The organism is Bradyrhizobium cajani, assembly GCF_009759665.1.
In the GTDB taxonomy this organism is placed as follows: Bacteria; Pseudomonadota; Alphaproteobacteria; order Rhizobiales; family Xanthobacteraceae; genus Bradyrhizobium; species Bradyrhizobium cajani.
Window position 1 is genome coordinate 114,525 of the sequence record NZ_WQNE01000014.1, and the last position, 56,427, is coordinate 170,951.

A 56,427-nucleotide genomic window follows, 5' to 3' on the forward strand; every position below is an offset into this window, starting at 1 on the left:
GGCCGAAGGCAGCGTCGAGAGGATCGTGATCGGATGGATGTAGCTCTCATAGAGCACGCCCAGCACGATGTAGATCGTGATCACGGCGGCGAGCAGCAGCCAGGGCTGGCCGGCGAGCGCCTTGGCGAATTCGGCGGCATCACCGGCATAGACGCCGACGATGCTGTTGGGCATGCCGATCCGGGTCTCGATCGTCTTCACGGCCTCGACGGCATCGCCGAGCGCCGCGCCTGGCGCGAGATTGAAGCTGAGCGACACGGACGGGAATTGCGCCTGGTGCGAAATCGCGAGCGGCGCGGTGGTGCGCGTCAATGTCGCCACGGCCGATAGCGGCACCTGGGCGCCTGGCGCCCCCACCGTGGCGCTCGCGGCGCCCGGCAGATAGAGCTTTGACAGGATCGAGGGATCGCGCTGGTACATCGGCAAGGCTTCCAGCACCACGCGGTACTGGTTGGCCTGGCCATAGATGGTCGAGATCTGCCGCTGTGCGAATGCGTCATTCAGCGTGTCGGTGATTCCTTGCAGGCTCACGCCGAGCTGGCCTGCACGGGTGCGGTCGACCGTGAGCTGCGCCCGCAGGCCGCCCTCCTGCGCTTCCGAGGAGACATCGCGGAACAGCGGATCGCGGCGCATCTCCGCAACCAGCTTGCCCGCCCATTCCGACACCAGCGTCGCATCGGTTCCGGTCAGCGTGTACTGGTATTGCGAGCGGCTCGACTGCGTCGAGATCTGCACGTCCTGCACCGGCTGGAAATAGACGGTCATGCCGGGGATGCGGGCCACCCTCTCTTTCAGCCGGGTCACGACGACGCTGACGTCGTCGCGCCGCTCGCCGCGCGGCTTCAGCGTCATGACGAGACGGCCGACATTGGTGGTCGGGTTGACCGAACCGGCACCGATCACGGAGACGACGCCGACCACGTCGGGATCGGCCTTGATGGCGTCGGCGGCCTCGGCCTGCCTCTTCTGCATCTCCGCGAACGATACGTCCGGTCCTGCCTCCGTCACCGCCGTGATCGAGGCGGTATCCTGGAGCGGCAGGAAGCCTTTTGGCGCGACGACATAGAGGACGAGTGTCGCAACCAGGGTGGCGAAGGTCACGACCAGCGTGGCGCGCTGGCGCTCGAGCACCCAGAGCAGCGTGCGGTGATAGAATTCGACGGTACGGTCGATGAAGCGGCTGATCGCAGCCAATCCCGGCACCGCCAGTTCCTCATGCGCGTGCTTGAGCAGGCGCGAGCACATCATCGGCGTCAGCGTCAGCGAGACCACGGCGGAGGTCACAACCGCGATGGTCAGCGTCAGCGCGAATTCGCGGAACATGCGCCCGACGAGCCCCGACATGAACAGCAGCGGGATGAACACCGCGATCAGCGACACCGTCAGCGAGATCACGGTGAAGCCGATTTCACTGGCGCCCTTCAGCGAGGCCTCCATGGCACTCTCGCCGTTCTCCATGTGGCGGACGATGTTCTCGATCATGACGATGGCGTCGTCGACGACGAAGCCGGTGCCGATGGTCAGCGCCATCAGCGACAGATTGTCGAGGCTGAAGCCGGCAAAATACATGATGCCGAAGCTCGTGATCAGCGACAGCGGCAGCGCGACGCCGGCGATCAGCGTGGCCCGCAGCGAACGCAGGAACAACAGCACCACCAGCGTCACCAGCACGACGCTGAGGATCAGCGTGAATTGCACGTCGCGCACCGAAGCGCGGATGGTGACGGTGCGGTCGGAGACGATGGTGAGGTTCACGCCGGCCGGAATCGCGCGCTGGACCTTGGGGATTTCGGCGCGGATCTGGCTGACGACGTCGATGACATTGGCGCCGGGCTGGCGCTGGATGTCGATGATGACCGCGGGCGTGCCCTGGTACCAGCCGCCGGTGCGGTCGTTCTCGAGGCCATCGACGATCTGCGCGACGTCGGCGATCGTGACCGGCGAGCCATTCCGGTAGGCGATGATGACAGGCTTGTAGGCGTCGGCGGCGGCGATCTGATCGTTGGCGGCGATGATGTAGGATTGCTGCGCGCCGTCGAGCGAGCCCTTCGGGCCGGAGACGTTGGCATTGGCGATCGCGGTGCGCAGATCCTCCATGGCGATGCCATAGGCGGCCAGCCGCGCCAGATCGGCCTGGATGCGCACCGCCGGCTTGAGTCCGCCGAGGACGGAGACCCGCCCCACCCCGGAGATCTGGCTCAGCCGCTGCGCCAGGATGGTGTCGGCGATGTCGCTCATCGCCCGTAGCGAGATCGTGTCCGAGCGCAGCGCCAGCGTCATCACCGGCGCATCCGCCGGGTTCACCTTGGCGTAGGTCGGCGGGTAAGGCAGCGTCTTGGGCAGCACGCCGGCCGCGGCGTTGATCGCGGCCTGCACGTCCTGCGTCGCGCCGTCGATGTCACGGTTGAGATCGAACTGGAGCGAGATCTGGCTGACGCCGAACGAGCTCGTCGAGTTCATCGCCGACAGCGATGGGATCTGCCCGAGCTGCCGCTCCAGCGGCGCGGTGATCAGCGAGGCGATCACGTCGGGGCTCGCGCCGGGAAGCTGCGTCGTCACCTGCACGGTCGGGAAATCGACCTGCGGCAGCGCCGAGACCGGCAGCGCGAAATAGCCGAGCGCACCGCCGATCAGGAGCGCGATGCCGAGCAGCGATGTCGCGATCGGCCGTCGGATGAAGGGTTCGGAGACACCCATGTTCTGCGCCTGCCGCTTAAGCGGCTGTTGTCGGGATCATGGCTGCTTGGCTCCACTTCCCGCTGCCCCCGGCCCCGGTGCCGGCCCGGTCTGCCCCTTCTGGTCGCCTTCGCTGCTCTTGCGCTTGGCGCGGAACTCGCCGTCCTTGCCTTGTTCGTCCTTCTGGCCCTCTTTCGCGCCATCCTTCTTCTGGGCGTCAGGCCCGCGCGAGCGCTTGCGCGGCGCGAGATCGGCCGAGGGAGTCTGGTCGTCGCGGCCGACGATCACCTTCGAGCCGTCGGACAGATTGGCAAAGCCCGTGGTGACGACCCGGTCGTTCGGCGACAGGCCCGAGGCGATCACCGCGTCATGCTCGTTCTGCTGCGTCACCGTCACGGGCTTGGCCGAGACGACGTTGTCCTCGCCGATGACGTAGCTGAAGGTCCCGATCGGACCACGCTGCACCGCCGATGTCGGCACCACCAGGGCCTGGATCAAGGTCTCGACCTTGAGGCGGACGTTGACGAACTGGCCCGGCCAGAGCTGGTAATTGGCATTGGGAAACTCGGCCTTGAGCTTGAGCGTGCCGGTGGTCTGGTCGACCTGGTTGTCGATGCCGGTGAGCTTGCCGGTGTCGATCACGGTGATGCCGTCATTGCCGAACACGTCGACCGCCAGCGCACCCTTCGCTGCCGCGGCGTTGACGCGCATGATCTGCTGCTGCGGCAAGCTGAACCACACCGCGATCGGCTGCAATTGCGTGATCACCACGAGGCCCGTGGTGTCGGAGGCGTGGATGATGTTGCCCTGGTCGACCTGGCGCAGACCGACGCGGCCCGAGATCGGCGCCACGATCTTGGTGTAGCTCAGCGTCGCCGCGGCGTTATCGATCGCGGCCTGGTCCGCCTTCACCAGCGCCTCGGTCTGTGCGACCAGCGCGCGCTGGGTGTCGGCCTGCTGCTTGGAGCCGGCATTGGAGGCGGCAAGCTGCTCGTAGCGGGTGAGGTCAATGCGCTGGTTGGCGAGCTGGGCCTGGTCCTGCGCCTTTTTGGCCACGGCCTGGTCGTACTGCGCCTGGTAGATCGCCGGATCGATTTCGCCGAGCACGTCGCCCTTCTTGACGTCCTGGCCTTCGGTGAAGTTGACCGCGATCAGCTTGCCGTCGACCTGCGAGCGCACGGTCACGGTGTTGAGCGCGCGGATCGCGCCGACGCCGTCGAGATAGACCGGCACGTCCTGGATGCGCGGGGTCGCCGCGAGCACCGGGACCGGCAGGTCGGGCCGCTGGTTGCGGTTGTTGGCCTGCTGTTGATGCATCACGGTCCAGCCGAGATAACCGAGGCCGCCGAGGATCGCGAGCGTGATCAGCGTCATGACGAAGCCGCGGCCGCGCGACTTCTTCGCGCCGGCCTCCTTCGCATCAGCCTTGGTATCCGGCTTAAAGAGCATTGACCGGTTTCTCCATTCGCGGCTCCCAGCCGCCGCCGAGCGCCTGATACAGGCTGACGATCGCGAGCAAGCGGGCCAGTTGCGCCTGTGACAGCGCGTCTTCCGCCTGGAACAGCGTCAGTTGGGTGTTGAGCACGGTCACAATGTCGGCGGTGCCGGCGCGCAACTGCTGCTCGGAGAGATCGAAGGCGCGGCGCGAGGCGGCGACGACGTCGCGCTGCAATTGCAGCTTGATCGTGGTCTGCTTGATCGAGAACAGCGCATTGTCGACGTCGGCAAAGGCCTGGACGATGGTCTTGCGGTAGGTCTGGAGCAGCTCGTCCTGCCGCGCCTTGGCAAATTCGAAATTGCCGAGGATCTTGCCGCCGTCGAAGATCGGCTGCGTGGCGCTGCCGACGAGCTGGAAGAAAGCCGCATGGGGCTGGAACAGCGATACCAGCGCCGAGCTCTGATAGCCGCCATTGCCGGTGAGCTGGATGGTCGGAAAGAACTGCGCACGGGCATTGCCGATGTTTGCGGTCGCAGAGGCTAGCTGCGCCTCCTGCCGGCGGATATCGGGCCGCTGCGTCAGGATCTCCGACGGCAGGCCGGGCGTGACGCGCGGGATTGCGATCCGGTCCAGGGAGCCGCCGAGCACGCGCACGCTCTCCGGCGGCCGCGATACCAGCACGGCGAGCGCGTTGACGTTCTGGTCGAGCGTCTGGCGCAGCGGCGGCACCAGGGCCTTCTGGTTGGCGAGCACGCTTTCCTGCTGGGCGACGTCGAGATCGGTGCCGGTGCCGGCCTTGCGGCGCTCGCGGATGGCATCGAGGATGCGTTGCGCGCTCGCGATGTTGCGCTGGGCGGTGCGCAGGCGGTCCTGCGAGGCCAGCACCTGGAAATAGGCGTTGGCGACGCCCGCGAGCGTCGTCAACGCTACGGTGTCGCGATCGAAGCGGTTGGCGTTGGCGGTCTCTTCCGCCGATTGCAGCGCGTCGCGGTTCTGGCCCCAGAAGTCGAGCTGGTAGCTCGCGCTGAGCGAGGCCGAATAGTTGACGACTTCCCGCCCGCCGATGGACAGGCCCGAGGCGCTCGAGCCGGAGGTGCGTGAATAGGTTTCCGATCCGCCCGTCGACAGGCTCGGCAGCAGCGCCGCGCCGGCCTGCCGCGCCTGCGCGTCCGCCTGGACGATGCGCGAGACGGCGGCGGCGATGTCGAGGTTGACGGTCTGCGCCTCTTCCATCAACTGCGTCAGCTCAGTGGAGCGGAAGCCGCGCCACCAGTCCAGCGACGGCGGCGCATCGCCCTTTCCGGCGTATTTGTATTGCCTGGGAACGTCGAGCGCGGGATCCGGAAGATCCTGCGTCAGCACGCACGCTCCCGAACTCGCGGCAACGCACACCACCGCGAACCAGCGCGCCGCACGCCGTGTCCGGGAAGCGGAGCCAAGAGATCGCCACATGGCGACCGCCGGAACGTCCTGTGTCACATCCACCCCCTGCCCGGCAGATCGAACCGCCACCGCGCCGCCGGATTAACCGATTCGCGGCGGGACGGTCGGGGGGCTTTGGACAACTCGCTCACGGCGGTGATGGCTTTCTGCGGAACCTGAGAGGTATATTAGCCGGGCGCGGAACAGCGGGACAGTCCCGCACCTGCGAAACGAACCCCCGAATACGCCGGCACCGAGATCACGAAAACTCACAATGTGCCTGTGTCACAGGGGTTTTTCGTATTCCTGAACTGCCACCAAGCGCGCTCAAGCTTACCAAGATTTCATGTGATATCACCGCCACACCGGCAACAGAGCCACCGAGCCCGGCATGCCGGCGTCGGTTGCCGGCCGCGATGCACAGCCGCGCGTCGAGACGATCAGCCGTGGCCGTCGCCGGCGGCAGACGTTGGAATGGCGCAGTGCCGGCCGTCGCCCGGCAAAGCGATGCCGAAACCACCTTGGCGGCGGATGAAACGTGCACCTATATTATTCCTTTCTGCTGACCGTTGGCGGGCGCGCTCGGGGTCCAGCAAGAACGGCCAAGGTGGGCGCGCGCTGCTCGCGATCGGCACCATACCGGTTCAGGTAATGGATTTGCCGATGCCGAAACCCATCTCGGTGACGCCCGACAACATCGAAACCGTGCTTGCCGACCTGCCGCGCATCGTTCGCCTCGCGCTCGCCTTCGGCTCGCGGCTGCGGCGCGGGACGCTCGACGTCATCCTGCCCGACGGTCGCATGATCCGGCTCGGCGGTCAGGAGCCGGGTCCGAACGCGGTGATGCGACTGCACAATTTCGGCTTCGCCTCACGCCTCATCAACGGCGGCGACATCGGCATCGCCGAGGCCTATCTCGCCGGCGAATGGGATACGCCGGATCTCACGCAATTCCTCTATCTGTTCTGCGTCAACCACGACCTGATCCAGGCCATGCTGCGTGACAAGCCGCTGATGCGCCTCGTGCAGATGATGCAGCACTGGCTCAATCGCAACACCCGCCGCCAGGCCCGGCGCAACATCCACGCCCATTACGACATCGGCAATGCGTTCTATTCGGCCTGGCTGGATCCCAGCATGACCTATTCCTCGGCCCTGTTCGAGGAGGGTACCAGCGATCTCGCCGCTGCGCAGACCAACAAATATCGCAGGCTCGCCGAGGCGCTCGATTTGAAGCCGGATCAGAAGCTGCTCGAGATCGGTTGCGGCTGGGGTGGCTTCGCTGAGTTCGTCGCAAAAACCTTCGGTACGAGCGTGGTCGGCCTGACCATCTCGACCGAGCAACGCGATTTTGCACGCCGGCGCATTCACGAGGCGGGCCTTGCCGAGAAGGTCGAGATACGTCTGCAGGACTATCGCGACGAGCGCGACCGCTACCACCGCATCGCCTCGATCGAGATGATCGAGGCCGTGGGCGAGCAGTTCTGGCCGAAATACTTCGTGCAAATGCGCGACCGGCTGCTGCCGGGCGGGCTTGCCGGCATCCAGGCCATCACCATCCAGGACAAGCTGTTCCAGAGCTACCGGCGCGAGGTCGACTTCATCCAGCGCTACGTCTTTCCCGGCGGCATGCTGCCCTCGCCCGGCGTGCTCAAATCGCTCGGCGACCGGTTCGGTGTTCCCGTCATCCGCGAGCGCATCTTCGGGCAAGATTATGCCAAGACGCTCGCCACCTGGCGAAATAACTTCCGCGCGGCCTGGCCGGGCCTCGTGCCGCTCGGTTTCGACGACCGGTTCCGGCGGCTGTGGGAATACTACCTCTCCTATTGCGAGGCCGGATTCCTGTCCGGGAATATCGACGTCCGGCAGGTCATCTTCGCAAAGCAGCAATAAGAGTTTGCGGGATGAGGCTTGCAAGGGTCGCTTGTAAGGCCAGCGACCCTACTTTAGGGTCGCGCCCATCTTGTGAACCAGCCGGTAATTGCCTGACATGACCATCAAAAACGACGTTGTCGAAGCCATCGGCAACACCCCGCTCATCAAGCTCAAACACGCCTCCGAACTGACCGGCTGCACCATCCTGGGCAAGGCCGAGTTCATGAATCCGGGCCAGTCGGTGAAGGACCGCGCCGGCAAATGGATGATCCTGGAGGCGGAAAAGCGCGGCGAGCTCAAGCCGGGAGGCCTCGTGGTGGAAGCGACCGCCGGCAATACCGGAATCGGGCTGGCCGTCGTGGCGAGCGCCCGCGGCTACCGCACGCTGATCGTGATCCCGGAGACGCAGAGCCAGGAGAAGAAGGACTTTCTGACGTTGTGCGGCGCCGAGCTGATCGAGGTGCCGGCCCTCCCCTACGCCAATCCCAACAACTACCAGCATGTCGGCCGGCGGCTCGCCGACGAGCTGCGCAAGACCGAGCCCAACGGCGTGCTGTTCGCCGACCAGTGGAACAACCTCGACAATGCCAAGGCGCATTACGAGTCCACGGGGCCCGAGATCTGGGAGCAGACCGGCGGCAAGGTCGACGGCTTCGTCTGCTCGGTCGGCAGTGGCGGCACGCTCGCCGGCGTCAGCCGCTATCTGAAGGAGAAGAACCAGGCCGTCCGGATCGCATGCGCCGATCCGCATGGTGCGGGCATGTTCGAGTATTTCAGGACCGGCGAGGCCAAGGCGACGCCGGGCGGCTCGATCACCGAAGGCATCGGCCTCAACCGCGCGACTGCGATCGTCGAGACCGCGAAGGTCGACGAGTCCTATCTCATTCCCGACGCCGAAGCCGTGACCGTCATCTACGAGCTGCTCCAGCACGAGGGTCTCTGCCTCGGCGGCTCCACCGGCATCAACGTCGTCGGCGCGATACGCCTTGCCAAGCAGCTCGGGCCCGGCAAGACGATCGTGACCGTGCTCTGCGATTCCGGCAGCCGCTATCAGTCGAAGCTGTTCAATGCCGACTTCATGCGCGCCAAGAACCTGCCCGTGCCGGAATGGCTGGAGAAGCGCAGCAACATCAAGCCGCCGTTCGTCTAGAGGCGAATGGTGCGTGGCGAATAGCGAATGATAGCGCCGTATTCGCTACTCGCCATTCGCTACTCCCCCTACCGCAGGATCTGGCTCAGGAACAGTTTCGTGCGCGCGTGCTGGGGCGCGGCGAAGAACTCGTTGGGCGTGTTGGCCTCGATGATCTGGCCCGCATCCATGAACACCACGCGGTTGGCGACCTCGCGGGCGAAGCCCATCTCGTGGGTCACGACCAGCATGGTCATGCCCTCCTCGGCGAGGTCGACCATGGTGTCGAGCACCTCCTTGACCATTTCGGGATCGAGCGCCGAGGTCGGCTCGTCGAACAGCATGACCTTCGGATTCATCGTCAGTGCACGGGCGATCGCGACGCGCTGCTGCTGGCCGCCGGACATCTGCCCCGGAAACTTGTTGGCCTGATGCGGGATCTTGACCCGCTCCAGGAATTTCATTGCGGTCGCCTCGGCGTCCCTCTTGGGGATGTTGCGCACCCAGATCGGCGCCAGCGTGCAATTGTCCAGCACGGTCAGATGCGGAAACAGATTGAAGCTCTGGAACACCATGCCGACCTCGCGGCGCACCGCATCGATGTGCTTGAGGTTCGGCCCGAGCGCGATGCCGTCGACGACGATCTCGCCCTCCTGGAATTCCTCCAGCGCATTGATGCAGCGGATCAGCGTCGATTTGCCGGAGCCTGAGGGGCCGCAGATCACGATGCGCTCGCCCTTCTTGACCTCGAGGTCGATGTCGCGCAGCACGTGAAATTCGCCATACCATTTGTTCAGGCCGGAGATCTTGACGATGGGGTCGGACATGATGAGCTCGATCAGTTGCGGCGGTGGGCGTTGAGGCGGCGCTCGACGAACAGGGAGTAGCGCGACATTCCGAAGCAGAAGATGAAGTAAATGATGCCGGCAAAGGCAAATCCGGTGAACGCGGTCGACGGCGTCGACCATTTCGGGTCCGAGAACGATGCCCGGAGCGAGCCGAGCAGATCGAACAGCGCCACGATCGAGACCAGGGAGGTGTCCTTGAACAGCGAGATGAAGCTGTTGACGAGGTTCGGAATGACGTGGCGCAGCGCCTGCGGCAGCACGATCAGCGAGGTCGTCTTCCACCAGGACAACCCCAGGGCCGCGGCCGCCTCCCCCTGCCCGCGCGGAATCGCGGCCAGCCCGCCGCGGACGTTCTCGGCCTGGTAGGCGCCCGTGAACAGCGCAATGCCGATCAGTGCGCGGACGAGACCGTCGACGGTGAAATTGCCGGGCAGGAACAACGGCAGCATGTAGGTCGCGAAGAACAGCACGGTGATGAGCGGCACGCCGCGCCAGAATTCGATGAAGGCGATCGAGAAGATCCGGATCAGCGGAATGGTGGAGCGGCGGCCGAGCGCCAGCGCGATACCGATCGGCAGCGAGGTGACGATGCCGGTGACGGAGACCACCAGGGTCACCAGAAGCCCGCCCCACAGATTCGTCGTCACGATCGACAGACCGCCGTGATCGAGGTCCATCAGCTTAATCACGACGGCGATGGCCACGAAGGTGGCGATGCAGGAGGCCAGAGCCCGCCCACCGGTGCGAACGCCGCCGCCGAGAACGAAGCCGATCAGGGAGACGATCGCGGCCGTGATGGCGAAATCCAACCAGACCGACTGCCCTGTGCCCTGGATCTGGTCGCGCAGCCAGGTCAGCGGGAAGATCAGCCAGGAGATCGCGGTGCCGACCAGCACGATCAGCTGGCCGACGATCCACAGCAGCGGCCCGATGGCCGAGGTCTTGCTGAGACCGAGCAGGACCTGTCCGGCGTTGATGATGCTGTCGTCGAACAATTCCAGCAGGCCCGCCGTCCAGCTCAGGCCGAAGCCTTTGATACCGCCGCCGTGCAGCAGGAAGAATGCGACCACCGGAAAGGCGAGGAAGAACAAGCCGGCGTTGAGCCCCTTCGCTGGCAGACGCGGAATGAGCAGCGGCAACAGCAGGACGACCGCAAGCAACAGCGTGAGGTTGACCCGCCAGCGCTCGGCCTCGGGATAGAAGCCGTAGATCAACTGCGGGAGCTTGGCCTGGATGTAGGGCCAGCAGGCCCCCACCGCGAAGCCGGCGTTCTCGGCGAGGCACGCCGTGCGGTCCTTGCCGCTCCAGACCGCATCGACGACGAGGAACCTGACGCTGGGAACGATGGTGAACCACAGCAGCAATGCGCCGATGATCGTGAGCAGGATGTTGGTCGGCGAGTTGAACAGGCGGGTGCGAACGAGGCCAATGAAGCCCGTGGTCTTCACCGGCGCCGGACGCTCGGTGAGCAGGTCCCGGCGGACGAAGCTGGACGAGGTGATATCGCTCATGCGCCCAGACTCCGGCTGACGCGCCAACCGTAGACGCTCATGACGGCGCTGGTGAGGAGCGAGATCAAGAGATAGACGCCCATCGTCATGGCGATGATCTCGATCGCCTGCCCGGTCTGGCTCAGCGAGGTGCCGGCGAACACGGAGACGAGGTCGGGATAGCCGATCGCGACCGCCAGCGAGGAATTCTTGGTGAGGTTGAGGTACTGGTTGGTCAGCGGCGGTACGATCACGCGCATCGCCTGCGGTATGACGATCAGCCGCAGCGTGGCGCCGCGGCTGAGGCCGAGTGAGGCTCCCGCCTCCATCTGCCCCTGGTGGACCGACAGGATGCCGGCGCGCACGATCTCGGCAATGAAGGCCGCGGTATACGTCGACAGCGCCACCGTCAGCGCGACGAACTCCGGAATGATCCGCGAGCCGCCGGCGAAGTTGAAGCCCCTGAGCTGCGGCAGCTCGAAGGTGAAGGGCAGACCGAACACCAGCGTGCTGAGGAGCGGCAGCCCGAACAGCAGCCCCAGCACGGAGGGCCAGATGCGGATCATCCGGCCTTCCTGAAACAGCGCGCGCCGCGCGTGGAAACGGAGCGCCAGCGAGGCGACGATGCCAAACGCCAGCATCGCCAGAAACGGCGCGAAGCCGCTCTCGCCGATCGGGCTCGGAACGACGAGGCCACGATTGCTGATGAAGGCAATGCCGAGCAGCGAAATGCTCTGCCGCGGGTTGGGCAAGGCCGCGAGCACCGCCAGGTACCAGAACAGGATCTGGAACAGCAGTGGCAGGTTGCGGATGATCTCGACATAGATCTCGCCGACGCGCGACAGCAGCCAGTTGGGCGACAGCCGGCACAGCGCGACGATGAAGCCGATCACGGTGGCGAAGACGATGCCGACCACCGAGACCACGAGCGTGTTCAGGAGCCCGACCACGAAAACGCGCAGGAACGTGTCCGAGCCGGTGTAGGAGATCAGGGTCTGGTTGACGTCGAAACCGGCATTGTTGCGGAGGAAGCCGAAGCCGGCCGCGATATGCTGGTTTTCCAGGTTGGCGCGGGCGTTGGAGACGATCTCATAGCCGATCCAGCCCAGGATCGCCGCGAAGGCAAACTGGACGGCAACGCCGTTCCAGCCTGCCTTGCCGCCCAGGATCCGCCTGATCTTCAGCGCGATCTGGGCCGGCGGTTTGCGGGCTTCGGTGCTCATCGCCGCGAGCCGCGGATCGAGCGGGATCAGCGGATTGGCGGCGCGTACTGGAGACCGCCCTTGTTCCAGAGATTATTGAGACCGCGATTGATCGCAAGCGGCGAGCCGGCGCCGACGTTACGATCGAACACCTCGCCGTAATTGCCGACCGCCTTCGTAATCCGGACCACCCAGTCCTTGGTCAGGCCGAGCTGTTCGCCGAAATTGCCATCGGTGCCGAGCACGCGCTTCAGCTCCGGATTCTCCATCTTGGCCTTCTCGTCGACGTTCTTCGAGGTCACGCCGAGCTCCTCAGCGGTGATCATCGCGAACAGCGTCCATTTCACGATGTCGAACCACTGGTCATCGCCGTGGCGCACCATCGGTCCGAGCGGCTCCTTCGAGATGATTTCCGGGAGCACCATGTGTTCGTTGGGATTGGCGAGCTTGAGGCGGTTGGCGTACAGGCCGGACTGGTCGGTGGTGAAGACGTCGCAGCGGCCGGCTTCATAGGCCTTGACGGTTTCGTCGTTGGTGGCGAACGCGATCACCTCGTACTTCATGTTGTTGGCCTTGAAGTAGTCGGCGAGATTTTGCTCGGTGGTGGTGCCGGTCTGGACGCAGACCGATGCGCTGTTGAGCTCGAGCGCCGAATTCACCTTGAGTGACTTCTTCACCATGAAGCCCTGGCCGTCATAATAGGTGACGCCGGTGAAGTTGGCGCCGAGCGACGTATCGCGCGAGATGGTCCAGGTGGTGTTGCGCGAGAGCACGTCGACTTCGCCGGATTGCAGCGCCGTGAAGCGGTCCTTGGCGGACAGCGGCACGTACTTGACCTTGGTCGGATCGTTGAAGATGGCGGCCGCCACCGCACGGCAGAGATCGACGTCGAGGCCGGTCCAGTTGCCCTTGTCGTCGGGCGAGGAGAAGCCCGGCAGGCCCTGGCTCACGCCGCAGGACAGCATGCCTCGGTCCTTGACGGTCTTGAGCGTTTGCGCATCGGCGGCTTGGGCGGTCAGGCCGGCGGCGAGAGCAAGAGTGATAGCCAGGGTTACGCGTTTCATGGGCTTTGGGCCTTTCAAAATCGTCTCAAGGTCAGGAACGTTGTCTCAGGATCGTCTCCGCCGGGACCGGTCGTACCAAAGACCGGCCTTGCAAGAGTCATGCTGGAAAACCTTGCCGAACACTCGCCGATCCCGGGAGGCCTTACCTTAATCCCCGTCGCAGGCGCCGGCCGTTGTGGCTGTGGCACATGGTTCGGTCAGACGATGGATCGAAGGTCGCGGCAGGCCCCTCAACATGCGGCGACTGAATAGCACCTGCGCATCTCAGAACGACTGGGGAGCCGGGTCAAGGGGTTGACGGGACTCTTCTGTGTTCTGTTATTAACGACAGCGGCCACCAGCCGGCTCGCGGGCGCCGCACGCGTCCGGCGGAAACGCAGTTTTGAAAGCAGACGCATGGATTCCTCGCACCCCTCGCAGCAGCACGCCGAGACCCGGCTGGTCACCTCCGGCCGCGACACCAAGGCGCAGAAGGGGTTCGTCAATCCGCCGGTCTTCCATGGTTCGACCGTGCTCTATCCGACTGCCGAGGACCTGCACGCCCATCGCGGCGAGTTCACGTATGGCCGCCACGGTTCCCCCACCACCAAGGCGTTCCAGGAGACGCTGATGGCGCTGGAGGGGGCGCAATGCGCCGGCGTCGGCATCGTGCCGTCGGGGCTGTCGGCGATCTCGACCACCCTGCTCTCGGTGCTGAAGACCGGCGACCACATCCTGGTCTGCGACAACGTCTACCGGCCGTCGCGCAATTTCTGCAACGGCATGCTGACCCGCTACGGCGTCGAGACCAGCTATTTCGATCCACTGATCGGCGCCGGCATCGAAAAGCTCTTCAAGCCCAACACCCGTGCCGTTCTGGTGGAGGCGCCGGGCTCGCAGTCGTTCGAGATGCCTGATATCCGCGCCATTGCCGAGGTCGCCCATGCGCGCGGCGCGCTCGTCATCGACGACAACACCTGGGCGACACCGCTCTATCACCGCTCGCTCGAACAGGGCGTCGACATCAGCATGCAGGCCGCCACCAAGTATATCGGCGGGCATTCCGACATCATGTTCGGCACCGTCTCGGCCAACGCCAAGGCCTGGCCGCAGATTGCCGAAGGCATCCGCCTGCTCGGCGTCTGCGCCGGCCCCGACGATGTTTTCCTCGCGCTGCGCGGACTGCGCACGCTCTCGGTGCGGCTCGCGCAGCATCACCGTTCGGGCCTGGAGATGGCGCGCTGGCTGGCCACGCGGCCCGAGGTCGCGCGCGTGCTGCATCCCGCGCTCGAAACCGATCCCGGCCACGCCATCTGGAAGCGCGATTTCACCGGTGCGTCCGGCCTGTTCAGCATTGTGCTGAAGCCGGCCCCGCAGAAGGCGGTCGACGCCATGCTCGACACGCTCAAGCTGTTCGGCATGGGTTTTTCCTGGGGCGGCTTCGAGAGCCTCGCGATTCCCTTCGACTGCGACGCCTATCGCACCGCGACCAAGTGGGCGCCCGGCGGCCCGACGCTGCGTCTGCACATCGGCCTCGAAAACGTCGACGACCTCAAGGCGGATCTCGATCGCGGCTTCGCTGCCCTCACCGCGGCAATGTGAGCCCGCTCACGAGGCATCTCGCCTCGGAACGCGGCAATCGCCGGCGAGCCTTAATCGGCGCACGAGGCCGATCAAGCCGCCCTGCCCGCGCGGCGGCGTTGCCGCGATAACGGAATCAGCGATCCAGCGTCTTCGAGGCGCTGCCGCGGTTCTTCCAGATCAGCATGATGTTTCGGATGTAGATGATGGTCGCGAGCGCCTGTCCGAGGATGATGACGGGCTCGCGCTTCACGACGCCGTAGACCAGCGTCATCAGCCCGCCGCCCATCGAGCAGAACCAGAACGCCATCGGCACCACGCTGTTGCCCGCGCGTTCGCTTGCGATCCACTGCACGAGAAAGCGCGCGGTGAAGAACAGCTGCGCAACGAGGCCGAACGCCAGCCAAAAGTCGAATTTGGCGACGAAGACGTCGTAGAGATAGTTGCTCAGCGCCTGACCGATTTGTATGATCATGCCTTCACCTCAGTCACATCTGGCGTCGGCTTCTTGCGGCGGATCAGCCACCACACGCCGGCGAGATCCATGATGCCGATCCACAGCCGGTCGAAGAAACCGTAGTTTGACACGCCGGAGTGACGCGGCCGGTCGATCACGTCCACATAGGCGATCTCGTAGCCTTCGCGCCGAACCAGCGCCGGCAGGAAACGATGCAGCCCGTCGAAATAGGGCAGCATCAGGAAGACCTCGCGCCGGAAGGCCTTCAACCCGCAGCCGGTGTCGCGCGTGCCGTCCTTCAGGATCGCGTTGCGGACCCCGTTCGCCACCCGAGACTGGAATTTCTTGAAGCCGGTATCCTTGCGCCCGACGCGTTGTCCCGCGGCAAGTCCGACGTTGCTGCCTTTCTCGACCGCCGCGATCAGGTCCGGCAGGAACGCCGGATTGTTCTGGCCGTCGCCGTCGAGCGTCGCCACGATCGTCCCGCGCGCCGCGCGCACGCCGCTGCGCACCGCCGCCGACTGGCCGGTCGATCTGGCGTGGCGAAGCTGCCGCAAATTGCCCCGCTGCGCCATGACGGACGCGAGCCGCTCCCCGGTCGCGTCCGTCGAGCCATCGTTGACGTAGATGATCTCGTAGGGCCAGCGGCCGTCGAGTGCCGCCCCGATCTCCGCGATCAGCGGCGCGATGTTGTCGGCTTCGTTGCGCACGGGAACGACGATGGAAACCGAAGGCTGGGACGACGACAAATCGAGGCTCGTGGTTGGAATTGGCCTACCCCTGAGGAACCGGCGACCCCGGCAGGCAGCCGCTTTTATGGGGCGGATGCCCCGCGGGCAACCCTTTTGAGGCGGCCCGAGACCGTCCCCGGAAGCGCCACGATGGTGCCGTCGGCACGAATGACGAAAGCGAGCCGCCGCGCGGCAAACCAATAACGGACCGCCATGGCGCCGACCATGCCGACCAAGGCACCGGCCACGACGTCGCTCGGGTGATGTGCGAGCAGCACCAGGCGGGTCAACAGGATCACGATTGCGTAAGTGAACATGAACACGCGCAGCCGCGGCCATAGCGCCGAGACTGCAAAGGCCAGCGCGAACGCCGTCACCGCATGGCCCGACGGCAGGCTGGCATAGGCCCCCGTCCCCTCGAAAGGTATGAAGTTGAACGGATTGGCCGTGCCGCCGACGAACGGACGCCCGCGCCCGATAAGGTATTTCAGGATCTCGGTGACGAACACGGACAGGGCAACAGATAGAAACACGAACTGGAGCCGTGTGCCGAGACCGAGCAGCAGGGTGCGGCGGGGGCCGTGCAATCCCGCTGCAACGAGCGCCAGGACAACCAGTGCACCCCCGAGCACCGAGAGCACGTACTCATCCTTGCCGAAATCGGTGAGGATGCGGATCGGCCACAGGCTTGGCGTGCCGCGCGCCGGCATCAACTGGATCTCGGTCAGGTCGAACGCAACCATCAGCACGATGATCACGGCCGCGCCTGCTGCGCTGAGCCACAGCGAATGCCGCGCCAGCGTGCGGGCGGCCATGGCGCGCCGTGAATGCGAGGGCGCACGGACAAGCTGCGCCAGCGCACGCCCTGACACCGCGAGCAGTTGCGCGGGATAGCTCGCACGCGGCGTGATGTCGGTCGAGGCAGGCATCCCTACTCGGTACCTTCCGAGCGGAAGATCGAGATCGAGATCGCACGCCCTTGCGAGAAATTATAGCCGTCGATGCGCGTGCCGACCTTGTAGCGCAACCCGATCGCCTCGGCGCGCTGCACGAAGCTGCGCTCCGAGCGCTGCTCGATCAGCGCAAAACGGCAGCTTCCTTGCCTGAGGAAGTCCGCTGCGCCGGAACCGTCCGTGAGCAGCGTCTGGGTGCCCGTCAGAAAGACCAGGCTCGGTTCGTGATAGCCGGCAGCAGCCGCCTTCGGCCCGACACAGGTGACGTTGCGAAGCGCGCGTGCGATCTCGATGCTCGGAAACAGCGGGGTCAGCGACGGCAGCACGATGCCGTAGACCGTCACCGCCAGCATCAGGGCCGCGACCAGCGCGTTGAGCAGCGAGCGCTCGGCGCGGTTGTTGTCGTAGAGCCACCAGGCGAACAGGCCGAAGATCAGCGACGCCGCGATGAACGGCCAGGCCACGAAAGCCGGCTGCCGCGTCAATATCACCGCGCCGACCACTGCAATGACCGAAGCGGCCGCGGGAATCGCGAACCACCAGGCTGAGCCGCGCATCAGCCAGGACCGCGACAGCACCCGCCGCTCCAGCGCGCCGACGGTGAGGATCGCGATCGCGGGGTATAGCGGCAGCACGTAATGCGGCAGCTTGGTCAGGACCGCCTCGAACACGATCCAGGAGGGGATCAGCCAGGCCAGCAGGAATTGCGCGCCGGGCTCGCGCCGTGCGCGCCACACCGCGGGCGCCGCCATCGCCGCGAGCGGTGCGCCCGGCCAGAAGGTGATCCAGAACAGCGCCAGGTAAAGTCCGGGCGGCGCGCCATGGGATTCCTGGGCCCCTAACTTGCTCAGCATGTCGCCGCCGACGGAATCGGCGAAGAAGGCATCGCCCGCGCGCCAGAAGATCGCGACGAACCAGGGCAGCACCAGCACCAGCATCCACATCAGGCCCCAGAGCGGCCGCAGCTTCCACAGCCAGGAGGCGTCGCGGTCCAGGATCGCGAGCGCGACGATGGTCAGGCCGGCGAACATCAGGATCAGCGGGCCCTTGATCAGGATGCCGACGGCAAGTGCGGTCCAGAAGATCGCGGGCCAGCTCCAGGGCGGATGCGTCTCGTCCTCGGCCCGCTGCCACGACAGATAGGCCCGCGCCATCGCGCCCATCGCGGCGACCACGCAGAACAGCAGCATCGCGTCGGTCTTGGCGAGCCGCGCCTCGACCCCGAGCAGCACGGAAGCACACATCAGGAGCGCAGCCAGAACAGCGGCGCGCCGTGTGACGAAACCGAGCGCCGCCCAATAGGTCATCAACACCGCGCCGATTGCCCCGATCAGCGATGGCACCCGGTAGACCCAGATCCGCAATTCGGCCTTCGGCAGCTTGAGTGCCGAGGCGGCTTCAACCGCGGCCGATTGCAACCAGTAGATGCCGATGGGCTTCTTGTAACGGACGTCCTCCTGGAAGCGGATGTCGACATAGTCGCCGCTCTCGACCATCTGCTTGGTGGCCTGGGCGAAGCGCGCCTCATCGCGGTCAACAGGCGGGATGGTGAAGAACCCCGGCAGGAAGAGCAGCAGCGCGCAGAGCACCATGAAGCCGACCGCGCGGGCGTGACTGGCCGTGACGATATCGAGCATGCGCACCAGTCCGCTGCCCGGATTCACGGGTGATTTCGACTCGCGGGGCGCTCCAAAACGGGGAGTTGGATAGGTCTCGGCCATTGGTTCCGCTTACGCTGAAACCGCCATCGCCACAACCGCTTAAGGCAGGGTCATTGAATTCGAATGACAACTGTGTCCGCGGCGCCAGTGGCGTCGATGACGGTGAGCCGCGCAAAGCCCGGACCGGGCGGATCGATCAGGCGCTGGCGACGGCCGTCGATCTCGCCAAGCGCGGTGCCGTTAACCATGATGGTCATGGGCAGGACGCCGCCGGCGACTTTCACGGGCATGGCGGCCGCCTCTGCCCCGCCCGAGCGATCGACGTCGATCCGTGAGCCGTTCAGCGGAAACTGGATGTGCAGCGCCTGTTCACCGCCGGTCCGCACCAGTTCCCCGACCGGGCGGAACCGCTTCAGCGGCAGCGGCAGCTTGGCGTTGCTGGCCACCAGGGTTCCCTTTGGCGGCTTCGGCAGCGGGGCCAGCGTCTTGCCGGTCCGGGCAAAGGCGTCGAACAGGATGGGAGCTGCGGCGACGCGACCGATCAGGCCCGGAACCGGCGCCCCGTCGGGCCGGCCGACCCAGACGCCAATGGTCATGCGGCCGTCGAACCCGACCGACCAGGCGTCGCGATAGCCGTAGGAGGTGCCTGTCTTGAACGCGATGCGGTTGTGAGCGGCATTTTCCGGCGGCGGCGTACCCAGCAGCACGTTGCCGACCTGCCAGGCCGCAACCTGATCCAGCAACCGCAACGGTTCGCGGTCATCCTTGGCGGCCATGACCTCGCGCAGCGGCTTGGTGGTGCCGAGCCGTGCGAAACCCGTATAGAGCTGGGTGAGGTCCTGGAGCGTTACGCCGACGCCGCCAAGGCCCATGGCGAGGCCCGGCGCCTCGTCCTTGGGCAGCACGAGATTGCCGCCGGCCTGACGCAGCCGCGAGGCCAGCCGGCTGGAGCCGACGCGGTCGAGCAGCACGATCGCCGGCACGTTCAGCGACAATTGCAGCGCCTTCCGGACCGGCACCGTGCCCTGGAACGTCATGTCGAAATTTTCCGGCGCGTAGGAGCCGAAGCGCACCGGGCGGTCGTCGATCAGGCTCTCCGGATGCACGAAGCCGTCCTCGAATGCGAGTCCATAGATGAACGGCTTCAGTGTCGACCCCGGCGAGCGGATGGCGCGGGTCATGTCGACCTGCCCTGCCCGGTGCTCGTCGAAATAATCGGCAGAGCCGACGCGTGCGAGCACGTCGCCACTCTCGTTGTCGACGACGATGATGCCGACCGAAATGTTCGGCCCGAGCGCAATGGCGCGGTCATGCGCCAGCGGCTCCAGCACCTTCTGCAAGTTCGCATCCAGCGTCAGCTTGATGACCGGCGTGTCCTTCACGACCGAAAGCGCGGTGTCGGACGCATGCGGCGCCAGGATCGGCATCGGCTTGCGCAGCTTCGGAATGGGAACGGCCTTGGCCTGCTTCGCATCCTCGAGGCTGACCTGATGCTCTCCGACCATGCGATCGAGCACGCGATCGCGCGCGATGCGGGCAGCCTCGGGATGGCGGTCGAGCCGGCGCGTCTCCGGCGATTGCGGTAGCGCGACCAGCAGCGCGGCCTCGGCCAGCGACAGCCGCTTCGGCTCCTTGCCGAGATAGGCGATCGAGGCCGCGCGGATGCCTTCGAGATTGCCGCCGTAGGGTGCAAGCGCGAGGTAGAGATCGAGGATCTCATCCTTGCTCAAGCTGCGCTCCAGCTCGATTGCGCGCACCATCTGCCGCAGCTTTGCGTAAAGCGAGCGCTGTCGCCGCGGCTCCATCAGCCGCGCCAGCTGCATGGTGATGGTCGAGCCGCCCGAGACGATGTGGCCGCGCGTCGCAAGCTGCAAGGCGGCCCGGCCCAGCGCCAGCGGGTCGATGCCATCGTGGGCGTAGAAGCGCTGGTCCTCATAGGCCAGCAGCAGCTTGAGATAGGTCGGGTCGACGCTCGTCCTGGCATCGACCGGCAATCGCCAGCGCCCGTCGGCCATCGCATAGGCGCGCAGCAGCTTGCCGTTGCGATCGACGATTGTGGTGGAGACCTGCCGCGCCTCGTCGAGAGGGAGCGGACCGAGCGAATAGACCCAGGCGACGAAGCCGACGATGGTGAGGATGAAGGCAAACGCGCCGGCAGAGAGAGAACGCATGGTCGTGCGCCCTGCTCCGCTGCCGTCATTCCGGGGCGGCTCGAAGAGCCGAACCCGGAATCTCGAGATTCCGGGTCTGGTCCTTCGGACCATCCCGGAATGACGAGAAATGCGCTCAGCCTCGCTCATCCATCACTCACTTCGCCGCCCGCACCTCGACGCTGCCCGTGCCGGTCCGTCCGTAGCGCGAGGGATTGTACATGTCCTCGACATAGGCCTGCGGCAGCACGTATTTGCCGGGCGAGACCGCGCGCACGACATAGGCGACGGTAAAGACCGACTTGGAGTCCGACGCCCGATCCACCGCCGCGGTGAAGCGGTCGTCGCGGAACTCGGTGTCTTCAGGCTCCTCGCCATCCTCGATCCAGTCCAGCGTGCCGCTGTCGCCCGACGACACCAGCTTCGGATTGTCGATCTCGAGGCCGGCCGGGAGATAGTCGGACACCATGATGTGGCCGTACTCCGGCTTCGCCTCGGTGATCTTCAACACCACCGCGAAGCGCTGGTTCTGCTTGACCTTGCTGATGTCGGCCGGCTTGCCATCGAGCGTGAAGTAATTGCGCTCGATCTTGAAGCCGTTCGATGCGGCCGGTTCCGGCGTCACCGGCGAGCCCGACACCGAGACCACCGCCTGAACCGGCGCATCGCCGGTGTTGGTGATCTTCAGCGGCTTGCCGCTGAGCGTATCCGCCTTGTAGCTGCGATAGAGCGCGGTCTTGACCGGCTGGCCGTCGACCTCGATCGAAAGGTTTTCTTTCGCCAGCGCCCGTGCCGCCAGCACCAGCCACGCATTCTCCTGCGTGGAGGTGTAGGGCGTCAGCCCGCGCGCGGTCTCGACCCGCGCCACCGCCTGCGTCAGCGTCGCCTTCGGCGCATTGCCTTCGCTGGCGAGCGATACGAGTGCTGCGGCATCGCGGAGCTGCGAACCGTAATCGGTACGGCCGAACTCCAGCACGGGTTTTGGCGCGAGGCTGTCGAGCGCGGCGCCATAGACGCGCTCCGCACGGTTGCGGTCACCGACCAGCGCCAGCGCCGCCGCGAGCTGCGACTTCGCGATGGGTGTCGCGAGATTGCTCAGCTTGGTGTCGGCGAGGTAGCGGAGATCGCCGATCGGCGCTGCGCCATTGCGTGCGAGCACATACAGCCCATAGGCGAGATCGCGGCCGCCGTCCTTCTCCGGCTCGTTGCCGTTGACCACGGAGTTGCGGATGCGGTCGAGCGCGTTCTTGAACAGGACGTCCGGCACCGCAAAGCCCTTTTCACGGGCGCGGGTCAGGAAGTCCGTCACATAGGCGTCGAGCCAGGCATCGTCGCCGCCCGCCGACCACAGGCCGAACGAGCCGTTCGAGCCCTGGCGCGCCAAGAGACGCTCGATCGCGTCGCGGATGCGCTGGTCAACCTCGGTGTCCATGGCGAGATGCGCACCGGCCGCGAGGTCATTGACGTAGAGCAGCGGCATGGCGCGGCTGGTGATCTGCTCCGAGCAGCCATAGGGATAGCGGTCGAGCGCTTTGAGGATCGTCGCCGCATCGAGCGCCGTCGACAGGCTCGCCGAGACCGAGACGCTGCCGGTGCCCGGCACGAGGTCGGAGAACATGTCCGAGGTCAGCGTCAGGCTCTCGCCCTTGGCAAGCGTCCGGATCGAACGCCGCGCCAGCACCTGCGTCGCCGCCTTGACGTCGAGCGCATAGTGGCGCGCGAGTGCCAGGCCATTCGGGCCCTTGATGTCGACATCGAGCGTCGCCTGCCCGGCTGCGGTCGCATCCAGCGCCAGCGAGAACGAGTTGCGCTGCTTGGCGGCGAGCTTGACCGTGGTTGCGGGATTGCCGGTCATCTTGACCGGGCCGCCCGTCTTCACGTTGATGACGTAGTCGCCGGCCTGGCCCTCGACATTGTCGATCTCGAGATTGACCGTGCCGCGGTCGCCATTGAGCAGGAAGCGCGGCAGGGTCGTGGTCAGCACCACGGGGTCGCGGATCACGACGTCGGTGTTGGCGCGGCCGAGTTTCGTCGCGGTCCACGCCACCGCCATCACGCGCGCGGTGCCGGCGAACTCCGGAATATCGAAGCTCACTTCGGCCGTGCCGTCAGCGCCAACGGTGACGATGCCGGAATAGAGCGCGAGCGGCTTTTGCGCCGGCGGCGAGCCCTGGAGCTCGGCCGCACCGGCATCGCCACCGGACTTGATCTGGCCGCGCGTGCCCGACATGCCGTCGATCAGCTGCCCGTAGAGATCGCGGATCTCCGCGGTCAGGCGGCGCTGGCCGAGATAGTAATCATCCGGCGCCGGCGGCTTGTAATTGGTGAGGTTGAGGATGCCGACATCGACCGCCGATATTACGACCTTGGCGTCCTCACCCGGATTGAGCCCGTCGAGCTTGACCGGGATTTTCAGCGTCGCATTCGGCCGGATCAGCGCCGGCGGCGTCAGCTTCACCTGGAGCGTGCGGGTCTGCTTGTCGATGCCGAACCATTTCAGCCCGATCGCCCGGCCCGGCATGCGCTGCGCGGCGGCGTCGAGCGGACGGCGGAGCGTTGCGACCACATAGGCACCAGTGCCCCAGTCCTTGCCGACCGCGAGCTTCACCTGCGCGGTGCCTTCCTTGACGTCGATCGTCTGCGTCGTCAGCAGGCGGTCGCCGAGCACGTTGATGGTGAGCTTGCCGGCGCTGCGGACGTTGACCGACACCGTCATGGTGTCGCCGGAGGAATATTGCGGCTTGTCGATCGAGGTCTCCAACAGATCCGGCGTATCGGCGCTGCCCTCCGAATACCAGCCGACATCGAACTGGACCGAGGTCACCGGGCCGTCGGCGTCGTTGGACTTCACGTCGAGCCGGTAGCGGCCGGGTTGTGGGCTCAGCGAAATCCGCGACGGCTTGTCGGCGGCGATCGCAAGTTCACCGTTGGCGACACGCGAGGTCGACTTGACCGGCTCGTATTCCCAATAATTGTTCTGGCGATACCACTGGTAGCGCGACTCCATTTTCAGGAGCTCGTAGCGTAGGCCGTCGCGGCGAAGCGTCTGCCCCTCGGGCGAGACGAACACGACCTCGAACTCGGCCTTGTCGCCCTCGGCGACGTTCTTGTCGCCGAACAGCGGCTTGATGCCGATCATCGCGGTCGCCGGCGCGACCGGCAGCACAAGCTTGCGCTCGACGGCGCGGCCCCCGGTCTCGACCATGCGGACGAAGATCTGCGCCTCCTGCGGACGCGTCGAGGCCGGCTGCTTGTCCAGCGTCACCGGGAAGGTCGCAACGCCATTGGCGTCGGCCTCGGGCAGATTCTCCAGCGGCGTGCGCTCGTTCGAGGTGGTCTCCTCGTCGGCGACGCCGAACTGGTAGCCGGCAAAGCCCGGACGTTCGCTCGCGGGGGCCACGAGCATGTCGCCTTCGAGCTGGAGGCCGGAGGCCGGCGCACCGTAGAGGAAATGGCCGTCCGCCTTAAGCTCCACTGGAGCGTTAGCTTTGATCAGCTTGTCCTTGGCAGACAAGTCGAATTCGATCCGATCGGGGACGTAATCCTCGACCATGAAAGTGGTCTCTCCGACTGACGAGCCCTTCGGATCGGTGAAGGCGCGCACCCGCCAGGTCCCGGTCGGCACGGCCGAATTCAGCGGCACGGCAAGGGTGCGGCCGCCAGCGCCCTGGTCGGCCAGCACGGCGCGGCGGAATTCGACGCCGTCGGGACGCTCGATCACCAGCGTCAGCGGTCCGCCGGTGACCGCATTGCCCTGCCCGTCACGCAGCAGCGCCGTGAGATACACGGTCTCGCTGGAGCGGTAGACGCCGCGCTCGGCATAGACGAAGGCATCGGCGCCCGCCGGCACTGCACGGCCCGCAACGCCGCGATCGGACAAGTCGAAGGCGGAGGACTTGAGGCTGAGGAAGGCGTAGTCGGCCTTCTCGCCTGTAACGGTGAGCAAGGCCGGCGACAGGCCGCCCTCGCCGCGCGCGAGACCGGCCTCGAACAGCACGTGGCCGCTGTCGTCGGTCTTGCGCGTGGCCAGGATCTCGTTGTTGCGGGCAACCAGCCGCACCTCGGCTTTGCCGACCGGATCGGTCGAGGCCAGCGAGTTGACGAAGACGTGGATGCCGTCATTGCCGGAATAGGCTGTGACGCCGAGGTCGGAGACGATGAACCATTGGGTGGCGAGCTGGTAGTCGTCGTCGGAGCCCGGGCCCTTCGCCGCGGCGGTCATCACGTAGACGCCGGCCTGGAGCTCGCCAAGCGCCTGGTCGACCGGGAATGCCGTGGTGACGTCCTGGTTCAGCGTCGTCGCGGTCGCGAGCTCGCCGGACCAGACCTTCACGCCGCGCTCGTCGCCGAGATCGGTGAGCTGATATTTCGACAGCGTTTTCTGAAAGTCGCTGTCGACCACCGTGTTGATCAGATTGCGGTCGCCGATCCGGAAGACGTTGATGCTGACCGCGGGCGTGTTGACGCTGACGACGGGAATGCCGCGCTGGCCGGTCCTGGGCAGCACATAGGCGCGGCTGGTGAAGCGCACGAAGGGCTTGCGGTCGCGCACATAGACGTTGAACTCGGCCGATTTCGGCAGCCCCTCCTTCACCGTCGACGGCAGGCCGGCGCGCAGATTGATGTTGTAGCGCTCGCCGTGCTTCAGCCCGTCGACACAGAGCTGCTTGCCTTCGGCCGACAAGGCCGGCTTGTCCTGGCCCGCCAGCGCCAGGAACGGCGCGAAATCGGTGCGCTTGGCCAGCTCTTCCGAGAACTGGAAGCAGGCGCGCGGGCTCGCCGAGTCCGAATCCACGGTATAGTCGAGCAGCCGGAAGCCGTGCTCGTCGCGCATCTTCTCATATTGGCCGCGGACGTCGGCGACCTCGCGCATGTCGAGCGACAGCCGCAGCGCATCCAGCGCCGGCCGCCACAGCTTCCGTTCCGCGAGCGACTTGCCGAGCACGGCGAGCGCGTCGGCCTCCTCGCCCGGATTGCCGGCGCGCAGGTAGGCGATGTAGGCGGCGGTCGAGGCGCGCTCCAGGAGGAAGGTCTGCTCGCTTGAGCTCTTCGGCGAGATCTGGAAAATGACCTTGGCGAGCCGCAGCCAGTTGCCGGCATCCTCGGGCGCGGTCGCGGCGATCTGGCCGAGGACCGAAAGGCCGGTGCGATAGTCGTTGCGCCGGAAGGCGGCGTCGGCGTCGGTGCGCAGCGTCGCGCTGGTCTTGGCGACCGGCCCCGCCTCGCTCTTGATCTGCGCCTCCAGCTTGATCGCGGAATCAGCGAGATCGTCGCGCTTGAAGGCCTTGTCGGCGGCTTGCGCGGCCACAAGGCCGAATGCCAGCGTGGCGCAGATTGTGACGGCGCGAACCAGACCGATCATAATGGACTCCCGGGAAATCGCGGACGAGCGCCCGCGGCGGCGATGAAGTGCGCGGAAAGGTGACGGACTCATGGCGATGGAACCAAAGGTGCAAAACGTCGCATTCGCCATAGCAAGGCAAGCCCAGAGGAGACTGGTCGAGATACCGCCGCGCACGCCGTCCTGATGGCGCAGCAATACCGGGCCAGTCGACCGGCGCCCATGTCCCGGAAGCTGGCCAGCGTTCCCGGCGATGTGATCCATCGTCCAGTCCGCTGCCGCTCGACCCGGCACCCTGACATGCCACCGTTCCGCTTTGTCGCGGGGGCGAGGAAAACGGTTCGGTTCAGACTTGGCGAAACGCCAGATTTTTCATATTGGCATGGTAGATGAACAGCCGGCCCCAAACCGGGGCGGCTCAAGACGGTCCCGTAGCTCAACTGGATAGAGTAGCGGATTTCTACTCCGCGGGTTGCAGGTTCGAGTCCTGCCGGGATCGCCAAGCCGTGCCGGCTCGACGTTCAAATCTTCAAATCGTCGTCAAAGTTGGCTGGCGATACCGCCTTGGGACGACGAAATCCCCTTCGTCCGTTGCCCAGATCAGCCTGATGCATCCCCCACCAACGGGCAATCGCCGCAGTCAGACCATCCCAGAGCTCCGTCGGAAGATCCGGGACGGCCACCCGGACGCTGTAGCGATCCGTGGTCGCGTGGTGAAACCACTCGGTTGCGGCGAAGTCGAAGCCGAAGCTGCCAGCGTGGCGAATCGGAAATCCCTCTCCGCTCAAGTCACGGCTCATCAGTTCGGCCGCGCGCCGTGCGCTGGCCTCATCGAGCGGGCGCTTGCCACGGAGCGTGACATAGAGGCCGTGGCTGAAGTGCAGCTCGGCCGCAAGGGGCGCCAGCTCCGACGCAAAATATCGGCTCATGCGCCGGCCGTTGCGCAAGATCGCCGCGATGCGCCGTCTTGTCAGCTTCCAATAGGCCGCCGTACCCACATAGGGCGGAAAGTGCGCCGGCAGTGCCGCGCCGCCGAGCAGGCGCACGGCATCGCTTGTTTCCCGCGCCAGGTGCTCGAAAAACGAACCGGAGCCATTCTCGCCGGGGTCGACGAAGACCGCAGAACCGAGCCGGCCGTACTCCGCTCCGAGCGAATCCAGCTTGGTATGGCTTCGGACCATCACGACGGGAATCCGGCATCGCCGGGCCCATCGGAGTGCCCGCCGGATGCGGCCCGATCCGCCGGCAAAACAGGTCGTGTCGAAGATCAGCAGGTCCAGCCCGGACGCATCAACGCGAAGGACCGCCTCGAACGCGCCGGCCGGGATGCATGAATCCAGCAGCAAGATCCTGCGCGAGACAGCCCGGGCCAGCGCATCGCCTGGCGGTCCCTTCAAGGTAACAAGCCGCAAATGAGGGACAAGACGCTCGATCAACTCGATCGTCTCGCCGTAGCAGCCTGGCATCACCAGGATATCGGCCTTGTCGAAGACCGCTGCGGAGGCCAGCAGCAGCGCCGAGATCGCCGCCATGCCCGAGGCGGTGTAGACCGCCCGGCCGGTGCAGCCGCTCTCGTCTTGATAGAATGACGGACCGACCACCCTGAGATCCGCGCGCTGATAGTCGTAAGTGAACCTGAACGGTCCGCTTGCAGGACACGCCGTCGCCGACCACGCCGTCTCCGTCGCCTTCCAGTCTCGCAGCTCGTGGTCGGCGCGCAGTGCGGCAGTGATCCGGAATTTAGCCTTGATGACCTCGTCGACCGATTGCGGAGGGGACAAAGGCAATGGACTTCTCAGGCATTCATTCAACAGCCTGAGTTCCTCATGCTTGCGTTCCAGATAGGCCTGAATGGTCTCCATGTGCGTCTTGGCAAATCCGAGTTTTATTCAACGCTCGGAAAGTGCCTTGGGTCCAACGCCAGCCTGCTGCAACGAAGATCGATCTCCGTATCGTCAAGCCCGATTCGAAGCGCCGACCGAGGTCGCGTCGCGAGCAAAGGCTAAACGACGGGCAACGCTTTACAAATCTGTCGCACTTCAAGAACGCGTGCGCAGGCCTGTCCCGAAGACAGCAGAGCCCTACTTATCCGGCATGCAGATGAGACGTGGAAGGGCTTTGTGATGTCGTCAACCGAATGGACAAGAATGGCCATCACATCCGGGATTGCCCTCGCCGCAATGTCCTTCTTGGCAATCGACGCGGTCACGGACGTGAACCCCGTTGAGATCGCAAAACGCGCTGAAATGGTGCAGGCTTCGATTGCGGACGCAGCGGCGAGTCAACAGCAAAGGGTCGTTGCCGTTCACGCATGGATGCGTGGAAGCGACCAGAAACCTCATTCGGTCATGTACCGATCATGCCCGCAAGATCATGTGCATGGACCGAAGCCGGTAGACATCGATCGCGGCGTCTGACTGAAGCAGCCGTCGCCTCTCTCCGCATGGCATCATGCGGTGGTCGAGCCGGATCAGGATCAGCCGCCAAGGCGCATCGCACCGAGTGCGGCACGACAATAATCCCAAGCATCGCGGAACGAGCTTACAACCTGCACGTTTGATCTCACGAAATCGAGTGGTGCCGACCTACCAGCCCCGGTCGGCCTCGAAGAGCCCCGTGCTTGTCCCCCGAGCACGGGGTTTTTCTCGTGAATCAGGTGCAACGGATGCGGTTGGTACCGGAGCAGGTCGGGGGCGGATGCGCAGGGCGCGCTCAGTCTGCCCGCTCATCGCGCCGATCGCGGGCGAGCTGATGCCATGCCAGCGCCAGTTCGATCAGTCTTTGCCGGTCGGCGCCTTCGGACGCCGCGGCGCGCTTCATCGCCGCCTCCGCCTCGTGCTGCGGATCGTACTTGCTACACATGAGGCCAACCTAGCCGGACGATCTGGACAAGCGCATGGCAATTTTGTCCGTATGATTGCGGTGTAACGCCTTGGCCACTCGGACGTGCGCGGCAAATCTCATTGGCGCGAACAGGTCGCGGACGAGGCAGCGCGCCGTGGTCAGCCAGTTGAATCTGTGAATTGCATCACAGCCTGCGGCCGGCATCTCCGCTAAAGAGAATCTCGACGCTCCGTGGAGCGCGCGAAGGCATGGGTGGCCGTCATGAGGCGAGAAGCTGCTGCCAAGGCCGACGACCGAACGCAGCGACCAAGGTCCGACGTGCTCGGCATTGCGCGTCTTGCGACCATCGGCATTGTGATGCTGGCCTGGATCGCAGGCCTGGTCTGGAGCGTGATGGCGTTCATGGACTGGCTCGTCTCCTGAGCCGCGATCAGTCGCTGCTTGGCGCGGTCTGCGCGCGGCCGCGGACGCGATGCAATTGGATCGGCGCCAAAACAAAAAAGAGGCGGGCCTGCGCCCGCCTCCTTCACATCGGAATGCGACCTGGGTCTTAACGGCATGCCCGCGGATCGGCCATCACATATTGGCCGTTCGGATAGCGGTAGTAGCAATTGCCCTCCGCCCAGTAATAGCCGGGCTGCGATGCGGCGGTGGCGCCGGCAATCGCACCGGTCGCGCCGCCGAGGACGGCGCCTGCGGCGGCGCCGGTCGCATTGCCGGAGATCAGGCCGCCCAGCACGCCGCCGACAATGGCCCCGCCGAGCGCGCTCGCACCGGGATCGGCTGGCGGCGGAGGCGGAGGTGGTGGCGCGTAGGCGACCGGGGGCGGCGGCGGTGCGTAGGCCACGGGCACGTCGTCGATATACTCTTCCGAGACGTAGGCGGGCGGCCCGTCCATCCGCTGCGGATAATAATACCAGACGCCGCCGACGTCCCACCACCAGCCGGAGCGACCGTTGTGGACCTCGTGGCGCCAGCGACCGCCATCCCAGGCGCGATTGCCGCGATAGGCGTGTCCGCCCCAATCGCGTGTTGGTACGGGACCGCGGACATAATGTCCCGGCGGCGGGCCGCCGGCGCCGTGCGGGCCTGGACCCGCGTGGGGCTGGCCAACGGGCTGCTGCGCGGGCCGGGCCGCCTGCTGCGGCGGACCCCTGCGCACGTTCTGATTGGTCTGGGGCGGCGCGCCTGCGCCCGGCCCTGCCGGCGGCGGGCCGGCATCTCTCGGCGGTCTGGCCTCCTGCGCCTGCGCCGAGAGCGCGAGCAACGACATGGCCGAAACCAAGGGAATGATGATCTTCATGCGGCTGGACGCACTCATGCGTGCTTGACCCCCTACTTTCTCAATCGCCGTGCTCAATTGCCGTGGTCCTGACGCGATAGACGATTCGCCTCGCGCCTGGCTGATGCCGGCTGACATAACTGACCTGCGCGGCCGGTTAAGTCCCGTTACAAATGATTAAGATCACGGCAATTTTTCGTCCCGAGGGGGTGCGGCTGGAAGCGCCTCTAGCGGGCCGGCTCGATCACGTTGCAGTTGCTCCGCCCTGACATCAGGCAGTCCTGCATCTTGCTGGCGGCAGTGAGATCGCGCGCGAGCCACCAGCCGATGCCCAGGATCACGACGGCGATGATCAACCCCGCGATCGCGCCGCGGCGATTGCCGCCGGACGGGGACTTCGGAGAGGATCTGGGCTTCAGGCCCGGTTCGGGCTTGGACATGGCTACCTGGTCGCTCGGGCCAGACGCCTTTATCACCTCTGCGACGTGGCGTCACATCCCGATCGGCCGATCCGGTTCAACCCCGGGTCGGCCGGATCGCTTCCTTGCGCGAGGTCTCGACCGCCGGGGTCGCCCGCGGTGCGCAGGTCGTGAGCACGAACGCGGTCTGGGTGCATTCCCAGTCAGCACCCAAGACGGTATTCTCGATGGGTTGCGGACGCGCAAACAGCAGCGTGGCACCGACCAGCGCCGCCACCACCAGGGTGAGCGCAAGCGCCTTCAGGCTCAGTCGAAAGATCGTCATGCCCGTGCTCCGTCGCGTATCGGGCGGACGCTAGGCGTCGCCCGGGGTGCTCCCTTATGAGGGACATCACAATTCGGCAGTTTTTCGGGGCTACGAGAGATCGTCGGGGGTTGGCGATTTTTCGTCTACCTGATCGGCTGCGATTATGGGTGGCTTCGCGACGCGCGCCGATGTACACGCTTCTGCGTCGCGTGGTGCCTGCTATGCCCAGCCGACGTACCAACAGGCAGTGATGTAGGATTGAAAGCGAGGAAGACAAGGCTCGTCGATGAGTGGATTCAGGGAACCCGGCTTCGCAGACCGGCAAAAGGCGGCGCAGGACGCACGCAAAAATCTTTTGAACAAGTTCAAGTCGCAACCGGGCCCCGATGATCCGGGAGTGGCGGCGCGCCGTGCCGAGCGCGAGGCACTCGCCGCCAAGCGCGCCGAGGCCAAGGCAGCGCGCGAGGCTGAAAAGGCCGAGCAGAAGCGCCTCGAGGAAGAGGCCAGGGCCGCCGAAGCCGCGCGGATTGCGCGCGAGGCCGAGGAAGCCGCCGAAAAGCAGGCTGCCCTCGAAGCCGAGCAGAAGGCCAAGCGCGACGCGCGCTACGCAGCCCGCAAGGCCAAGCGCAAGTAACGCTCACAAATCACGTTCAATTGAAATTGAACTGAGACGTTCGGGGCGGTCCAGGTGACCGCCCCCGGACATTCGGGCGCGCGCGTCCTTTATTTCGCAGACGTCCGTCCCAATGACGGGTGAAGATCAGTTCTTCTTCATCATCCCGTCGTCCTTCTTCATCCCGTCCTTGGACATGTGATCCTTTTTCATCATGCCGTCGTCCTTGGACATGGTGTCCTTCTTCATGCCGTCCTTGGACATCGTGTCCTTCTTCATCATGCCGTCATCCTTGCCCATCTTGTCCTGGGCAAAGGCGGCCGGCGACAGCGCCAGGCCGAGCGACAGAGCGGCAGCCGAAACGCCGAGCACGATGCGGGTGCGAATGGTCATGAGCAATCTTCCCTTCGAGATGGTGTTTGTCAGCGACGGATGCCGCTACCCTGTCTCGACGGATTGCTACGCGGCGTTGTTACGCGCTCGCCGATAAATTTCTGCGGGGCCCAGTGCCGTCCTTCGTTTGGCGTAGTCCTCGGCCCGGAAGTGTGCAGCGCAGCACGGCCGGCACTTGCCGCGACCGTCGGTCTCGAACTATCAGACTAGAGATCATCGGGTGAAAGACCGGCTAGGATGGGCCTACGCGCCGGTCACATGACCCAATCAAATCACGCAAACAACAACCGTCCAAAAGGCCGTCCAAGGAAATCACACCATGCTCACGCGCCGCCATCTGCTCGCGACCGCTGTCGCCGCACCCGCCATCCTCCGCTTCGGGACGGGCACCGCGCAGGCCGCGACCACGCTGAAGATCTCGCATCAATTCCCGGGCGGCACCATCGACAAGGGCGATTTCCGCGATCGGCTCTGCCGCATGTTCGCGGCCGAGGTCGCCAAGCGCAGCAATGGTGACATCGCTGCGGAAATCTATCCGAACTCCTCGCTGATCAAGACCAACGCGCAGTTCTCCGCGATGCGCAAGGGCGCGCTCGACATCAGCCTCTATCCGATGCCCTACGCCGGCGGCGAGCTGCCGGAGACCAATATCGGCCTGATGCCGGGCCTCGTGACCACCTATGACCAGGGACTGCGCTGGAAGAAGGAACCCGTCGGCAAGGCGCTGACCGATTTCCTCGCCGACAAGGGCATCATCCTGCTCACCTGGGTCTGGCAGGCCGGCGGCGTCGCCAGCCGCTCCAAGCCGATCGTCGCGCCCGAGGATGCCAAGGGCCTGAAGGTGCGCGGCGGCTCGCGCGAGATGGACATGGTGCTCCAGACCGCCGGCGCCTCGGTGCTGTCGGTGCCCTCGAACGAAATCTATGCGGCAATGCAGACCGGCGCGTGCGACGCCGGCATCACCTCCTCTACCAGCCTGATCTCGTTCCGCCTCGAAGAGGTCGCCAAGTCCCTCACCTCAGGCGCGGGCGCGTCGTACTGGTTCATGCTCGAGCCGTTGATGATGTCGAAGACCATCTTCGACAAGCTGCCGAAGAACCATCAGGACATCCTGCTCGCGGTCGGCACCGAGCTCGAGGCCTTCGGCCGCAAGGGCGCGCAGGACGACGACGTCGAGGTCGCCAAGGTCTATGAGAAGGCCGGCGCCAAGGTCTCCGTGCTCGACGCCGCGACCGTCGGCAAATGGCGCGACATCGCCCGCGATACCGCCTGGAAGGACTATAGCGCCAAGACCGCGACTTCAGCCAACCTGCTCAAGCTCGCCACCGACGTCGCGGCATGAGCCACGGTCCGCTTCCGGATCGTGATGACCAGGCGAATGCTGCCGCAAGGACAGGCCTTGCGGCAGCGATCGATCGCGGTCTCGCCATCCTCAACAGCATCATCGTCGTATTCGCCGCGATTGCGCTGGTCGCGGCCTGCGCCATCCTGAGCTACAGCGTGCTCAGCCGCGCCTTGTTCAAGGCTGCCAACTACTGGCAGGACGAGGCCGCCGTGTTCCTGCTGGTCGGCGCGACCTTCATGACGGCGGCCTACGTGCAGCAGAACCGCGGCCATATCGGCATCGAGGCCTTTGTCGGTCTGCTCTCGCCGCTCGCGAACAAGGTCCGCCTGTGGCTGGTCGACGCGGCGACGTTCCTGTTCTGCGCCTTCTTCACCTGGAAGTCCTGGACGCTGGCCCATGAGGCCTATGTCGACGGCCAGGTCTCAAACTCGATGTGGTCGCCGCCGCTCGCCATCCCCTATTCGCTGATGGCGTTCGGGATGAGCCTGCTCTGCGTCCAGATCCTGGTGCAGCTTGCGCTGCCTTTCGCGGGAGCCAAGCGTTCATGAGCGTTTTCGGTATTGGCGTTGCCTATGGGGTCGCGACGCTGGTCATCATGTTCTCGGGCATGCCGATCGCGTTCGCCCTCGGCGCGGTCGCAGTGGTCTTCATGGGCATCTACATGCCCGCCGCTTCGCTGGATACGGTGACGCAGAACGTCTACGAGGAAATGGCCTCGATCACGCTGTTGTCGATCCCGCTCTTCATCCTGAAGGGCGCCGCGATCGGCAAGTCGCGCGCCGGCCAGGATCTCTATTCGGCGCTGCATGCCTGGCTGCATCGCGTGCCTGGCGGCCTTGGCGTCGCCAACGTCTTCGCCTGCGCGCTGTTTGCGGCGATGGCGGGCTCCTCGCCGGCGACCTGCTCGGCGATCGGCTCGGCCGGCATCCCCGAGATGCGCAAGCGCGGCTATTCCGGCGGCTTTGCGGCCGGCATCATCGCCGCGGGCGGAACGCTCGGCATCCTGCTGCCGCCCTCGATCACCATGATCCTGTTCGCGGTCGCCGCCGAAAAGTCGCTCGGGCGGCTGTTCCTCGCCGGCATCGGCCCCGGCCTCTTGCTGGTCACGCTATTCGGCGCTTACGCCGTGATCCGCTTCCGTCAGGAATATGCCGCGGCCGAAGCGATCTACAAGAATGGCGGGCCGGAGGCCGCGATCCTGACCCGCGACGAATATACGCTGGCCGAGCGCTTCAGCGTGCTGCCGCGTGTGATCCCGTTCGTGCTGCTGCTCACCGGCGTCATGATCGCGCTCTATGGCGGCTACGCCACGCCGTCGGAAACCGCGGGCCTCGGCGGCCTCCTCGCGCTGGCGCTGATCGCGGCGATCTACAGCGTGTGGCGGCCGAGCGACCTCGCCCCGATCATGAAGTCGACGATCCGGGAATCGACCATGCTCATGATGATCATCGGCATGTCGCTGCTCTATTCCTACGTGATGAGCTATCTGCACATCTCGCAGTCGGTCGCCGAATCCATTGTCGCGATGCACCTGCCGCGCTGGGAGCTGCTGTTCGCGATCCTCGTCATGGTCGTCGTGCTCGGCTTCTTCCTGCCGCCGGTCTCGATCATCCTGATGACGGCGCCGATCATCCTGCCGCCGCTCCGCGCGGCCAATTTCGACATCATCTGGTTCGGCGTGGTCATGACCATCGTGATGGAGATGGGGCTGATCCATCCGCCGGTCGGCCTCAACATCTTCGTCATCCGCAACGTCGCCCCGGACATTCCCCTCAGCGAGGTGATCTGGGGCACCCTGCCGTTCGTGCTGCTGATGATGCTCGCGGTGCTGCTGCTCTGCTTCGTGCCGGAGATCTCGACCTGGCTGCCCGATCTGGTGATGGGGCCGGACGGAAGCAGGTAACGCCAAACACAGCTGCCGTAGGGTGGGTTAGACCAGCGGCTGCGCAAAGCGCAGGCGCTGGGCGTAACCCACCTCTTCTGTTTCCTAGGAGACAAACGGCGGTGGATTACGCCTTCGGCTAATCCACCCTACGAAGCTAATCGCTCTTGCGCCGCACCTTCGGCGCGATCGCGCTGCCGGCCACGACGTGCAACAGATCCTTGCGCACGGCTTCGATGTGCCGCTCCAGGAAGCGGCAGGCCTCCTCGACCTTCTGGGCGCGGCAGAGTGCGATCAATCGGGCGTGCTCCTTCTCGGCGGTCCCCATCGCCTTGGTGTTGGAGAGCTGGAGACGCGTGTAGCGGTCGCTGGTCTGGAGCAGCGACAGCACGATCGCCCTTGTGCGGGGCTGCGGGGCGTGAACGTAGAGCGCCATGTGGAAGTCGGCGTTGAGCTGCCCCCATTCGCTGACATTGCGCGCCTTGATCGCCTTCTCGAAGCTCTTGTGGATGTCGTCCAGCCCCTCGAAATCATCAGCGGTGAAACGCGGCGCCGACTGCGCCAGGAGGCGCGGCTCCAGGATGCGGCGCAAATCGAACACGTCGTTGATTTCGTCCAGCGACAACTCGGAGACGATGGCGCCCTTCTGCGGAACGATCCGCACCAGCCCTTCCGCCTCGAGCTGGAACAGCGCCTCGCGCACCGGGATACGGCTGACGCCATAGGCGTCCCCAAGCGCGTCCTGCCGCAGCTGCGATCCGGCCGGATAGGTGCCGTCAAGGATCGCCTGCCGGAGCTGGTCGACGATCGCAGCCGACAAGGTGCGATGCTTCAGGGGCTGTTTCATCTGACCTTCTGTTGTCCTTCCCGACTCATCCGGCCGAAGCGGTCCTTCTCTTGCATGATGAGCTCCTCCGCAAAAGTCGGAAGCCCGGCAAATGCGCGTCCTGCCGCCGGAATGACCGCAATCTCCGTTTGACACCCTAAATGTATAAATTATACATTTGACGATAGCACGATAATTCTCGGGGGTCGGGGCCTCTTCATGATCGAGCAGACGATGCCGGCCACGCGCGCATTCAGCGTCCGACGCATGGTTGTTCGCGCGTCCAGCGCCCTGCTCGCGGTCGAGCGCCTCGCGCTGATGGGCCTGATGTACCTGCTCACCGGATTGATCCTGGTGAACGTCGTCACCCGCTACTCGCATTTCCCGATCTACTGGATCGACGAATCCGCGGTCTATTGCGTGGTCTGGCTGACCTTCATCGGCGCATCCGCGATGACGCGGCTGCGGCTCGACTTCGCGGTGACCATGCTGACGGAGCGGCTTTCGCCGCAGCATCAGAAGATCGCCAAGGTGATCTCGACCGGCCTTGTCGTCGTGTTCGGCGCAGCCCTGATCGTCACCTGCGTGCTCTGGATGGACCCGATCGGCCTCGCCCGCGCCGGCTTCGATGGGCGCAAGCTCGCCGCCGAGACCTTCAACTTCCTCTACACCGAGCGCACGCAGACGCTGAACTGGCCGACCTGGGTGCTCTATCTGACGCTGCCGATCTTCGCGGTGTCGATGACCATTCACGGCATCGCCAACCTGCTGGAGGATCTCGAGCTGGTCCCGCGCACGCAGCCGAAGGGCTTTCAGCTCTCCGAGCTTGACGGGGTCAACTGATGATCACGTCAGCCGCCTTCATGGCTTTCATGCTGGTCGGCGTGCCGATCGGCCTCTGCCTGTGCCTCGCCGGCCTCGTCTACATCGCCGCATCCGGCAACCCGGTGCTGTTCCAGTCCTATCCGCTCCAGCTGTTCGGCGGCGTCGACAGCTATGGCCTGATCGCCATTCCGCTCTTCATCCTGATCGGTGAGATCATGAACGGCGGCGGCATCACCCGCCGCATCGTCGACATGGCGATGGCCTTCGTCGGCTCGCTCAAGGGCGGGCTTGCCTACGTCAACATCCTCGCCAACATGTTCATCTCCTCGATCCTGGGATCTGCGACCGCGCAGGTTGCGATCATGGCCCAGATCATGGTCCCGGAGATGGAGAAGAAGGGCTACGACAAGACCTTTGCGGCGGGACTGACCGCCTATGGCGGCATGCTCGGCCCGATCATCCCGCCGTCGGTGATGTTCGTGGTCTACAGCGTGCTGGCGCAGGTCTCGGTCAGCGACATGCTGATCGCCGGCATCGTACCCGGCGTTATCCTCACCGTGATGTTTTGCCTCGTCATCGCGCTGATGGGATACATCTACAATTATCCCCGCGCGGACCATCAGACGCCGCGTCAGCGCGTCATGACGATCCTGCGGACCTCGCCGACCCTACTGATCCCGATCGTCATTGTCGGCACCATCCTCGGCGGCCTCGCGAATGCGACGGAATCCGCCGCGGTCGGCGCGGTTGCCGCCGCGCTGGTCGGCAAATTCTGGACCAGGGAGTTTGAGTTCTCTCAGCTGCCGCAGATGATGCTGCGCAGCGCGATCTATTCGGCGATCGTGCTGTTCCTGGTCGCGGCCGCGGCCGTGTTCTCCTGGGTCCTGATCTTCGGCAAGGTGCCGCAGGAAACCGCCGGCTGGATCCAGTCGGTCGCCAAGGACCCGGTCAGCTTCATGCTGATCTGCAACGTGATCCTGCTGGTGATCGGCACGGTGATCGACGGCATTCCCGGCCTGATCATGACGGTGCCGATCCTGCTGCCGGTCGCAACCGACGTCTATCACATCGACCCCCGGCAGTTCGGCGTCGTGGTGGTGATCAACCTGGTGCTCGGCCTGTTGTCGCCGCCGGTCGGCCTCTGCTTCTTCGTCGCGGCCGCCGTCACCGGCGCCAAGCCGGGCAAGATGTTCATGGTGACGCTGCCCTTCTTCGTCATCTCCTGCGTCCTCCTCGTGCTGCTCTCGCTCTACCCGTCGCTCTCGCTGATCCTCGTCAAATAGGCCGTCCCAAAGGAGCCCGACCATGCCGCTTACACGCCGCCGCTTTCTCGCCGCCAGTGCCGCCGCATCGGTGTTTGCGCCGTCGCTGGCGCTCGCCCAGGCCAAGGAATTCCGCCTCGGCCTGATCACGCCCAACGGCCATTCCTGGAACAAGGCCGCGCTCAAATTCGGCGACGATCTCAAGACGGCGACGAACGGACGGTTGACGGTGACCGTGTTCCACTCCGGCCAGCTCGGCAACGAGCCGGCGATGATGCAGCAATTGCAGTCCGGCGCGCTCGACATGGGCTTCATTCAGGCCGCCGAGCTCGGCTCGCGCGTGCCGCATATCGCCGCGATCAACGCGCCCTACATCGTCCGCTCGACGCCGGCGGTGGCAAAATTCGTACGGCATCCGGCGGCCGTGAAGCTGTTCGACGTGCTGCCGCAGGAGACCGGCACCATCGGGCTCGGCTGGGGCATCACCGGCATGCGCGCCGTGTTCTCGTCCAAGGATCTGAACACGCTGGCCGACATCAAGGGCATGAAGCTGCGCATCAACCCGACGCCGGTCTACCGCGATTTCTATTCCTCGCTGGGCGCGGCACCGACGCCGATCCCGACGCCGCAGGTGTTCGACGCCATGGCCAATGGCCAGGTCGACGGCCTCGAGGCTGATCTCGAATTCTCCTGGAACCAGCGCTTCGACAAGGTCTCGAAGGTGATCCTCCAGATGAACGCCGTCTTCATGCCGATGGCGGCGGTCGTCTCGGGCCGGGTCTGGCAGTCACTCCCCGCGGCCGATCGCGAGCTGATCACCAAGACGATCAAGTCGACGCTGGACGCGCAGATCGACGAACTCGCCGGCAACGAGCCGGCGCTGATCGAGAACTTCAAGAACGCGCCGATCCCGATCCGCCAGGTCGACGCCAAGGACACCGAGGCCGTCATTGCCGAGTTCGACAAGATCTGGCTGCCGAAGGCCCCCGTCCTCGCTGAGCTGCGCAAGGTCGGCGCGACGCTCTGATCCCATCCATCTCGTTCACGTCAATGCCCGGCGGATTGAACAATCCGCCGGCACAATTCCAATCGGAGCCCAACAATGAGCCCACGCATTTCCTGGGAAGGCGTCTTCCCGGCTGTTACCACGCAATTCAATGACGACCTGTCGCTCAATATCGATGCGACCGCCAAGGTCATGGACGGGCTGATCCGCGACGGCGTCTCCGGCCTGATCGTCTGCGGCTCGGTCGGGGAGAACACCTCGCTCGAACGCAAGGAGAAGGTCGCGATCATGGAGACAGCGAAGTCCGTCGCGAGCGGCCGCGTCCCCGTGCTGTGCGGCATCGCCGAATTCACCACGGCCTTCGCGGTCGAAACCGCCAGGGAAGCCGCGCGCGTCGGCATCGACGGCGTGATGGTGATGCCGGCGCTGGTCTATTCGTCGAAGCCGCACGAGACCGCCGCGCATTTCCGTGCCGTCGCCAGCGCAACCGACCTGCCCGTGATGCTCTACAACAATCCGCCGATCTACAAGAACGACGTCACCCCCGACATCCTGGCCTCGCTCGCCGACGTCGAGACTGTCGTCTGCTTCAAGGACTCCTCGGGTGACACGCGGCGCTTCATCGACACCCGCAACATGGTCGGCGACCGCTTCGTGCTGTTCGCGGGCCTCGACGACGTCATCGTCGAGAGCGTCGCGATGGGCGCCGTGGGCTGGGTCTCCGGCATGTCGAACGCCTTCCCGCGCGAGGGCGAGACGCTGTTCCGTCTCGCCAAGGCAGGGCGCCTTGCGGAGGCGATGCCGCTGTACGAATGGTTCATGCCGCTCTTGCATCTCGACGCACGCCCGGACCTCGTCCAGTGCATCAAGCTGTGCGAGCACATCATGGGCCGCGGCACCGCGCTGACGCGACCGCCCCGCCTCGCGCTGCTGCCGCACGAGAAGGCCGAAGTCGAGGCGATGATGGCCAAGGCGCTCAAGAACCGGCCGCGCCTGCCGGACGTCGGCCTGAAGGCGGCCTGAAGCGCAGCCTGCCCACCATCTGCCGATGATTGCGGAAACATGGTGGGCACGGCGCTACGCGCCTTTGCCCACCCTACGAATGCTTTCTCAGTCGTCATTGCGAGGAGCGCAGCGACGAAGCAATCCAGGCTACCTCAACGGAAAAACTCTGGATTGCTTCGCTACGCTCGCAATGACGAAGAACTAGGAAGCAGCCCGCTTCTTCGCATTCAGCGCGGATGCCACGCGGCTCACGGGCGGCTTGCCCAGCACGCCGCTCATCTCGTTGGTGGCTGCCAGCAGCTTCTCCATATCGACGCCGGTACTGATGCCCATGCCTTCGAGCATGTAGACGACGTCCTCGGTCGCGACATTGCCGGTCGCGCCGGGCGCGTAGGGACAGCCGCCGAGCCCGCCGGCGGCGGCGTCGATGACGCGGACACCCTCCTCCATCCCCGCATAGAGATTGGCCAGCGCCTGGCCGTAGGTGTCGTGGAAATGCATCGCCAGCCTGGCCGGAGGGATGTTGGCGCTGACCGCGCGCAGCATCTCCTTCGCCTTGTCAGGCGTACCGACGCCGATGGTATCGCCGAGCGAGATCTCGTAGCAGCCGAGTTCCCACAGCGTGTTGGCGAGATCGGCGACCGCCTTCGGCTTGATCTCGCCATCGAAGGGACAACCGAGCACGCAGGAGATATAGCCGCGCACCGGCACGCTGTCGGCCCTGGCGCGCGCCAGCACCGGCTTGAACCGCTCGATGGACTCCACGATCGTGCAATTGATGTTGGCCCGCGAAAAGCCTTCGGATGCAGCGGCAAACACGGAGACCACTTTCGCGCCGGCGGCGCGCGCGGCGTCATAGCCCTTCTCGTTCGGTACCAGCACGTGGAATTCGGCGCCCGTCACATGGCTCACGCCGCGCAGCACGGCATCGGAGCTTGCCATTTGCGGGATCGCCTTGGGCGAGACGAATGCGCCGACCTCGACGGTATGAAGCCCGGCCGCGACCAGCGCCTCGATGAAGGCGATGCGGGCCTCGACGCTGACAGGCGTCTTCTCGTTCTGGAGGCCGTCGCGCGGCCCCATTTCGATGATGCGGACGGGATCGCTCATGTCACTCACCCGACGGTTCGACCACGGCGAGCTCGATGCCTTCCTGCACGATGTCGCCGACCTTGCACTTGATGGATTTCAGCACGCCGGCATAGGGCGCGCGCAGCGTCTGCTCCATCTTCATCACTTCGAGGGTAAGGATCGGCGCGCCCTTGTCGAGCTTGGCGCCCTCATCGGCCAGCACGGCGACGACGGTGCCCGGCAGCGGTGCCGCGATCTTGTCCTCGCCGACATGCTCCTCGCTCTCGCCGCCGAACGGATCGACCCAGTGCAGATCGAAGCGGCCGTTGCGCGTGCGCAAATACAGCTCATGGCCGTCGATCACGGCCGCGACCGATGATTTCACGCCATCGAGCGTCAGATCAAAGCCGCCCTCCTTCGGCGCGATCGCGAACGCCAGCTCGCGCTCGCCGATCACCAGCGTCGACGGGCCGCTGCCGTAGTTCAAGGCGATCTTCTGCTCCGGCCCATGTCCGATTCCATGTCCAATTCCATGACCAACGCGGAAGGCGAAGTTGCGCTGGCGGCGGCCGACCGGCTGCCAGCCAAAGGTCTGCCAGGGCGAAATCGCCTGCGCACGTGCGGCCTGCTGCTCCTCGTTGATAACAGCGGCGACAGCGGCGCAAAGCTCGAGCTCCCCCGGCGCCGGCGCGGCCGAGGTCAGGACCGTCAGCTCGCGCTCGATGAAACCGGTGTCGATCGCATTCGTCCGCACCTTCGGATGCGTCATCAGCGCCGACAGGAACGGGATGTTGGTAACGATGCCGCGGACGTCGGTCTCTTCCAGACCCCGGTTGAGCCGCTCGATCGCGACGTCCCGCGTCGGCGCCCATGCGATCATTTTTGCGAGCATGGCGTCGTAATACGGCGAGACCGTATCGCCCTCGCGATAGCCCGCGTCGATGCGTAAGCCCCCGGTCTCTGCCGGCAGCCGCCAGGTCGAGATCCTGCCGACCGACGGCATGAAATTCTTGGTCGGGTTCTCGGCGTAGACGCGCGCCTCGACGGCGTGGCCATTGAGGCGAATCTCGTCCTGCTTGAGCGGCAGCGCCTCGCCGAAGGCGACGCGCAGCTGCCATTCGACCAGATCGATCCCTGTGATCAGCTCGGTCACGGGATGCTCGACCTGGAGACGCGTGTTCATCTCGATGAAGAACACGTCCTTGCCGTCGGAGACGAATTCGATGGTGCCGGCACCGACATAGTTCACCGCGCCCGCGGCCTTTCGCGCGGCGGCGCAGACCGTCTCGCGCTGCGCAGCATTGAGCGTCGGCGACGGCGCCTCCTCGATCACCTTCTGGTGGCGGCGCTGCAGCGTGCATTCGCGCTCGAACAGCGACAAGAGATTGCCGTGGCTATCGCCGATGATCTGCACCTCGATGTGGCGGGGATTGTCGACGTATTTTTCGATCAGCATGCGATCGTCGCCGAAGGCGGCCTTGGCCTCGCGCTTGGCGCTGACGATCGCGGATCCCAGCTCGGCGGCGGAGCGCACGATGCGCATGCCGCGGCCGCCGCCGCCGGCGGAGGCCTTCACCAGGATGGGGAAACCGATCTTGTCGGCAGCCTTGGTCAGCGTCGCCTCGTCCTGGGCTTCGCCGTGATAGCCGGGCACGAGCGGCACGCCGGCCTTCTCCATCAGTTCCTTGGACCCCGATTTCGAGCCCATCGCGGTCATCATCCCGGCGGTCGGGCCGACAAAGACCAGACCCGCATCGAAGCAGGCCCGCGCGAATTCAGCGTTCTCCGACAGGAAACCGTAGCCGGGGTGCACGGCCTCAGCGCCGGTCTTGCGCGCGGCCTCGATCAGCCGCTCGACACTGAGATAGCTGTCGCGGGCACGTGCGGGCCCGAGCAGCACGGCCTCGTCGGCGAGCGCGACATGCATCGCGTCGCGATCGGCCTCGGAATAGACCGCGACCGTGCGCAGGCCCATGGCGCGCGCTGTGCGGATGACGCGGCAGGCAATCTCGCCGCGGTTGGCGATCAGGAGCGTGCGAAAACGCCGGTAGAGCTTTGAGCTGTCCATCGCATCACATCCTGAACAGGCCGAATTTCGTCGGCTCGATCGGCGCGTTCGATGCCGCCGAGAGGCCAAGGCCGAGCACAAGGCGCGTGTCGGCCGGGTCGATCACGCCGTCGTCCCAGAGACGCGCAGTCGCGTAATAGGGATGCCCCTGGCTTTCATATTGCGCGCGAATGGGCTCGCGGAATTTATCTTCCTCTTCCCTGGACCAGCTATCGCCCTTGGCCTCGATGTTGTCGCGGCGGACCTGGCTCAGCACCATCGAGGCCTGCTCGCCGCCCATCACCGAGATGCGCGCATTCGGCCACATCCAGAGGAAGCGCGGCGAGTAGGCGCGGCCGCACATGCCGTAATTGCCGGCGCCATAGGAGCCGCCGATCACCACGGTGAATTTCGGCACGGAAGCGGTTGCAACCGCCGTGACCAGCTTGGCGCCGTCACGCGCGATGCCGCCCGCCTCGTATTTCTTGCCGACCATGAAGCCGGTGATGTTCTGCAAGAACACCAGCGGAATGCCGCGCTGGCAGCACAGCTCGATGAAATGCGCACCCTTCAGCGAACTTTCACTGAAGAGAATGCCGTTGTTGGCGATGATGCCGACCGGAAAGCCCCAGATGTGGGCGAAGCCGCACACCAGCGTCGTGCCGTAGAGTTTCTTGAACTCGTCGAACTCGGAGCCGTCGACGATCCGGGCGATGATATCGCGCACATCGAACGGCTTTCGTCCGTCGACGGGCACCACGCCGTAGATTTCCTCCGCGGCGAACAACGGATCGCGCGGCGGATGCATGTTGAGGTTCGGCCGCTCCGATGGCTTCAGCGTACCGACGATACGCCTGGCGATGCCGATCGCGTGCGCGTCGTTCTGGGCGTAGTGATCGGTTACGCCCGACTGGCGGGAGTGCGAGTCGGCGCCGCCGAGCTCCTCGGCGCTCACGACCTCGCCGGTCGCCGCCTTCACCAGCGGCGGGCCGCCGAGGAAGATGGTGCCCTGGTTGCGCACGATGATGCTCTCGTCCGACATCGCGGGCACATAGGCGCCGCCGGCGGTGCAGGAGCCCATCACGATCGCGATCTGGGGGATGCCTTGCGATGACATCTGCGCCTGATTGTAGAAGATGCGGCCGAAATGCCGCTCGTCCGGAAAGATCTCGTCCTGGAGCGGCAGGAAGGCGCCGCCGGAATCCACCATGTAGACGCAAGGAAGATTGTTCTGCCGCGCGATGTCCTGCGCGCGCAGATGCTTCTTCACCGTCATCGGATAATAGGTGCCGCCCTTGATGGTGGCGTCATTGGCGACGATCACGCATTCGCGGCCCGAGATGCGGCCCACCCCCGTGACGACGCTCGCCGAGTGCACGTCGCCGCCATAGAGGCCGTAGGCCGCGAGCGGCGACAGCTCGAGGAACGAGGTCCCGGGGTCGACCAGCAGGTCGACCCGCTGGCGCGCCAGCATCTTGCCGCGCGTGGTGTGCCGGTTGCGCGAGGCCTCGCCGCCGCCGCCGGCGACCTGGCTCAGTTTCTCGCGCAAATCGGCGACAAGTGTGCGCATGGCGTCGGAATTGCGTGCAAAATCCGATGAAGAAACGTCGATGCTGGAATGGAGCGGCATTTAGGTCCCGCGTGTCTGGTGACGTGATGAGAGGCCGCGGGCAGGTTGGACCAGTTTCGCGGCAATTCCAATTGGGGGAGGCTTACGCGGTCTCGGCCATCAGTTCGCGGCCGATCAGCATGCGGCGGACTTCCGAGGTGCCCGCGCCGATCTCGTAGAGCTTGGCATCGCGCCAGAGGCGTCCGACCGGAAATTCGGATGTGTAGCCGACGCCGCCGAGCGCCTGGATCGCCTCGCCCGCCATCCACGTCGCCTTCTCCGCGGAATAGAGGATCGCGGCGGCGGCGTCCTTGCGCAGGCTGCGCGCGTGGTCGGCGCGGTCGCAGGCGCGCCCCACGGCATAGACATAGGCGCGCGTGGCCTGCCAGGTCGCATACATGTCGGCGAGCTTGCCCTGCATCAGCTGGAAGTCGCCGATCGGCTGGCCGAACTGCTTGCGTTCGTGCATGTAGGGCACCACCGCGTCCATGCAGGCCGCCATGATCCCGAGCGGGCCGCCGGAGAGCACCGCGCGCTCGTAGTCGAGCCCGGACATCAGCACTCTGACGCCCTCCCCCACCTTGCCGAGCACATTCTCCTCCGGCACCTTGCATTCGTCGAAGAACAAGGGATAGGTGTTGGAGCCGCGCATGCCGAGCTTGTCGAGATGCTGGCCGTGGGTAAAACCCTTGAAGCCTTTCTCGATCAGGAAGGCGGTCATGCCGCGCGGGCCGGCTTCCGGATCGGTCTTGGCGTAGACGACGAGCACGTCGGCATCGCCGCCATTGGTGATCCACATCTTGGAGCCGTTGAGGACGTAGCGGTCGCCGCGCTTGTCGGCGCGCAGCTTCATCGAGACGACGTCGGAGCCGGCGCCCGGCTCGGACATCGCCAGCGCACCGACATGCTCGCCGGAGATCAGTTTGGGCAGATAGCGCTGGCGCTGCGCGTCGTTGCCGTTGCGGCGGATCTGGTTGACGCACAGATTGGAATGCGCGCCGTAGGACAGGCCCACGGCGGCCGAGCCCCGCGAGATCTCCTCCATGGCGACGATGTGGGCGAGATAGCCCATGTTGGAGCCGCCATATTGCTCCGGCGCGGTCATGCCGAGCAGACCGAGGTCGCCAAGGCGCTTCCAGACGTCTGCGGGGAACAGATTGGCCTTCTCGATCTCGGCGGCGCGCGGGGTGATCTCCGCCTCCACGAAGGCGCGCAGCGTGTCGCGCAGCATGCCGATGTCTTCGCCCAGATCGAAATCGATGCTCGGGATGTTCAAGGCGTTTCCTCCGTTCTTATCGGGCCCGAACCTACCCCCGCGCCGGCGCCGCTTCAGTCTAAAAGGTTGCATTTTCCGCCAAGTTTGGCGAGGATTTTTCATGCCTTTTCAAGCCGCGACCGCCACGCCACGCCGCGCCGTCACCCCTGCCGCCTTCGTCCGCGGCGTGGTCGCCGCCTATACCCGTTACGGACGGGATCCGGCCGGGGCCCTGAGCAAGGGCCAGGTCCCCGACGACGTCGTCACATCGGCGGACGGGCGGGTGACCGCGGCCCAGTTCGAGGCTCTGGCGGGCCACGCCATGCGTGAGCTGGACGACGAGGCGCTCGGCTGGTTCACGCGCCGCCTGCCCTGGGGCACCTATGGCATGCTGTGCCGTGCCTCGATCACGGCGCCAAATCTCGAGGTTGCGCTCAAGCGCTGGTGCCGGCATCACCGTCTCCTGACCGAGGATGTCCTGTTCGAGCTCACCATCGGCGAGGAGACCGCGGCGATCTCCATTCGCGAACAGCACGACATCGGGGCTCTCCGAGAATTCTGCCTGGTCACCCTGCTCCGCTACGTGCTCGGCTTTTCGTGCTGGGCGGTCGATTCCGCGATCGCGCTCCGCGCGGCTGAATTTCCCTTTCCAGAGCCGCGGCATGTCTCGGTCTATCCGACCATCTTCTGCAAATCCGTCGGCTTCGACGCCGATCGTGCCGGAATCGTCTTCGACAGGCACTATCTCTCCCTCCCGCTCACGCGCAGCGCCGCCGATCTCGACAGCATGCTCAAGGGCGCGTTGCGGCTGACCGTGCTGCCCTATCGGCGTGACCGCCTGCTGGTCGAGCGTGTCCGCCGCGTGTTGCGCAATGCGCGCGGACGCATCCTCGGCGCCGAGGACGTCGCGAGCGAGCTGGCGCTCTCCACCCGCACCATGCATCGGCGCCTGCGCGAGGAGGCAACCTCGCTGCGCGATCTCAAGGAAGAGGCAAAGTTCGAGCTGGCCAAGCAGGAGCTGATGCGCGGCCGTACCCCGATCAAAAGGATCGCGGAGATCGCCGGCTTCCGCAACGAGAAGAGTTTTTCCCGCGCCTTCCGCACCTGGACCGGCGCCTCGCCGCGCGAGTTTCGCGGCCGGTATCGCTGAGGCGAGACGCCGTAAGATCGGGCAGTCCCTATCCCGCCGTGGCCGCCGCGACCTCCTGCAACGGCAGCGGCACATCCTTCGCGACGCCCAGCACGGGGAAGCTGCGAACGTTCTTCACGTTCGGCATCGCGGCGAAATGCAGGAGCTGCTGGCGCATGCTTTCGACGCTTGGCGCGACGCATTTCAGCAGATAGTCGGTGTCGCCCGAAATCCGCCAGCACTGCTGGATGCGCGGGATCGCGGCGATCGAGCCCTCAAATGCCTCCAGCACCGGCTGGGCCTGGCTGCCGAGCTGGATCGAGACGAACGACACCACCTCATAGCCGAGCAGCCGCTCGTCGATGACGGCCCGCACCGCCCGGATCACGCCGCGACTGAACAGCGATTTCAGCCGCCGCAGGCAATTGGGCGCAGACACGCCGACGCGTAGCGCCAGCTCGTTGTTGCGAACCCGGCCGTCCTGCTGAAGCTCGGATAGAATCCTTAGGTCGACGCCGTCGAGCTGGTCACGCCCCGCCATACCCCACCTCGCCCTGAGCCCGTCATGTCCGCCAGCGAAGCACGCGGCGGTATTGGTGCCAAGGGCTGGGAAGAAAGAATACTGGCCGATGGCGTGGGGCGCCCCTTTCAGCGGCGGCCCGAGAGCTGCCGCGGTCTCAAACAAGCGTGAATAGCAAGCCGATCTAGGTAGAATGACCTACGCCGGCGACCGTCGGCAGTTGGATCATGCCATTCTGCTTTGTCGGGTCCATCCAATCATTTCCAAGGCTCTCGTAGACCTGAGGATGCACGTTAAAAATGAACTCTGACGCTCTCAAGGCTTCGTGCGTCTCGCCAAACACGTCAACATAACGCAAATGACAAAAGATAAAGTTCTGGGAGCGCCCCTCAACCTGATCTATTATCTCTTGACGATTGAACGACATAGTCCCGAACGGTTGAGGATTTCCCGTTCCAATCGTAACAGAGACCGCGCCTTGGCTAGTCGCGGTAAATCCGTCAGGCATTGGCGCTCCCTTCGGTATAGTCCTCTTATTCAGATAAGCCTCGAAGACTGTCCCCGGAGTCTGGCCTGCGCTCCGTACCAACAATTGGAAGCGAACACCATAAAGCCTGTTGTTCGGCACATCTAAGGTCGGCGCCAAGCCTTCAATCACCAAATACGCCCGCAGTTGACGCTTCGACGTCAATCGAATCTCTGCCAACTGATCTTTGGTCGTACTCATCTGCCCAATAGCAGCCCATGCCGCGAGGGCTGCCGCAAGAAGAGCCAAGAGGGGAATAAATACGTTGAGCCAATTGCGTGCGCATTCACCACCCGGTGTGTTATCGCAGAGTGAGCCTCCAAGCGCATAGGGAAGCCCCAGCATTACAACTACAGCACAGGCGAAAGCGGCGATGACCGTAATGACTCTTTGCATCGTCGTCATATTATCTTGGCAGGGTAGCTTCCGTACAAATCAATAGTAGCCGCATCAAAGAAGAGAGGTCCTTCTCTAGACTGTCCCTTCACTCTTCTTGTCATTCAATTCGCGGATCACCCGTGAGAAACTCGTTAGAATTGGCGACCGAGAACTAGAAGAATAAGTACGACAAAGGCGATGATCGGCAACATCGCTTGGAGATCGGCAGAAGCATGCCAACAGAGCGCGCCGACAAGGATCACGACCAGTATAGAAGAGTATTGCGATCATCGGTCTTCCCGGTGAGGCCCCTCGCCACTCGCTAGCCAAGGTTGAGCGCTACCTTTACCACTCCCGCAACATTAGCGGGAATGTCTCTTCGGAAGTCTTTAAAGAAATCCAAAGGTGAAAGCCGCGCGTCGCAGCGCAGGTCGGATCGTGCGGCAACTGCACCTTGAATAGCTAGGCTAGATTTCGGTCTAGTGGCCTCGCGAAAAAGCAAATAAGGCCATTGCGGGCCGGCGCGTCGAAAGTGATGTCGGTCGGTGCCACCATACAAAAACTGTTTTGTTTGAACCGCTTGAGACCAATAGGTGCCTATCTGTCAAATGGCGTACGACCCTCCGAACACCGCGCTTCGGGCCCTTACCTAAGTACGACCGGTATTGAGCCTGCCCGCCCCTCAATGCGTCCAGGGCTCGCCGCGCCGGAAGGAAAAATTGTCGGCATACGCGACCGGGCGGCGGATCGAATCCTGGGGCTCGATCACCTGGTAGGCGATGCCCTTGCGCTCGCAATAGGCGACCGCCTCTTCCTTGCTGTGGAAGCGCAGCGTGATCTGCTGCTTCATGTCGCCGGACGAGGTCCAGCCCATCAGCGGCTCGACCGAACGCGGCTGCTCCGGCTCGTAGTCCAGCTGCCATTCCTTCGTCTTGAACCGGCCGGATTGCATCGCGTTCTTGGCGGGCTTGAAAATGCGTGCGGTCATGGGTGGTCCGGGCCTCTTCGTCTTTCGTTCGATTTCGATGCGTCACGGTGGCAGTTGGTGGAAACCGCGGGCATAGTATAGAGACACCGTTCGGGAAATGTTCGGTGATTCCGCCTCCCCGGGTGCCCTGCCTACGGGTATAGTCATTATGCTGCACCGTGACAATTGCGTACCCGCCTTCCGCGCCGGGAGCCCGCCCGGCGGCACTGCCTCCCCGACATCAGCGTCCTTGTTCCCTCCGAAAGCTCCCGCCGCATGGCCTTCCTGAACATCAGCGCAACGCTTCCCGAAAAAGGCCGCGACCTCCGCCTCGACCTGTTTCGCGGGGTCGCGAACTGGGCGATCTTCCTCGACCACATCCCCGACAACGTCGTGAACTGGATCACGACGCGCAACTACGGCTTTTCCGACGCCGCCGACCTGTTCGTCTTCATCTCCGGCTACACGGCGTCCTTCGTCTATGCGCGGATGATGCTGGAGCGCGGCTTCGTCGTCGGCGCCACAAGGCTCACCAAGCGGGTCTGGCAGCTCTACGTCGCCCACATCATCCTGTTCGTGATCTACATCGCCTCGATCAGCTATCTGGCGCTGCGCTTCGGCGATTCCGAGATGATCAACGAGTTCAACGTCGCCGGCCTCGTCGATAACGCTACCGAAACGCTGCGCCAGGGCCTGTTCCTGCGCTTCAAGCCGCTCAATCTCGACGTGCTGCCGCTCTACATCGTGCTGATGGGGCTGTTTCCGCCGGTGCTGTGGTTCATGCTGCGCAAGCCCGACGTGACGATGGCGCTGTCGATCGCGCTGTGGCTCGCCGCGCGCCATTTCGGCTGGAATCTGACGGCCTATCCGGCCGGACAGTGGTACTTCAACCCGTATTGCTGGCAGGTGCTGTTCGTGTTCGGCGCCTGGTGCGCCATGGGCGGCGCGCGCCGCTCGATGACGCTGATCAATTCTCCGATCACGCTGTGGCTCTGCCTCGCCTATCTCGCCTTCGCGCTGGTCATGACCATGGCCGGCCGCTTCCCGACCTTCGGTGGCATGTTCCCGCAATGGCTGTTCTCGGCCTTCAACCCGAACGACAAGACCAACCTCGCGCCCTACCGCTTCCTCCACTTCGTCGTGATCGTGATCCTGGTGATCCGCTTTGTGCCGAAGGAATGGCCGGGTCTGGAGTGGAAGGTGTTCGATCCGCTGATCGTCTGCGGCCAGCAGTCGCTCGCGGTGTTCTGCGTCGGCGTGTTCCTGTCCTTTGTCGGCCATTTCGAGCTGTCCATGAGCTCGGGCTCGCTGTTCGCGCAGCTCTTCGTCAGCATCGCCGGCATCGCGATCATGACGACGGTGGCCTATTACATCTCGTGGTCGAAGAAGCAGGACAAGCCGCTGAAGCCGCCGCCGCCCAAGTCCGCAGCCGCGACGGCCGCCTGATCGCGAAACGGCGGGCGATGCGGCTTCAAGCCGCCTCCTCGCCGTCGAACTCGGTGAACTTCTTGTAGATCCAGTCGCGGCCGTCGTGGCGGCGCCAGACCTTGCCGTAAACGAGCTGCCCGTTGATCGAGCGGCGCGGTACGATCACGGTCCAGAGGTGCCATATCTCGGTCCAATTCGACGGCGGACGGACGGTCTGGACGTTGCGATCGAAAGACATGACGCAGAACTCGACTGATACGCGCGGCGCGACGAAACGGTGCGTTGTATGAGCACGGATTGCAGGCAATTCATCGCGAGCCGGAAGCGATCTGATCACAGGCGCCGGAGCGGCCGCAACAACTGCTCGCTCTTAACCTAACCGGTCAACCTTACTTGTCGTGGGCAAGCGCTACGACAGGTTGAAACCCTGCACCGACTTTTCTACAATGCATGCGCGATTTGAGATGAGCGCGCCATTTTACGGACGCGCGGCGCTTTTGGACGACGTCACGTTTTGAAAGAACTGGAATTTTTTAAGGCATTGACTGGCCAGGACGACCACACATGAATTTGCAATGTACTTGTCTGCGCCTGGCGCTTCGATCGACGCCGCCTGCGCCAGCCACGAAGACCCCGGCCCAGGAGCCACCGAAAGCCGCCAACGACAACCAGACGATCTGGCCGTTCGTGCCGTTTCCGCCCGGCTGGTCCGCGTCGAGCTGATTGCCCCCGTCCCAAAAGCGCAACGCCGCGCAAGCGGAATATCATCGCTTGGCGGCGTCCGTTTAGACATTGGGCGCTGAAATCCCCAATACACTTATGTCTATGGGGGCGGCCAAAGGTTCGATGAATCTTTGGCAATTCGGCGTCGGTCCGGCCCGACCCAACGTCTTGAAAAAATGCGCAGAAGATGGCCCCGCCCCATCCTTTCAATCGGCCCGGCAAGCCGACCAACAGGCGCTGGAGGCGTGGAGAAAATCGTCGTTGCGGCACGCCTTTCGTACGCCGACCGCGGCAACCAATTCCCGCGCAACGCGTTGCAGCTTTTTCCCACCTTTCCAGGGAGTCCGTGAGGCGCTGCGATCAGCGCCGCCCGGCCTGCATGGACAACCACCTTGTCTCACGTCCGTGTGAGCTGGAGCGCGACCGGTGAATTTTCACGAGCGAGCAGAGACCAATGAACAGCAGGCCGCAAGGCAAGGGGACACTGTGAGCCAGGTTGAGACGACCGAGAAACTCTCCGACGCACCGGAGGCCGGAAATTCGCTGTTCGCACTCGGCGGGCTTGCCGTGGCGGGAATTGCCATGCTGGGCTGGATCTGCGCCCTCGCCTGGATCGCCTGGCGCCTCGCCGGTTGGTTATTGTCCTAAACCGCGTTCGCCGCCCCGAAGCCTTGCACATCACCGTTGCGCGGCATCACGGGCACCAAGGTCGGGACTGGTCGGGGCAGCTGGATTCGAACCAACGACCTGCAGTACCCAAATCGGTTGCATTTGCATTCCAGTGGTCAAAGTGACACGAGCTGAAAATGCTAAGTCATTGAAAACTCAGAGTTCGACCTCATCACCTTGTTCATACGAATGCAAACAGCGAGTTGGGGACCCCGGGTCCACCAATTCCGCACCAATATTTTACTTTTCCCGAATTTGGACTCCGGGGAACCCGCGAGTGCGAACGCACTCTGTCGGTCCTAATCGAACGATGTGATTTGGCGATCGATGACTTTTTCTTCGATGTAGCGATCGATATCCAAAGCTTGGCGAACCATCATATTCCTTGTCTGATGGTCGAGCCCCATTTTGTTTGAAAGGTTCAGCAGACGCTCAGCGTTCGCGATCTTTTTAGAGATCACAGTTTGCTCTTTCTCTGCCCTTGCCAGGGCCCTGTCTTCCTTTGCATCATAGCGCTCCACGATTGCCATGACGAAGCGGCGAATCTCGCCGATGACTTTTCCGATTCCGGCCAAATCTGTGAAGCCTGGACTGGCAAACTGTATCCGTGCCACGTGCAAAGGAATTGGGTTCGCCGTCTCTCTAACGAAGTCTCTAATTGTCTCGGCTTCGACTTGCTCCTCAATATGCCCCTCGAACTCGGCGTCCATCCAAAATGCGTCGTGGCGGAAGCGCCTAGCGAATCGAGATCGGAAAATTCCCATCGATGACTGACCATCGACTTTCAGAAGCCCGAAGTGCGACAACTCGTTCAGCGTTTCCATACGCTGAAACAGCTCGGAGAACTCTGTAGCTCGCCACGTCCTATCGATGCTTATCCGCAAGATGGAGGCTTCTTTCGGAACATCTTGACCACTAAACTGCGGAGAGACCATTTCAACCCTCTCAGAAAATTATGCTTACTCTGGCAAAGCCAGAATGTCGTGCAGGACCACGATGACGTAGCGACGGATTCGTAGAACGTCAGCGCGCTCCTTGCTCCCGTGGGTTCCCGTGTTTGACATCGTGTAGACCGACCGCGCGAACCCTCCAACGATTTCCTCGACCGCGCTTGCAGCTTGTTCGGGCGCTGTCTCGTCTTTCATGCCGCGAGCCCTAAGAATGAACCGGACCTTCTGCTTCATGGTTGGGCCTTTGGTGTCCGGCTCTTGCTTGTAGCCGGTCATCTCGACAACTTCCTTGTCAGGGGCAAGGTAATCCAGCGTTTCCCGCAGCGCTTCGCGCAATTCGACCGCGGGACCGCGATAGGAAATACGCTTCGTGTCGGTCAGGTCGATCAGTGCTTGCTTAAACGACCGCGCGGCATTCGGTACCAGCCCTTCGAGGGTGCTCGCGATCCTCTGATCGTCCGGGCTAATGACCGGCTTATCGTTTTGGCTCGTCGCACCCCCCAGTGCCAACTTTCCGGTGATACGCGGGTAGAGCTTCTGAATGGCTTTGAGGTGCTTGACGTAAGAGGTTTTGCGGTTCGCCGACGAGGACAGCGTCAGGATGGCTTGGAATGACGTGTCGAGCGCTTGCAGCTCTTCGGCTGCAACAGGCTCGATATGTCCGCGGTTCTGACGGAAATACTGCTGGGCGGTTTCCGAGGCGAGGTCTCTATCTTCTCGCGCGGAGATATTGACGCCCCTCGCCGCGTTGACGACTTTTCGGAGAGTTTCCAGCTCTTCGCCCAAGGCCCGCCAATCATCAGAGGCTGACATTATCGCCTCTTCTTCGGCTTCGACCTCTTCGCGCGCTTCTTGACTGAGTTTTCGCCCAACGGGAGCTTATGAGTGACGAGGTTGTGTCCCACGGGGTTCAACCGGAATTGCCCGTTGCCGATGGCATGGAAGTAACCGGCATTCTTGGCGTTCGTGAGCGCCATCCCCAGCGCGGTCGGAAGCTCGAAGCCGGCGCTCGGGAAGTAGGTCGTAATGTCTTCGGCTTTGATATAATCCCGGCGCTCGTCCGGCGGGGCCAAGCTCTTCAGATAGTACGCCAGCACAGCCACCCTATCATTCACGGTCTTCGGCTGCTTCCGCTCGGCCAGAGTGCGGATGTCCATTTCGGCCGTATCGGCCCGAGGGGCCTGTGCTGGAAACGCGGCTTCGTAGTCGATCGACTGAGCAATGGGAGGCGCGACGGTGCCGACCTTGATCCCGAGCTGCTTGAGTACAAAATCCAGAACGTTCTGTCGGGTATTTTCGTCGAGCGGTTTGAGAGCCGCAATAATGGTCGTGATGGCAGAGACGCCATCCTCAGCATTGTCTTCACTCATGCCCAGCCTCCTGAGCGCCCGATATTAGCGATTTATCAGGGCCTTTCTACCGGGCGTTGCCGGCTATCAACTGCTCAGCTAAAGATTCCGGATGGTCGATGTTCCGGGGGCCAAATTTCCAGGGTACGGGCGTTGCATCTATTGCGGCCCGACTGGTACGCTGAAGGACGAGCACATCATCCCTTAGATCTTCCACGAAGAAAGGGCACACGCGGGTATGAAGTCGCGGCGCCCCACTATGTTTTTGGTCGGGGCAGCTGGATTCGAACCAACGACCTGCAGTACCCAAAACTGCCGCGCTACCAGGCTGCGCTATACCCCGAATGTCCGGTGAGCCCCGTCGATACACGCTTCCCGGCGCGCCAGCAAGGCTGGCAATGCCCCGCCATGGGCCCCTATTTGGAGCCCTATTTGCTGCCGAACAGCGGGTGACCGACGCGGTCACCGGGGCGGATGCCGTATTTCTGCGCCGTTCCCGCCGCCACCTCCAGAACCGCCCGCGCGGGTCCCTGGGACGAGATGATCTTCGTCGACAGCGGCTCGGTGTTTTCCGCGATGCGCAGGATGCGGCCGTCGGCGCGGATGAAGATCATGTCGAGCGAGACGTAGGTGTTCTTCATCCACATCGACACTTCCTGCTCGGGATTGAAGTCGAACAGCATGCCTTTGCCGTCGGCCAGCTCCTTGCGGTACATCAGTCCGGTCTGCTTCTCCTGCTCGGTCGTCGCCACTTCGACCGAGAATACCTGGACGCCGTTTTTGGTGACGATCTCGAGCGGCTGGAAGCTGGCGGCACCGGCGGGCGCGCTCGCGGCGGCAAAGCCGGCGATGACGAGGATGGCGGCAAGCCAGCTCCTCGCAAGGGACCAGGCAGGCTTTCGGTCAAGACGCATCGCAAGACGCATGGCAAAATCCATGGAACGGCACTTGGGCCTGAGGGCTGGGACGGGAACAGTCCTACGCGGCGAGCGCCCGAAAAGCCAGAGGCGCCCTGGCCTGCCAGAGCGCCCCTGCTCACGATTGCGGGACTACGCGGGCTGCGGCCGCTAAAGCATGATCCGGAAAAGTGCGAAGCGGTTTTCCGAAAAGATCATGCGCAAACAACAACCTAAAGCGCGATGACGATTCGTCCCAATCCATCGCGCTTTAGTGCGACTGCAGTCCCGGCGATCCAGTCTCGGGATGGATCTCGGCCGCCATCATGCCCTTGGAGCCGGGCCCGAAGCGGACCAGGACATATTGGCCGGGCCGCAGTTCGGTCATGCCGAAGCGGCGCAGCGTCTCCATGTGCACGAAGATGTCGGGAGTGCCCTCGCCGCAGGTCAGGAAGCCGAAGCCGCGCAGCCGGTTGAACCATTTGACCTGGGCCCGCTCCAGCCCGCTGGTCGGGGTGACCGTGACGTGGGTGCGCGGCGGCAGCATCTGCGCCGGATGGATCGCGGTGGACTCGTCCATCGAGACGACGCGAAAGGCCTGATAGCCCTTGGCGCGCTGGATGCACTCGACCACGATGCGCGCGCCCTCATAGGCGGTCTGGAAGCCGTCGCGCCTGAGCACGGTGACGTGAAGGAGCACGTCCGGCCAGCCATTGTCGGGAACGATGAAGCCGTAGCCCTTGGAGGCGTCGAACCATTTGATGACGCCGTGAACCTCGACGAGGTTGGCGCTGCCCTCACCTAACCCGGTGAAAGGACTGAGCGCGCTATCGCGACCGGTGCCGCCGCGCTCGCCCGCGGGAACTCCGACCTTCTTGGACTCAAATCCGTCCGACGACCCCAT

The 56,427-nt window shown here is 64.5% G+C and carries 48 protein-coding genes and 2 tRNA genes (1 of these 50 cut by a window edge); 17 read left to right on the forward strand and 33 right to left on the reverse strand.

Going from position 1 to position 56,427, the window contains the following annotated elements; all coding sequences use genetic code 11:
• The 3 genes in view from GPL20_RS18515 to GPL20_RS18525 are tightly spaced (at most 36 nt apart) and all read right to left on the reverse strand, a layout consistent with a single transcriptional unit that may run on beyond the window.
• Window positions 1-2,697, reverse strand: partial view of an efflux RND transporter permease subunit gene (locus tag GPL20_RS18515; RefSeq protein WP_157330932.1) — the 5' portion only. The gene continues 453 nt to the left of window position 1, outside the view; only the first 2,697 of its 3,150 coding nucleotides appear in the window; its start codon is at window positions 2,695-2,697; the stop codon falls past the left edge of the window.
• Between the two features lie 36 nt (window positions 2,698-2,733).
• On the reverse strand, window positions 2,734-4,125 hold the full coding sequence (locus tag GPL20_RS18520) for an efflux RND transporter periplasmic adaptor subunit (protein ID WP_157330933.1): 1,392 nt from the start codon (window positions 4,123-4,125) through the stop codon (window positions 2,734-2,736).
• Window positions 4,115-5,599 carry an efflux transporter outer membrane subunit gene (locus tag GPL20_RS18525; protein WP_373568209.1) on the reverse strand — a complete coding sequence of 495 codons (1,485 nt, stop codon included), beginning with the start codon at window positions 5,597-5,599 and terminating at the stop codon, window positions 4,115-4,117. The genes GPL20_RS18520 and GPL20_RS18525 overlap by 11 nt, the downstream gene beginning before the upstream one ends.
• 600 nt (window positions 5,600-6,199) lie before the next feature.
• Here GPL20_RS18525 and GPL20_RS18530 point away from each other — a divergent pair.
• Both GPL20_RS18530 and GPL20_RS18535 read left to right on the forward strand, forming a co-directional pair.
• A complete protein-coding gene (locus tag GPL20_RS18530; protein ID WP_157330935.1) occupies window positions 6,200-7,429 on the forward strand; it encodes an SAM-dependent methyltransferase in 1,230 nt (409 codons plus the stop codon).
• Between the two features lie 97 nt (window positions 7,430-7,526).
• Complete coding sequence (locus GPL20_RS18535; RefSeq protein ID WP_157330936.1) at window positions 7,527-8,561, forward strand: cysteine synthase A; 1,035 nt, start codon at window positions 7,527-7,529, stop codon at window positions 8,559-8,561.
• A gap of 68 nt (window positions 8,562-8,629) precedes the next feature.
• Here the strand turns inward: GPL20_RS18535 and GPL20_RS18540 are convergent, their stop codons facing one another.
• From GPL20_RS18540 to GPL20_RS18555, 4 genes are read right to left on the reverse strand one after another with little or no spacing between them, the layout of a single operon-like run.
• Window positions 8,630-9,367, reverse strand: a complete 738-nt coding sequence (locus tag GPL20_RS18540; protein WP_157330937.1) for an amino acid ABC transporter ATP-binding protein — start codon at window positions 9,365-9,367, stop codon at window positions 8,630-8,632.
• A gap of 11 nt (window positions 9,368-9,378) precedes the next feature.
• Window positions 9,379-10,899, reverse strand: a complete 1,521-nt coding sequence (locus GPL20_RS18545) for an amino acid ABC transporter permease (RefSeq protein WP_157330938.1) — start codon at window positions 10,897-10,899, stop codon at window positions 9,379-9,381.
• A complete protein-coding gene (locus GPL20_RS18550) occupies window positions 10,896-12,101 on the reverse strand; it encodes an amino acid ABC transporter permease (RefSeq protein ID WP_157330939.1) in 1,206 nt (401 codons plus the stop codon). Before GPL20_RS18550 ends, GPL20_RS18545 begins: the two co-directional genes overlap by 4 nt.
• 26 nt (window positions 12,102-12,127) lie before the next feature.
• Entirely contained in the window at window positions 12,128-13,144 is a 1,017-nt protein-coding gene (locus tag GPL20_RS18555; RefSeq protein WP_157330940.1) for an amino acid ABC transporter substrate-binding protein, read from the reverse strand.
• Between the two features lie 396 nt (window positions 13,145-13,540).
• On the opposite strand from GPL20_RS18555, the gene metC reads away from it, so the two are divergent.
• A complete protein-coding gene (gene metC / locus GPL20_RS18560; protein WP_157330941.1) occupies window positions 13,541-14,725 on the forward strand; it encodes a cystathionine beta-lyase in 1,185 nt (394 codons plus the stop codon).
• 115 nt (window positions 14,726-14,840) lie between these two features.
• Here the strand turns inward: metC and GPL20_RS18565 are convergent, their stop codons facing one another.
• The 6 genes from GPL20_RS18565 to GPL20_RS18590 all read right to left on the reverse strand — a co-directional run bounded on the left by GPL20_RS18565 (window position 14,841) and on the right by GPL20_RS18590 (window position 26,018).
• Entirely contained in the window at window positions 14,841-15,179 is a 339-nt protein-coding gene (locus tag GPL20_RS18565) for a lipid-A-disaccharide synthase N-terminal domain-containing protein (RefSeq protein ID WP_157330942.1), read from the reverse strand.
• On the reverse strand, window positions 15,176-15,910 hold the full coding sequence (locus GPL20_RS18570; RefSeq protein WP_157330943.1) for a glycosyltransferase family 2 protein: 735 nt from the start codon (window positions 15,908-15,910) through the stop codon (window positions 15,176-15,178). Before GPL20_RS18570 ends, GPL20_RS18565 begins: the two co-directional genes overlap by 4 nt.
• A 65-nt stretch (window positions 15,911-15,975) precedes the next feature.
• A complete protein-coding gene (locus GPL20_RS18575) occupies window positions 15,976-16,821 on the reverse strand; it encodes a phosphatase PAP2 family protein (protein ID WP_157330944.1) in 846 nt (281 codons plus the stop codon).
• Between the two features lie 2 nt (window positions 16,822-16,823).
• A complete protein-coding gene (locus GPL20_RS18580; protein ID WP_157330945.1) occupies window positions 16,824-18,566 on the reverse strand; it encodes an ArnT family glycosyltransferase in 1,743 nt (580 codons plus the stop codon).
• 50 nt (window positions 18,567-18,616) lie between these two features.
• Complete coding sequence (gene pbpC / locus GPL20_RS18585; RefSeq protein ID WP_167533094.1) at window positions 18,617-20,677, reverse strand: penicillin-binding protein 1C; 2,061 nt, start codon at window positions 20,675-20,677, stop codon at window positions 18,617-18,619.
• Window positions 20,678-20,813: 136 nt separating this feature from the next.
• The gene (locus tag GPL20_RS18590) at window positions 20,814-26,018 is read right to left on the reverse strand and encodes an alpha-2-macroglobulin family protein (RefSeq protein ID WP_157330947.1); all 5,205 of its coding nucleotides are present in this window, start codon (window positions 26,016-26,018) and stop codon (window positions 20,814-20,816) included.
• Window positions 26,019-26,422: 404 nt separating this feature from the next.
• Here GPL20_RS18590 and GPL20_RS18595 point away from each other — a divergent pair.
• Window positions 26,423-26,499, forward strand: a tRNA-Arg gene (locus GPL20_RS18595).
• A gap of 19 nt (window positions 26,500-26,518) precedes the next feature.
• Here the strand turns inward: GPL20_RS18595 and GPL20_RS18600 are convergent.
• Window positions 26,519-27,859, reverse strand: a complete 1,341-nt coding sequence (locus tag GPL20_RS18600) for a hypothetical protein (protein WP_246250666.1) — start codon at window positions 27,857-27,859, stop codon at window positions 26,519-26,521.
• 285 nt (window positions 27,860-28,144) lie between these two features.
• On the opposite strand from GPL20_RS18600, the gene GPL20_RS18605 reads away from it, so the two are divergent.
• Both GPL20_RS18605 and GPL20_RS38895 read left to right on the forward strand, forming a co-directional pair.
• The gene (locus tag GPL20_RS18605) at window positions 28,145-28,414 is read left to right on the forward strand and encodes a hypothetical protein (protein ID WP_246250669.1); all 270 of its coding nucleotides are present in this window, start codon (window positions 28,145-28,147) and stop codon (window positions 28,412-28,414) included.
• Between the two features lie 688 nt (window positions 28,415-29,102).
• On the forward strand, window positions 29,103-29,264 hold the full coding sequence (locus GPL20_RS38895) for a hypothetical protein (protein WP_167533095.1): 162 nt from the start codon (window positions 29,103-29,105) through the stop codon (window positions 29,262-29,264).
• A gap of 127 nt (window positions 29,265-29,391) precedes the next feature.
• Here the strand turns inward: GPL20_RS38895 and GPL20_RS18610 are convergent, their stop codons facing one another.
• The 3 genes from GPL20_RS18610 to GPL20_RS18620 all read right to left on the reverse strand — a co-directional run bounded on the left by GPL20_RS18610 (window position 29,392) and on the right by GPL20_RS18620 (window position 30,867).
• On the reverse strand, window positions 29,392-30,162 hold the full coding sequence (locus GPL20_RS18610; RefSeq protein WP_167533096.1) for a hypothetical protein: 771 nt from the start codon (window positions 30,160-30,162) through the stop codon (window positions 29,392-29,394).
• A gap of 188 nt (window positions 30,163-30,350) precedes the next feature.
• Window positions 30,351-30,563 (reverse strand): DUF2273 domain-containing protein, encoded by a 213-nt coding sequence (locus GPL20_RS18615; protein WP_157330950.1) that lies wholly within the window; start codon window positions 30,561-30,563, stop codon window positions 30,351-30,353.
• Window positions 30,564-30,639: 76 nt separating this feature from the next.
• Window positions 30,640-30,867: a hypothetical protein gene (locus tag GPL20_RS18620; protein WP_157330951.1), complete on the reverse strand. Its 228-nt coding sequence runs from the start codon at window positions 30,865-30,867 to the stop codon at window positions 30,640-30,642.
• Window positions 30,868-31,135: 268 nt separating this feature from the next.
• On the opposite strand from GPL20_RS18620, the gene GPL20_RS18625 reads away from it, so the two are divergent.
• The gene (locus tag GPL20_RS18625) at window positions 31,136-31,483 is read left to right on the forward strand and encodes a DUF6481 family protein (protein WP_157330952.1); all 348 of its coding nucleotides are present in this window, start codon (window positions 31,136-31,138) and stop codon (window positions 31,481-31,483) included.
• 126 nt (window positions 31,484-31,609) lie between these two features.
• Here GPL20_RS18625 and GPL20_RS18630 read toward each other — a convergent pair whose 3' ends face one another.
• Window positions 31,610-31,855, reverse strand: coding sequence for a pentapeptide MXKDX repeat protein (locus GPL20_RS18630; RefSeq protein ID WP_157330953.1), 246 nt, complete (start codon window positions 31,853-31,855; stop codon window positions 31,610-31,612).
• Between the two features lie 319 nt (window positions 31,856-32,174).
• On the opposite strand from GPL20_RS18630, the gene GPL20_RS18635 reads away from it, so the two are divergent.
• From GPL20_RS18635 to GPL20_RS18645, 3 genes are read left to right on the forward strand one after another with little or no spacing between them, the layout of a single operon-like run.
• Window positions 32,175-33,197: a TRAP transporter substrate-binding protein gene (locus tag GPL20_RS18635; RefSeq protein ID WP_157330954.1), complete on the forward strand. Its 1,023-nt coding sequence runs from the start codon at window positions 32,175-32,177 to the stop codon at window positions 33,195-33,197.
• Entirely contained in the window at window positions 33,194-33,748 is a 555-nt protein-coding gene (locus GPL20_RS18640) for a TRAP transporter small permease (RefSeq protein WP_157330955.1), read from the forward strand. The genes GPL20_RS18635 and GPL20_RS18640 overlap by 4 nt, the downstream gene beginning before the upstream one ends.
• The gene (locus tag GPL20_RS18645) at window positions 33,745-35,103 is read left to right on the forward strand and encodes a TRAP transporter large permease (RefSeq protein ID WP_157330956.1); all 1,359 of its coding nucleotides are present in this window, start codon (window positions 33,745-33,747) and stop codon (window positions 35,101-35,103) included. The genes GPL20_RS18640 and GPL20_RS18645 overlap by 4 nt, the downstream gene beginning before the upstream one ends.
• Window positions 35,104-35,239: 136 nt before the next feature.
• On the opposite strand, the gene GPL20_RS18650 is transcribed toward GPL20_RS18645, so the two are convergent.
• Complete coding sequence (locus tag GPL20_RS18650; RefSeq protein WP_157330957.1) at window positions 35,240-35,929, reverse strand: GntR family transcriptional regulator; 690 nt, start codon at window positions 35,927-35,929, stop codon at window positions 35,240-35,242.
• Between the two features lie 213 nt (window positions 35,930-36,142).
• Between GPL20_RS18650 and GPL20_RS18655 the strand changes: the two genes are divergently transcribed.
• From GPL20_RS18655 to GPL20_RS18670, 4 genes are all read left to right on the forward strand, one after another.
• On the forward strand, window positions 36,143-36,751 hold the full coding sequence (locus GPL20_RS18655; RefSeq protein WP_157330998.1) for a TRAP transporter small permease: 609 nt from the start codon (window positions 36,143-36,145) through the stop codon (window positions 36,749-36,751).
• Window positions 36,751-38,016 (forward strand): TRAP transporter large permease, encoded by a 1,266-nt coding sequence (locus tag GPL20_RS18660; RefSeq protein WP_157330958.1) that lies wholly within the window; start codon window positions 36,751-36,753, stop codon window positions 38,014-38,016. Before GPL20_RS18655 ends, GPL20_RS18660 begins: the two co-directional genes overlap by 1 nt.
• Window positions 38,017-38,038: 22 nt before the next feature.
• Window positions 38,039-39,022: a TRAP transporter substrate-binding protein gene (locus GPL20_RS18665; RefSeq protein WP_157330959.1), complete on the forward strand. Its 984-nt coding sequence runs from the start codon at window positions 38,039-38,041 to the stop codon at window positions 39,020-39,022.
• A 75-nt stretch (window positions 39,023-39,097) separates the two neighbouring features.
• Complete coding sequence (locus GPL20_RS18670) at window positions 39,098-40,024, forward strand: dihydrodipicolinate synthase family protein (protein ID WP_157330960.1); 927 nt, start codon at window positions 39,098-39,100, stop codon at window positions 40,022-40,024.
• Between the two features lie 183 nt (window positions 40,025-40,207).
• Here GPL20_RS18670 and GPL20_RS18675 read toward each other — a convergent pair whose 3' ends face one another.
• The 4 genes from GPL20_RS18675 to GPL20_RS18690 form a co-directional block, all read right to left on the reverse strand.
• Window positions 40,208-41,116 (reverse strand): hydroxymethylglutaryl-CoA lyase, encoded by a 909-nt coding sequence (locus GPL20_RS18675; RefSeq protein ID WP_157330961.1) that lies wholly within the window; start codon window positions 41,114-41,116, stop codon window positions 40,208-40,210.
• A gap of 1 nt (window position 41,117) precedes the next feature.
• Complete coding sequence (locus tag GPL20_RS18680; RefSeq protein ID WP_157330962.1) at window positions 41,118-43,145, reverse strand: acetyl-CoA carboxylase biotin carboxylase subunit; 2,028 nt, start codon at window positions 43,143-43,145, stop codon at window positions 41,118-41,120.
• Between the two features lie 4 nt (window positions 43,146-43,149).
• On the reverse strand, window positions 43,150-44,754 hold the full coding sequence (locus tag GPL20_RS18685; RefSeq protein ID WP_157330963.1) for a carboxyl transferase domain-containing protein: 1,605 nt from the start codon (window positions 44,752-44,754) through the stop codon (window positions 43,150-43,152).
• Between the two features lie 82 nt (window positions 44,755-44,836).
• Window positions 44,837-45,964 (reverse strand): isovaleryl-CoA dehydrogenase, encoded by a 1,128-nt coding sequence (locus GPL20_RS18690; protein WP_157330999.1) that lies wholly within the window; start codon window positions 45,962-45,964, stop codon window positions 44,837-44,839.
• 145 nt (window positions 45,965-46,109) lie between these two features.
• On the opposite strand from GPL20_RS18690, the gene GPL20_RS18695 reads away from it, so the two are divergent.
• Complete coding sequence (locus GPL20_RS18695; RefSeq protein ID WP_157330964.1) at window positions 46,110-47,138, forward strand: AraC family transcriptional regulator; 1,029 nt, start codon at window positions 46,110-46,112, stop codon at window positions 47,136-47,138.
• A gap of 28 nt (window positions 47,139-47,166) precedes the next feature.
• Here the strand turns inward: GPL20_RS18695 and GPL20_RS18700 are convergent, their stop codons facing one another.
• The 3 genes from GPL20_RS18700 to GPL20_RS18710 form a co-directional block, all read right to left on the reverse strand.
• Window positions 47,167-47,658 carry an Lrp/AsnC family transcriptional regulator gene (locus GPL20_RS18700; protein WP_157330965.1) on the reverse strand — a complete coding sequence of 164 codons (492 nt, stop codon included), beginning with the start codon at window positions 47,656-47,658 and terminating at the stop codon, window positions 47,167-47,169.
• 163 nt (window positions 47,659-47,821) lie between these two features.
• Complete coding sequence (locus GPL20_RS18705) at window positions 47,822-48,568, reverse strand: hypothetical protein (protein WP_157330966.1); 747 nt, start codon at window positions 48,566-48,568, stop codon at window positions 47,822-47,824.
• Window positions 48,569-49,223: 655 nt separating this feature from the next.
• The gene (locus tag GPL20_RS18710; RefSeq protein ID WP_157330967.1) at window positions 49,224-49,529 is read right to left on the reverse strand and encodes an ETC complex I subunit; all 306 of its coding nucleotides are present in this window, start codon (window positions 49,527-49,529) and stop codon (window positions 49,224-49,226) included.
• Window positions 49,530-49,784: 255 nt separating this feature from the next.
• Here GPL20_RS18710 and GPL20_RS18715 point away from each other — a divergent pair, with 255 nt between their 5' ends.
• Window positions 49,785-50,954, forward strand: a complete 1,170-nt coding sequence (locus GPL20_RS18715) for an OpgC domain-containing protein (protein ID WP_157330968.1) — start codon at window positions 49,785-49,787, stop codon at window positions 50,952-50,954.
• Between the two features lie 25 nt (window positions 50,955-50,979).
• Here the strand turns inward: GPL20_RS18715 and GPL20_RS18720 are convergent, their stop codons facing one another.
• Window positions 50,980-51,174: a hypothetical protein gene (locus GPL20_RS18720; RefSeq protein ID WP_157330969.1), complete on the reverse strand. Its 195-nt coding sequence runs from the start codon at window positions 51,172-51,174 to the stop codon at window positions 50,980-50,982.
• 911 nt (window positions 51,175-52,085) lie between these two features.
• Here GPL20_RS18720 and GPL20_RS18725 point away from each other — a divergent pair.
• Window positions 52,086-52,307, forward strand: a complete 222-nt coding sequence (locus GPL20_RS18725; RefSeq protein WP_212432152.1) for an RNA-binding protein — start codon at window positions 52,086-52,088, stop codon at window positions 52,305-52,307.
• 320 nt (window positions 52,308-52,627) lie between these two features.
• On the opposite strand, the gene GPL20_RS18730 is transcribed toward GPL20_RS18725, so the two are convergent.
• The 6 genes from GPL20_RS18730 to GPL20_RS18755 form a co-directional block, all read right to left on the reverse strand.
• Window positions 52,628-53,263: a hypothetical protein gene (locus tag GPL20_RS18730; RefSeq protein ID WP_157330970.1), complete on the reverse strand. Its 636-nt coding sequence runs from the start codon at window positions 53,261-53,263 to the stop codon at window positions 52,628-52,630.
• A 24-nt stretch (window positions 53,264-53,287) separates the two neighbouring features.
• A complete protein-coding gene (locus tag GPL20_RS18735) occupies window positions 53,288-54,091 on the reverse strand; it encodes a pPIWI-associating nuclease domain-containing protein (RefSeq protein ID WP_157330971.1) in 804 nt (267 codons plus the stop codon).
• Window positions 54,091-54,648, reverse strand: a complete 558-nt coding sequence (locus GPL20_RS18740; RefSeq protein WP_157330972.1) for a hypothetical protein — start codon at window positions 54,646-54,648, stop codon at window positions 54,091-54,093. The genes GPL20_RS18735 and GPL20_RS18740 overlap by 1 nt, the downstream gene beginning before the upstream one ends.
• A 245-nt stretch (window positions 54,649-54,893) precedes the next feature.
• Window positions 54,894-54,970: transfer RNA gene (locus tag GPL20_RS18745), tRNA-Pro, on the reverse strand.
• Between the two features lie 85 nt (window positions 54,971-55,055).
• Window positions 55,056-55,541, reverse strand: a complete 486-nt coding sequence (locus GPL20_RS18750; protein WP_157331000.1) for a DUF192 domain-containing protein — start codon at window positions 55,539-55,541, stop codon at window positions 55,056-55,058.
• Between the two features lie 253 nt (window positions 55,542-55,794).
• Window positions 55,795-56,427, reverse strand: coding sequence for a cold-shock protein (locus tag GPL20_RS18755; RefSeq protein ID WP_157330973.1), 633 nt, complete (start codon window positions 56,425-56,427; stop codon window positions 55,795-55,797).

Excerpts from the sequence above, each read along its gene's own strand:
- GPL20_RS18750 (WP_157331000.1), bottom strand. The coding sequence starts at position 55,541 with ATGCGTCTTGACCGAAAGCCTGCCTGGTCCCTTGCGAGGAGCTGGCTT.
- GPL20_RS18530 (WP_157330935.1), top strand. The coding sequence starts at position 6,200 with ATGCCGAAACCCATCTCGGTGACGCCCGACAACATCGAAACCGTGCTT.
- GPL20_RS18710 (WP_157330967.1), bottom strand. The coding sequence starts at position 49,529 with ATGACCGCACGCATTTTCAAGCCCGCCAAGAACGCGATGCAATCCGGC.
- GPL20_RS18605 (WP_246250669.1), top strand. The coding sequence starts at position 28,145 with ATGGCCATCACATCCGGGATTGCCCTCGCCGCAATGTCCTTCTTGGCA.
- GPL20_RS18740 (WP_157330972.1), bottom strand. The coding sequence starts at position 54,648 with ATGAGTGAAGACAATGCTGAGGATGGCGTCTCTGCCATCACGACCATT.
- GPL20_RS18730 (WP_157330970.1), bottom strand. The coding sequence starts at position 53,263 with ATGGTCTCTCCGCAGTTTAGTGGTCAAGATGTTCCGAAAGAAGCCTCC.
- GPL20_RS18660 (WP_157330958.1), top strand. The coding sequence starts at position 36,751 with ATGATCACGTCAGCCGCCTTCATGGCTTTCATGCTGGTCGGCGTGCCG.
- GPL20_RS18620 (WP_157330951.1), bottom strand. The coding sequence starts at position 30,867 with ATGACGATCTTTCGACTGAGCCTGAAGGCGCTTGCGCTCACCCTGGTG.
- GPL20_RS18540 (WP_157330937.1), bottom strand. The coding sequence starts at position 9,367 with ATGTCCGACCCCATCGTCAAGATCTCCGGCCTGAACAAATGGTATGGC.
- GPL20_RS18675 (WP_157330961.1), bottom strand. The coding sequence starts at position 41,116 with ATGAGCGATCCCGTCCGCATCATCGAAATGGGGCCGCGCGACGGCCTC.
- GPL20_RS18565 (WP_157330942.1), bottom strand. The coding sequence starts at position 15,179 with ATGATCATACAAATCGGTCAGGCGCTGAGCAACTATCTCTACGACGTC.
- GPL20_RS18545 (WP_157330938.1), bottom strand. The coding sequence starts at position 10,899 with ATGAGCGATATCACCTCGTCCAGCTTCGTCCGCCGGGACCTGCTCACC.
- GPL20_RS18635 (WP_157330954.1), top strand. The coding sequence starts at position 32,175 with ATGCTCACGCGCCGCCATCTGCTCGCGACCGCTGTCGCCGCACCCGCC.
- GPL20_RS18580 (WP_157330945.1), bottom strand. The coding sequence starts at position 18,566 with ATGGCCGAGACCTATCCAACTCCCCGTTTTGGAGCGCCCCGCGAGTCG.
- GPL20_RS18600 (WP_246250666.1), bottom strand. The coding sequence starts at position 27,859 with ATGGAGACCATTCAGGCCTATCTGGAACGCAAGCATGAGGAACTCAGG.
- GPL20_RS18715 (WP_157330968.1), top strand. The coding sequence starts at position 49,785 with ATGGCCTTCCTGAACATCAGCGCAACGCTTCCCGAAAAAGGCCGCGAC.
- GPL20_RS18575 (WP_157330944.1), bottom strand. The coding sequence starts at position 16,821 with ATGCCTGCCTCGACCGACATCACGCCGCGTGCGAGCTATCCCGCGCAA.
- GPL20_RS18685 (WP_157330963.1), bottom strand. The coding sequence starts at position 44,754 with ATGCCGCTCCATTCCAGCATCGACGTTTCTTCATCGGATTTTGCACGC.
- GPL20_RS18655 (WP_157330998.1), top strand. The coding sequence starts at position 36,143 with ATGCCGGCCACGCGCGCATTCAGCGTCCGACGCATGGTTGTTCGCGCG.
- GPL20_RS18640 (WP_157330955.1), top strand. The coding sequence starts at position 33,194 with ATGAGCCACGGTCCGCTTCCGGATCGTGATGACCAGGCGAATGCTGCC.
- GPL20_RS18695 (WP_157330964.1), top strand. The coding sequence starts at position 46,110 with ATGCCTTTTCAAGCCGCGACCGCCACGCCACGCCGCGCCGTCACCCCT.
- GPL20_RS18550 (WP_157330939.1), bottom strand. The coding sequence starts at position 12,101 with ATGAGCACCGAAGCCCGCAAACCGCCGGCCCAGATCGCGCTGAAGATC.
- GPL20_RS38895 (WP_167533095.1), top strand. The coding sequence starts at position 29,103 with ATGAGGCGAGAAGCTGCTGCCAAGGCCGACGACCGAACGCAGCGACCA.
- metC (WP_157330941.1), top strand. The coding sequence starts at position 13,541 with ATGGATTCCTCGCACCCCTCGCAGCAGCACGCCGAGACCCGGCTGGTC.
- GPL20_RS18630 (WP_157330953.1), bottom strand. The coding sequence starts at position 31,855 with ATGACCATTCGCACCCGCATCGTGCTCGGCGTTTCGGCTGCCGCTCTG.
- GPL20_RS18535 (WP_157330936.1), top strand. The coding sequence starts at position 7,527 with ATGACCATCAAAAACGACGTTGTCGAAGCCATCGGCAACACCCCGCTC.
- pbpC (WP_167533094.1), bottom strand. The coding sequence starts at position 20,677 with ATGCGTTCTCTCTCTGCCGGCGCGTTTGCCTTCATCCTCACCATCGTC.
- GPL20_RS18720 (WP_157330969.1), bottom strand. The coding sequence starts at position 51,174 with ATGTCTTTCGATCGCAACGTCCAGACCGTCCGTCCGCCGTCGAATTGG.
- GPL20_RS18735 (WP_157330971.1), bottom strand. The coding sequence starts at position 54,091 with ATGTCAGCCTCTGATGATTGGCGGGCCTTGGGCGAAGAGCTGGAAACT.
- GPL20_RS18520 (WP_157330933.1), bottom strand. The coding sequence starts at position 4,125 with ATGCTCTTTAAGCCGGATACCAAGGCTGATGCGAAGGAGGCCGGCGCG.
- GPL20_RS18755 (WP_157330973.1), bottom strand. The coding sequence starts at position 56,427 with ATGGGGTCGTCGGACGGATTTGAGTCCAAGAAGGTCGGAGTTCCCGCG.
- GPL20_RS18680 (WP_157330962.1), bottom strand. The coding sequence starts at position 43,145 with ATGGACAGCTCAAAGCTCTACCGGCGTTTTCGCACGCTCCTGATCGCC.
- GPL20_RS18665 (WP_157330959.1), top strand. The coding sequence starts at position 38,039 with ATGCCGCTTACACGCCGCCGCTTTCTCGCCGCCAGTGCCGCCGCATCG.
- GPL20_RS18670 (WP_157330960.1), top strand. The coding sequence starts at position 39,098 with ATGAGCCCACGCATTTCCTGGGAAGGCGTCTTCCCGGCTGTTACCACG.
- GPL20_RS18705 (WP_157330966.1), bottom strand. The coding sequence starts at position 48,568 with ATGACGACGATGCAAAGAGTCATTACGGTCATCGCCGCTTTCGCCTGT.
- GPL20_RS18700 (WP_157330965.1), bottom strand. The coding sequence starts at position 47,658 with ATGGCGGGGCGTGACCAGCTCGACGGCGTCGACCTAAGGATTCTATCC.
- GPL20_RS18555 (WP_157330940.1), bottom strand. The coding sequence starts at position 13,144 with ATGAAACGCGTAACCCTGGCTATCACTCTTGCTCTCGCCGCCGGCCTG.
- GPL20_RS18625 (WP_157330952.1), top strand. The coding sequence starts at position 31,136 with ATGAGTGGATTCAGGGAACCCGGCTTCGCAGACCGGCAAAAGGCGGCG.
- GPL20_RS18590 (WP_157330947.1), bottom strand. The coding sequence starts at position 26,018 with ATGATCGGTCTGGTTCGCGCCGTCACAATCTGCGCCACGCTGGCATTC.
- GPL20_RS18615 (WP_157330950.1), bottom strand. The coding sequence starts at position 30,563 with ATGTCCAAGCCCGAACCGGGCCTGAAGCCCAGATCCTCTCCGAAGTCC.
- GPL20_RS18610 (WP_167533096.1), bottom strand. The coding sequence starts at position 30,162 with ATGAGTGCGTCCAGCCGCATGAAGATCATCATTCCCTTGGTTTCGGCC.
- GPL20_RS18645 (WP_157330956.1), top strand. The coding sequence starts at position 33,745 with ATGAGCGTTTTCGGTATTGGCGTTGCCTATGGGGTCGCGACGCTGGTC.
- GPL20_RS18650 (WP_157330957.1), bottom strand. The coding sequence starts at position 35,929 with ATGAAACAGCCCCTGAAGCATCGCACCTTGTCGGCTGCGATCGTCGAC.
- GPL20_RS18690 (WP_157330999.1), bottom strand. The coding sequence starts at position 45,964 with ATGCTGCGCGACACGCTGCGCGCCTTCGTGGAGGCGGAGATCACCCCG.